The organism is Alphaproteobacteria bacterium, from assembly GCA_016124955.1.
Taxonomy (GTDB): domain Bacteria; phylum Pseudomonadota; class Alphaproteobacteria; order UBA9219; family RFNS01; genus RI-461.
Genome location: WGMR01000007.1, coordinates 283,793 through 341,463, shown reverse-complemented (window position 1 = coordinate 341,463; position 57,671 = coordinate 283,793). Strand labels below are relative to the sequence as shown.

Annotated in this window: 48 protein-coding genes (2 of these 48 running past the window's edge); 22 read left to right on the top strand and 26 right to left on the bottom strand. The window is 61.6% G+C overall.

Annotated features, from left to right (window positions below):
• The 14 genes from bamA to ssb all read right to left on the bottom strand — a co-directional run.
• A protein-coding gene (bamA, locus tag GC131_07475) for an outer membrane protein assembly factor BamA (GenBank protein ID MBI1273908.1) crosses the window boundary here: on the bottom strand, positions 1-760 show its 5' portion. The gene continues 1,631 nt to the left of window position 1, outside the view; the window shows 760 of its 2,391 coding nt (coding positions 1-760); it begins with the start codon at positions 758-760; its stop codon lies beyond the left edge, outside the window.
• Positions 761-771: 11 nt separating this feature from the next.
• Positions 772-1,911 (bottom strand): RIP metalloprotease RseP, encoded by a 1,140-nt coding sequence (gene rseP, locus GC131_07470; GenBank protein MBI1273907.1) that lies wholly within the window; start codon positions 1,909-1,911, stop codon positions 772-774.
• A gap of 6 nt (positions 1,912-1,917) precedes the next feature.
• Positions 1,918-3,123 carry a 1-deoxy-D-xylulose-5-phosphate reductoisomerase gene (locus tag GC131_07465; protein ID MBI1273906.1) on the bottom strand — a complete coding sequence of 402 codons (1,206 nt, stop codon included), beginning with the start codon at positions 3,121-3,123 and terminating at the stop codon, positions 1,918-1,920.
• Positions 3,114-4,058, bottom strand: coding sequence for a phosphatidate cytidylyltransferase (locus tag GC131_07460; GenBank protein ID MBI1273905.1), 945 nt, complete (start codon positions 4,056-4,058; stop codon positions 3,114-3,116). The genes GC131_07465 and GC131_07460 overlap by 10 nt, the downstream gene beginning before the upstream one ends.
• Positions 3,937-4,683: an isoprenyl transferase gene (locus GC131_07455; GenBank protein ID MBI1273904.1), complete on the bottom strand. Its 747-nt coding sequence runs from the start codon at positions 4,681-4,683 to the stop codon at positions 3,937-3,939. Before GC131_07455 ends, GC131_07460 begins: the two co-directional genes overlap by 122 nt.
• Before the next feature lie 11 nt (positions 4,684-4,694).
• A complete protein-coding gene (locus GC131_07450; GenBank protein ID MBI1273903.1) occupies positions 4,695-5,237 on the bottom strand; it encodes a ribosome recycling factor in 543 nt (180 codons plus the stop codon).
• Positions 5,238-5,263: 26 nt separating this feature from the next.
• Complete coding sequence (locus GC131_07445; protein MBI1273902.1) at positions 5,264-6,037, bottom strand: UMP kinase; 774 nt, start codon at positions 6,035-6,037, stop codon at positions 5,264-5,266.
• An 85-nt stretch (positions 6,038-6,122) separates the two neighbouring features.
• Positions 6,123-7,046, bottom strand: coding sequence for an elongation factor Ts (locus GC131_07440; protein ID MBI1273901.1), 924 nt, complete (start codon positions 7,044-7,046; stop codon positions 6,123-6,125).
• Between the two features lie 84 nt (positions 7,047-7,130).
• A complete protein-coding gene (gene rpsB, locus GC131_07435) occupies positions 7,131-7,916 on the bottom strand; it encodes a 30S ribosomal protein S2 (GenBank protein ID MBI1273900.1) in 786 nt (261 codons plus the stop codon).
• Between the two features lie 245 nt (positions 7,917-8,161).
• Positions 8,162-8,557: an MAPEG family protein gene (locus tag GC131_07430; protein MBI1273899.1), complete on the bottom strand. Its 396-nt coding sequence runs from the start codon at positions 8,555-8,557 to the stop codon at positions 8,162-8,164.
• Positions 8,554-10,401, bottom strand: coding sequence for an aminodeoxychorismate synthase component I (gene pabB, locus GC131_07425; protein MBI1273898.1), 1,848 nt, complete (start codon positions 10,399-10,401; stop codon positions 8,554-8,556). The genes GC131_07430 and pabB overlap by 4 nt, the downstream gene beginning before the upstream one ends.
• A gap of 55 nt (positions 10,402-10,456) precedes the next feature.
• Positions 10,457-13,954, bottom strand: coding sequence for a DNA polymerase III subunit alpha (gene dnaE / locus GC131_07420; protein ID MBI1273897.1), 3,498 nt, complete (start codon positions 13,952-13,954; stop codon positions 10,457-10,459).
• Between the two features lie 5 nt (positions 13,955-13,959).
• Positions 13,960-14,376 (bottom strand): hypothetical protein, encoded by a 417-nt coding sequence (locus GC131_07415; protein MBI1273896.1) that lies wholly within the window; start codon positions 14,374-14,376, stop codon positions 13,960-13,962.
• Positions 14,377-14,401: 25 nt separating this feature from the next.
• Positions 14,402-14,884, bottom strand: coding sequence for a single-stranded DNA-binding protein (gene ssb / locus GC131_07410; protein ID MBI1273895.1), 483 nt, complete (start codon positions 14,882-14,884; stop codon positions 14,402-14,404).
• Positions 14,885-15,093: 209 nt separating this feature from the next.
• On the opposite strand from ssb, the gene GC131_07405 reads away from it, so the two are divergent.
• The 5 genes from GC131_07405 (at position 15,094) to GC131_07385 (ending at position 24,228) form a co-directional block, all read left to right on the top strand.
• Positions 15,094-16,464, top strand: a complete 1,371-nt coding sequence (locus tag GC131_07405; protein ID MBI1273894.1) for a hypothetical protein — start codon at positions 15,094-15,096, stop codon at positions 16,462-16,464.
• Positions 16,465-16,835: 371 nt separating this feature from the next.
• On the top strand, positions 16,836-18,452 hold the full coding sequence (locus GC131_07400) for a citramalate synthase (protein MBI1273893.1): 1,617 nt from the start codon (positions 16,836-16,838) through the stop codon (positions 18,450-18,452).
• Positions 18,453-18,539: 87 nt separating this feature from the next.
• Positions 18,540-21,392, top strand: a complete 2,853-nt coding sequence (gene uvrA / locus GC131_07395; GenBank protein ID MBI1273892.1) for an excinuclease ABC subunit UvrA — start codon at positions 18,540-18,542, stop codon at positions 21,390-21,392.
• 80 nt (positions 21,393-21,472) lie between these two features.
• Positions 21,473-23,023: a hypothetical protein gene (locus GC131_07390; protein ID MBI1273891.1), complete on the top strand. Its 1,551-nt coding sequence runs from the start codon at positions 21,473-21,475 to the stop codon at positions 23,021-23,023.
• A gap of 299 nt (positions 23,024-23,322) precedes the next feature.
• Positions 23,323-24,228, top strand: a complete 906-nt coding sequence (locus GC131_07385) for a hypothetical protein (GenBank protein ID MBI1273890.1) — start codon at positions 23,323-23,325, stop codon at positions 24,226-24,228.
• A gap of 455 nt (positions 24,229-24,683) precedes the next feature.
• Here GC131_07385 and GC131_07380 read toward each other — a convergent pair whose 3' ends face one another.
• The 6 genes from GC131_07380 to GC131_07355 form a co-directional block, all read right to left on the bottom strand.
• Positions 24,684-26,213, bottom strand: coding sequence for a F0F1 ATP synthase subunit alpha (locus GC131_07380; GenBank protein MBI1273889.1), 1,530 nt, complete (start codon positions 26,211-26,213; stop codon positions 24,684-24,686).
• A 2-nt stretch (positions 26,214-26,215) separates the two neighbouring features.
• Positions 26,216-26,899: a F0F1 ATP synthase subunit delta gene (locus GC131_07375; protein ID MBI1273888.1), complete on the bottom strand. Its 684-nt coding sequence runs from the start codon at positions 26,897-26,899 to the stop codon at positions 26,216-26,218.
• Positions 26,900-27,294: 395 nt separating this feature from the next.
• Positions 27,295-28,191: a GTPase Era gene (locus GC131_07370; GenBank protein MBI1273887.1), complete on the bottom strand. Its 897-nt coding sequence runs from the start codon at positions 28,189-28,191 to the stop codon at positions 27,295-27,297.
• Positions 28,188-28,889 (bottom strand): ribonuclease III, encoded by a 702-nt coding sequence (gene rnc / locus GC131_07365; protein ID MBI1273886.1) that lies wholly within the window; start codon positions 28,887-28,889, stop codon positions 28,188-28,190. Before rnc ends, GC131_07370 begins: the two co-directional genes overlap by 4 nt.
• 2 nt (positions 28,890-28,891) lie before the next feature.
• Complete coding sequence (lepB, locus tag GC131_07360; protein MBI1273885.1) at positions 28,892-29,683, bottom strand: signal peptidase I; 792 nt, start codon at positions 29,681-29,683, stop codon at positions 28,892-28,894.
• 32 nt (positions 29,684-29,715) lie between these two features.
• On the bottom strand, positions 29,716-30,456 hold the full coding sequence (locus GC131_07355) for a pyridoxine 5'-phosphate synthase (GenBank protein ID MBI1273884.1): 741 nt from the start codon (positions 30,454-30,456) through the stop codon (positions 29,716-29,718).
• Positions 30,457-30,577: 121 nt separating this feature from the next.
• On the opposite strand from GC131_07355, the gene mutS reads away from it, so the two are divergent.
• From mutS to GC131_07340, 3 genes are all read left to right on the top strand, one after another.
• Positions 30,578-33,280 (top strand): DNA mismatch repair protein MutS, encoded by a 2,703-nt coding sequence (gene mutS, locus GC131_07350; protein ID MBI1273883.1) that lies wholly within the window; start codon positions 30,578-30,580, stop codon positions 33,278-33,280.
• Positions 33,281-33,466: 186 nt separating this feature from the next.
• Positions 33,467-38,962 carry a hypothetical protein gene (locus GC131_07345; protein ID MBI1273882.1) on the top strand — a complete coding sequence of 1,832 codons (5,496 nt, stop codon included), beginning with the start codon at positions 33,467-33,469 and terminating at the stop codon, positions 38,960-38,962.
• A gap of 32 nt (positions 38,963-38,994) precedes the next feature.
• On the top strand, positions 38,995-40,965 hold the full coding sequence (locus GC131_07340; GenBank protein ID MBI1273881.1) for an acyltransferase family protein: 1,971 nt from the start codon (positions 38,995-38,997) through the stop codon (positions 40,963-40,965).
• Positions 40,966-40,979: 14 nt separating this feature from the next.
• On the opposite strand, the gene mutM is transcribed toward GC131_07340, so the two are convergent.
• On the bottom strand, positions 40,980-41,816 hold the full coding sequence (gene mutM, locus GC131_07335; protein MBI1273880.1) for a bifunctional DNA-formamidopyrimidine glycosylase/DNA-(apurinic or apyrimidinic site) lyase: 837 nt from the start codon (positions 41,814-41,816) through the stop codon (positions 40,980-40,982).
• 46 nt (positions 41,817-41,862) lie between these two features.
• Here mutM and GC131_07330 point away from each other — a divergent pair, with 46 nt between their 5' ends.
• Entirely contained in the window at positions 41,863-42,708 is an 846-nt protein-coding gene (locus GC131_07330) for a ubiquinone/menaquinone biosynthesis methyltransferase (protein ID MBI1273879.1), read from the top strand.
• On the opposite strand, the gene galU is transcribed toward GC131_07330, so the two are convergent.
• From galU to GC131_07315, 3 genes are read right to left on the bottom strand one after another with little or no spacing between them, the layout of a single operon-like run.
• Positions 42,705-43,574 (bottom strand): UTP--glucose-1-phosphate uridylyltransferase GalU, encoded by an 870-nt coding sequence (gene galU / locus GC131_07325; GenBank protein ID MBI1273878.1) that lies wholly within the window; start codon positions 43,572-43,574, stop codon positions 42,705-42,707. The two genes, GC131_07330 and galU, sit on opposite strands and share 4 nt — an antisense overlap.
• Before the next feature lie 10 nt (positions 43,575-43,584).
• Entirely contained in the window at positions 43,585-43,992 is a 408-nt protein-coding gene (locus tag GC131_07320) for a response regulator (GenBank protein MBI1273877.1), read from the bottom strand.
• Positions 43,970-44,743: a hypothetical protein gene (locus GC131_07315; protein MBI1273876.1), complete on the bottom strand. Its 774-nt coding sequence runs from the start codon at positions 44,741-44,743 to the stop codon at positions 43,970-43,972. Before GC131_07315 ends, GC131_07320 begins: the two co-directional genes overlap by 23 nt.
• Before the next feature lie 133 nt (positions 44,744-44,876).
• Here GC131_07315 and ftsE point away from each other — a divergent pair, with 133 nt between their 5' ends.
• The 7 genes from ftsE (at position 44,877) to GC131_07280 (ending at position 52,194) form a co-directional block, all read left to right on the top strand.
• Positions 44,877-45,572 carry a cell division ATP-binding protein FtsE gene (gene ftsE, locus GC131_07310; GenBank protein ID MBI1273875.1) on the top strand — a complete coding sequence of 232 codons (696 nt, stop codon included), beginning with the start codon at positions 44,877-44,879 and terminating at the stop codon, positions 45,570-45,572.
• A gap of 526 nt (positions 45,573-46,098) precedes the next feature.
• Positions 46,099-47,127 carry a hypothetical protein gene (locus GC131_07305; protein ID MBI1273874.1) on the top strand — a complete coding sequence of 343 codons (1,029 nt, stop codon included), beginning with the start codon at positions 46,099-46,101 and terminating at the stop codon, positions 47,125-47,127.
• The gene (locus GC131_07300) at positions 47,124-47,855 is read left to right on the top strand and encodes a 1-acyl-sn-glycerol-3-phosphate acyltransferase (protein ID MBI1273873.1); all 732 of its coding nucleotides are present in this window, start codon (positions 47,124-47,126) and stop codon (positions 47,853-47,855) included. Before GC131_07305 ends, GC131_07300 begins: the two co-directional genes overlap by 4 nt.
• 235 nt (positions 47,856-48,090) lie before the next feature.
• Positions 48,091-48,291 (top strand): 50S ribosomal protein L35, encoded by a 201-nt coding sequence (rpmI, locus tag GC131_07295; GenBank protein MBI1273872.1) that lies wholly within the window; start codon positions 48,091-48,093, stop codon positions 48,289-48,291.
• A gap of 24 nt (positions 48,292-48,315) precedes the next feature.
• Entirely contained in the window at positions 48,316-48,681 is a 366-nt protein-coding gene (rplT, locus tag GC131_07290; protein MBI1273871.1) for a 50S ribosomal protein L20, read from the top strand.
• A 28-nt stretch (positions 48,682-48,709) separates the two neighbouring features.
• On the top strand, positions 48,710-49,804 hold the full coding sequence (pheS, locus tag GC131_07285; protein MBI1273870.1) for a phenylalanine--tRNA ligase subunit alpha: 1,095 nt from the start codon (positions 48,710-48,712) through the stop codon (positions 49,802-49,804).
• Positions 49,801-52,194: a phenylalanine--tRNA ligase subunit beta gene (locus GC131_07280; GenBank protein MBI1273869.1), complete on the top strand. Its 2,394-nt coding sequence runs from the start codon at positions 49,801-49,803 to the stop codon at positions 52,192-52,194. Before pheS ends, GC131_07280 begins: the two co-directional genes overlap by 4 nt.
• Here GC131_07280 and GC131_07275 read toward each other — a convergent pair whose 3' ends face one another.
• Both GC131_07275 and tsaD read right to left on the bottom strand, forming a co-directional pair.
• The gene (locus GC131_07275) at positions 52,195-52,887 is read right to left on the bottom strand and encodes an orotate phosphoribosyltransferase (protein ID MBI1273868.1); all 693 of its coding nucleotides are present in this window, start codon (positions 52,885-52,887) and stop codon (positions 52,195-52,197) included. It abuts the gene before it with no gap.
• 53 nt (positions 52,888-52,940) lie between these two features.
• The gene (gene tsaD / locus GC131_07270; GenBank protein ID MBI1273867.1) at positions 52,941-53,984 is read right to left on the bottom strand and encodes a tRNA (adenosine(37)-N6)-threonylcarbamoyltransferase complex transferase subunit TsaD; all 1,044 of its coding nucleotides are present in this window, start codon (positions 53,982-53,984) and stop codon (positions 52,941-52,943) included.
• A 46-nt stretch (positions 53,985-54,030) separates the two neighbouring features.
• Between tsaD and GC131_07265 the strand changes: the two genes are divergently transcribed.
• The 6 genes from GC131_07265 to ruvB form a co-directional block, all read left to right on the top strand.
• Entirely contained in the window at positions 54,031-54,231 is a 201-nt protein-coding gene (locus GC131_07265) for a twin transmembrane helix small protein (GenBank protein MBI1273866.1), read from the top strand.
• Between the two features lie 110 nt (positions 54,232-54,341).
• The gene (locus GC131_07260; protein ID MBI1273865.1) at positions 54,342-55,091 is read left to right on the top strand and encodes an electron transfer flavoprotein subunit beta/FixA family protein; all 750 of its coding nucleotides are present in this window, start codon (positions 54,342-54,344) and stop codon (positions 55,089-55,091) included.
• A gap of 3 nt (positions 55,092-55,094) precedes the next feature.
• The gene (locus GC131_07255; GenBank protein MBI1273864.1) at positions 55,095-56,030 is read left to right on the top strand and encodes an electron transfer flavoprotein subunit alpha/FixB family protein; all 936 of its coding nucleotides are present in this window, start codon (positions 55,095-55,097) and stop codon (positions 56,028-56,030) included.
• Positions 56,031-56,150: 120 nt separating this feature from the next.
• On the top strand, positions 56,151-56,681 hold the full coding sequence (gene ruvC, locus GC131_07250) for a crossover junction endodeoxyribonuclease RuvC (GenBank protein MBI1273863.1): 531 nt from the start codon (positions 56,151-56,153) through the stop codon (positions 56,679-56,681).
• Positions 56,678-57,313 carry a Holliday junction branch migration protein RuvA gene (ruvA, locus tag GC131_07245; GenBank protein MBI1273862.1) on the top strand — a complete coding sequence of 212 codons (636 nt, stop codon included), beginning with the start codon at positions 56,678-56,680 and terminating at the stop codon, positions 57,311-57,313. The genes ruvC and ruvA overlap by 4 nt, the downstream gene beginning before the upstream one ends.
• Positions 57,310-57,671 carry the 5' end (the start) of a Holliday junction branch migration DNA helicase RuvB gene (ruvB, locus tag GC131_07240; GenBank protein MBI1273861.1) on the top strand. Its footprint extends 715 nt past the window's final position, so the window shows 362 of its 1,077 coding nt (coding positions 1-362); its start codon is at positions 57,310-57,312; its stop codon lies off the right edge, out of view. Before ruvA ends, ruvB begins: the two co-directional genes overlap by 4 nt.

Below are 57,671 nucleotides of genomic sequence, written 5' to 3'. Positions count from 1 at the left end.
GGTCGGGATCATAGAAATCGGAATTCGAGAAAAAGCGCCACCAGGCGGTTTCGCGGGTCGAGATGATTTCGCTGAGATCACCGCTGGAAAATTCCTTGTTGCCGACAAAAGCAATGCTGTGCACGCCGGTGCGGTCGCCTTCCGTAATTTCGAAGATCAGATCGACGCGGTTTTGTTCCAGCTTGACCAGCTTGGGTTCCACCGTGGCGGCGAAACGGCCGGTGCTGCGATAGACGTCCAGAATGCGCTTCATGTCGCGCTGAACGCGCGGCAGCGTATAAACCAGACGCGGCTTGAGCTGGATTTCCTTTTCAAGGTCTTCCGCCGAAACTTCGTAGTTGCCTTCAAAAATGACCTTGTTGATGACCGGGTTTTCTTCGACATCCGTCACCAGCGTGCCGCCGTCCATATGCATGGCGACATCTTTGAACAGGCCGGTCGCGTACAGCGATTTCAGGGAGCCGCTGATCTTGTCCTGATCAATTTCCTCCCCCGGCGCGAGCTGCAAATAGGAAAGCACGGTTTCCTGTTCAAGGCGCTGCGCGCCGCGGATATCGATGCTGCGTATGACCCCTTCGGCTGAGGCCACCTGCACCAGCGGTATCTGGTTCACGGGTTCGACCGGCACAGCTTCCGGCGCGGGCGGGTTCACAATATCTTCGGCGATCACGATCGAAGGACTGAGCGCCAGCGGCACCAGAAGCCACAGCGCCGCGCCGGCAAGCCGGCGGCGCAGGGGCGGTTTCTGATAAAGCGGCAATTCCAGCTGGATCAAGAGAACAGGCCTTTCAGATAACTAACGACCTGAAGCTGAACGAGATCGTTCCAGGTCGCAAACAACATAAGGGACAAAACCAGCGCCAGACCGACCCGCGCACCGGCTTCCTGAAGCCGGTCGGACAGAGGCCGCCCGCGCAACTTCTCAGCCGCATAAAATAGCAGATGCCCGCCATCGAGCAAGGGCACGGGGAACAGGTTGATCAGGCCGAGATTAATCGAAAGCACCGCCACAAACCAGAAAAAGGAAGCCGAGCTTTTCTGGCTGGCGACATCGCCCGACATTTTAGCGATCCGCAGCACGCCGCCCAGCTCTTCGCTGTCGCGGGTGCCGGCAATCATCTGGCCCAGCGCCTTCAGCGTTACCGCCGTCATATGCCAGGTTTCCCGCGCCGCGCCGATCAGCGCTTCGCCCGGCGGAAGCTTCTTGATCTCCACGGTCGTGCTCGCGAGGCCAATGCGGCCCGCGGTGTGTTCGTTGCCGAAATGATCTTTGACCTTCGTGATGGCGGGCGTGAGCTTGATGCTGATTTCCGCTTCGCCGCGCAGCACCTTCAGGCTCACGGGCTGGCCCTGCGCGACGCTGATGATGCGCTGGATATCCTCAAACCGCTCGATCGGGCTGCCGTCAATCGCCAGTACCCGGTCGCCCTTTTGCATACCGGCCTTGGCCGCGGGTTCGCCGGCAAGCACATCACCCGCAACCGGCGGGGTAAAAGGCTGGCCCGCCAGCGCGAACAGGAAGGCAAGCACGATAATGGCGAAGATATAGTTCGCGGCCGGGCCGGCGAAGACGATGGCGGCACGCCGGTTCACCGATTTATGATAGAAAGCGACGCTTTTTTCCGTATCCGTCATGGTTTTGACCGCAGCATCGGGGGTCGAGGCCGGGTCGGCATCGCCGAACATCTTTACATAGCCGCCGAGCGGAACGGCCGAGAATTTCCAGCGCGTGCCGTGACTATCGGTCCAGCCGAACAGCTCGGGCCCGAAACCGATCGAAAAAGTTTCGATCTTCACGCCGCAGCGGCGCGCGACCCAGTAATGACCGTATTCGTGCACGAATACGACAACCGTAAGCACCACCACGAACGGGATGAAATAGTTTGTGAGAATATCGAACATCGCTTCCATAGCGCCCTACTTCCCGCCCGACAGCGTTTGGGCATGACGGCGGGCGGCGGCATCGGCCTCCGCCAGCACATCGAGCCCACTGAGCCGCGCGGCCGGAACCTGCCCCAGCGTCGCTTCGTTGATGCGCTCGATATCGAGAAAGCCGATTTTGCCGTCCAGGAACGCCTGCACCGAAACCTCGTTCGCGGCATTGAGCACGGCGGGCGCGGTGCCGCCCGCACGCATCGCTTCGCGCGCCAGGCGCAGGGCGGGGAATTTTTCCGGGTCCGGCGCTTCAAAGGTCAGAGAACCGATCTGCGCGAGATCGAGCCGCGCGGCCGGCGTTTCCATGCGTTCAGGCCATGCCAGCGTATAGCCGATGGGCGTGCGCATATCGGGTGTACCGAGCTGGGCCAGCACCGAGCCATCGGCATATTCCACCATGCTGTGGATCACCGATTGCGGATGCACCACAACGTCTATCTTCTCTTCCGGCATGGCGAAAAGAAAATGCGCTTCGATGACCTCAAGCCCCTTGTTCATCAGGGTCGCGCTATCGATCGATATCTTGGCGCCCATAGTCCAGACCGGATGCTTCACCGCCTGCGCCGCCGTCATCGCTGCCATGTCGGCGCGCGTCATGGTGCGAAACGGCCCGCCCGAAGCGGTCAGGATCAGGCGTGTCACTGCTTCCTTGCGATCGAAATCGAATACCTGCCAGATGGCATTATGCTCGCTGTCCACCGGCAAAAGCTTCGCGCCGGATTGCGCGGCAAGGTCCATCATCAGCGGCCCGGCGCATACAAGCGTTTCCTTGTTGGCGAACGCGACCACCGCGCCGCGGCGCACGGCGGCCAGCGTGGCGGGCAACCCGGCAGCGCCGACGATGGCGGCCATCACCCAATCCGCCGGCATTTGCGCAGCTTCCACAACCGCTTGTGGCCCGGCGGCGGCGCGCACGCCGGTGCCCGCGAGCGCGGCCTTAAGTTCGTCGTAGCAGGCGGGGTCTGCGATTACCGCAACTTCGGGCTTCAGGCTGCGCGCCTGTTCGGCGAGCTTCTGAACATTGCGCCATGCGGTGAGCGCCAGCACCCTGTATTTGCCGGGGGAACGTTCGATCAGGTCTATCGTTTGGCAGCCAACCGAACCGGTGGCGCCCAATATCGTCACGCTACGCTGCGCGGGCGCTGCGGCGGGGTAATCTTTCTGCAAAGCTTGTGTTTTTACCACCATGACAATTCCGTCCCTACCATGACCTGAAACAATACGAAGAACGAGGCCGCGAACACCAGGCCATCGACCCGGTCGAGCAGCCCGCCGTGGCCGGGGATGATCCCGCCGCTATCCTTCATACCGGCCCGCCGTTTGATGTACGATTCGAACAAATCTCCCAACTGGGATACCACGGCCAGCAGCGCGGCCAATAATATAGCAACCAGCGGGTTCTGCACCCCAAAAGCGTTTGCCACCGCATAACCGGCCAAAACCGCGCAAAACACGCCCCCGAACAAGCCCGCCCAGGTCTTGGAAGGGCTGATTTGCGGCACAAGCTTGGCGCCGCCGATCAATTTGCCGGCGGCATAGGCGCCCACATCGGTGCCCCAAACCGTGAGCACAAGGAAATAGGTAAGCCCCATGCCGATCTGGCCGCCGTCAGCCCCCGCGCCGGTACCGTTGCGCAAATACAAAAGCGCAAGGCAGCTGCCGGCCAGATAGGGAATACCGAACGCGATCCAGCCCGCCACATCCCAATCCTTGCGCGCTGCGATCACGAAAAGAATAAGCATAAGCACAATACCGCCCAGCGCCGCCCAGGCGATCGGCAGCAACAGCCCGGCTATAATAATGATGCTGGTGCTGCCATAGGCGGCAGCACGGGTCAGGCGCGAGGGGGTTTTTTGCGTCATGCGCAGCCATTCGCGCATGCCGAGCATGCCGAGCACCATGATGAAAGCGTTATAGAAAGAACCGTCGAAATAAATTGCCGCCAGCACGAGCGGCCCGAAAACGGCCGCCGCAAGCACACGCTTCCAAAGCTCAACCCCGTCAGTTTTGCCCAACGGTTGCTCCGTAGCGGCGCTCACGGCGCTGAAATTCGCCGAGCGCGGCTTCAAGATCGCGCGCGCCAAAATCCGGCCACAGTGTTTCGGTGAAGAAGAATTCGGCATAGGCCGATTGCCACAAAAGGAAGTTGGAAAGCCTTTGTTCGCCGCTGGTACGAATGATCAGGTCCGGATCGGGCAGATCGTGCGTATAAAGCGCGGCCATCACCTCGCCTTCGTCCACCTGCGCGGGGCGCAGCGCACCGGTCGAGACCTTTTCCGCGATTGCGCGGGCGGCGGCCGCAATTTCCTGCCGCGCGCCGTAGGAAAGTGCGATCACAAGTGTCAACGCCTGGTTATCTTTCGTCAGCTCCTCGGCATGGTTGACCATATCGACGATATCCTTGGGCAACTTATCGCGTTCGCCAATGATGCGGACGCGGATGCCGTTGCGATGCATGTTGGCAAGCTCGCTGCGCAGATAAAAACGCAGCAACTGCATCAGCTCTTCGATCTCGTCGAGCGGACGGCGCCAGTTTTCGGCGGAAAAGCTGTAAAGCGTAAGATATTTGACCGGCAGGCTCTTGCACGCTTCAAGCGTGCGCTTCACGGCTTCGATCCCCGCACGGTGGCCCATGGTGCGCGGCAAGCCGCGCGCCGCGGCCCAGCGGCCGTTTCCGTCCATGATGATGGCGACATGCATCGGCGTCTTGATCGCGTCCTTGTCGAAAGGGTGGTCAACCGGTTGCATAACTCGCTCCGTCAGACCTGCGTCACTTCTTTTTCTTTGCCCGCCAGCGCTTCATCGATCTTCTTGATATGCTGGTCGGTCAGTTGCTGCACCTTGTCGGTAAGCTTTTTGTGATCGTCTTCCGGCAGGGCGGCTTTTTTCAAAGTATCCATCGCATCGCGGCGCACATTGCGCACTGCCACACGCGCCTGCTCTGCATATTTGCCCGAGATTTTCACAAGCTCCTGCCGCCGCTCGGCACTCAGCTCCGGCACCGGCACGCGGACCAGCTGCCCATCGGGCTGCGGGTTGAGGCCGAGCCCGGCGTCGCGGATCGCCTTTTCCACCGATTTCACAAGCCCCTTGTCCCACACCTGCACGGTCAGCAGGCGCGGTTCGGGCACGCCGACGGTACCAACCTGGTTAATCGGCATGGCGCTGCCATAGGCATCGACCGAGACATGCTCGAGCAGATTGGTAGAGGCACGGCCGGTGCGCAGGCTGCCGAATTCCTTCTTCAGCGCATCGAATGCGCCGTCCATGCGTTTGCCGAATTCGTCGATATTCACTGTCATGATTGTCCCCGGGGATTGCGGATGGATTAGTCTGTGATGATTGTGAACTTGCCTTTGCCCTGCATCACATTCGCGAAGCCGCCTTGCTCGAAGATCGAGAAAACAAGGATCGGAATTTTGCTCTGGCGTGCCAGCGAGATGGCCGAGGTGTCCATGACCTCGAGATCCTGCGAAAGCACATCGAAATAGCTTAGCCGATCGTAGCGCTGCGCATTCTTATCTTTCTTCGGGTCGGCGCTATAGACGCCATCGACCTTGGTGGCCTTGAGCAGCGCATCGCACTGCATCTCCGAAGCGCGTAGCGCCGCGGCACTGTCGGTTGTGAAAAAGGGGTTGCCGGTTCCTGCGGCAAAAATCACCACGCGGCTCTTTTCCATGTGGCGCATGGCGCGGCGGCGAATATAGGGTTCGCACACCGAAGACATCGGGATCGCGGATTGCACCCGCGTCGGCACGCCCGCCTTTTCAAGGGCATTTTGCATGGCAAGCGCGTTGATCACGGTCGCCAGCATGCCCATATAATCGGCCGTGGCGCGATCCATGCCGCTGGCCGCGCCGGAAATGCCGCGGAAGATATTGCCGCCGCCGATCACGGCGCAAACCTGCACGCCCATATCGATAACACTTTTGATCTCGCCCGCCACACGATCGACCACGATGGGATCGAGCCCGTATTCATGGCTGCCCATCAGGGCTTCGCCCGAAAGCTTGACGAGAACGCGGTTATAAAGGGCGGAGCCGGAAATAGCCTTCAGGGGAACACCGGGTGCGGCGTTTTTTTGCACTGTTTTGTTTGCCATCAGGCGCCCCCTTGGTGATCCGCCACTCTTATATCACGAATTTACGCCATTCCCATGCCCGGCGAAAACCCCCTTTGCCGGGCGGTTACGAGGCCATTTTTGCTACTTCGGCGGCGAAATCGTCCTGCGTCTTTTCAACGCCTTCGCCCAGCTGGAAGCGGGTGAAGCCCGCAAGCTTGACCGGCGCGCCAAATTCCTTGGAAGCGTTTTCGATCACCTTGCTGATGCGGGTTTCGCCGTCCACCACATAGACTTGTTCGGTGAAAACGACTTCCTCGTAATACTTGCGCAAACGGCCTTCAACCATCTTGGCGATGATGTCTTCGGGCTTGCCCGAAGCGCGGGCCTGTTCGGCCAGCACCGAGCGTTCGCGCTCGAGCGCGCCTTGATCGACATCGGCAATCGTCAGCGCTTCGGGGCGCGCGGCGGCCACATGCATGGCCAGTTGCTTGCCCAGCTCCTGCAGCTTTTCTGCGGGCGCGGCGGATTCGAGCGCGACCAGAACGCCGATCTTGCCGAGATCCGGCGCGACAGCATTGTGCACATAGCTCGCGACCACGCCCTGCTTCACATTCAGGCGTGCGGCGCGGCGAATACCCATGTTCTCGCCGATGGTGGCGATCAGGTTGGTCAATTCGTCCGCGACCGCATGCTTCGCACCCGGAAACTGTGTGGCCTTCAGCGCCTCGACATCGCCATTGCCGGCCAGTGCCAGCCTGGCGGTGGCAAGCGCGAATTTCTGGAACTGTTCGTTGCGACCGACGAAATCGGTTTCGGCATTCACTTCCACCATGGCGGCGGTTGCGCCATCGGCGGCCACGGCCACAAGCCCTTCGGCGGCGGCACGGCCGGCCTTCTTGGCGGCAGCCGACAGGCCCTTTTTGCGCAGCCAGTCAACCGCGGCTTCGATATCGCCGCTCGCTTCGGTAAGCGCCTTTTTGCAGTCCATCATGCCCGCGCCGGTTTTGTCGCGCAGATCCTTCACGAGTTGTGCGGTAATTTCTGCCATTGCTATCTCCGTTCATTGTGGCGCCGCCGGCGCCGCGCACGGAATGATGTGTCCGGCGCGGCACGCGGTAGCGCGCAGTTTCTATCAGGCCGAAGCCGCGATCGGGCCTTCGTCGGCCGCGCCCGCCTGCTTGGCGGCAGGCACCACGGCGGCTTCGCCGGCATCCTTGCCGCTGGCACGTACCTCGGCTTCGATGCCGTCAAGCACCGCCGCCGACGCGAGATCGCAATACATCTCGATGGCGCGGATGGCGTCATCGTTGCCCGGAACCGGGTAGGTGATATGCGCCGGGTCGCTGTTGCTATCGACAATAGCGATCACAGGGATACCAAGCACGGTCGCTTCTTCGACCGCGATCTGCTCCTTGTTGGTGTCGATCACGAACAGGATATCGGGCGTACCGCCCATTTCCTTGATGCCGCCGAGCGCCTTTTCCAGCTTGTCGCGCTTGCGGGCGATATCGAGCTGTTCTTTCTTGGTCAGCTTCATCGCCTCGTTTTCCAACTTTTCGTTGTATTCGCGCAGCTTCTTGATCGATTGCGAAATGGTTTTCCAGTTCGTCAGCATGCCGCCAAGCCAGCGGTGGTTGACATAATACTGGCCGCAACGCTGCGCAGTTTCCGCAACCTTTTCCTGTGCCGCGCGCTTGGTGCCCACGAACAGAACGCGGCCGCCGCCTGCGGCGGTATCGCGCAGAACCTGCAGCGCCTGATGAAGCATCGGCACGGTCTGTTCAAGATCGATGATGTGCACGCCGCTGCGGACGCCGAAAAGATACTGCTGCATCTTCGGGTTCCAGCGACGGGTGTTGTGGCCGAAATGAATGCCGGCTTCGAAAAGCTGGCGCATGGTGAATGTTGGCATCGGCATGGATGCACTCCTCCTTCATGTTGTTGCCTCTGCAGGCCATTCCCGGTGCTTGCGCCCCGGACATGGGAGGGTGCCTTTTGGGACAACCCGGCCTGCATGTGATGTCATACAAACGGCACCTGCCGCCTGCATGCAGGGCGGTTTATAGAGGGGCGTGGCAGAAAATGCAACGATTACATCGACCGCGCCAGCGCCGATGATTATAAATATCTATTTATTATCAACATGTTAGACGTATTCCTGGCTTAGATCACGCCAAGCAATGTCAAGGCCAGCGTCAATTGGCAGAAAAAACCTGTCGCAAAAGCCAGTGTGCGCAACAACGGCACCGCCAGCGTCTGCACAACCAAATGCACAAGCCGCGCCCAGAAATAGAGCATGGCGGCCATGGCCGTGGTTTCATTGCCCATGCCGGAAACATGCACCGCCAGCGCCAGCGGCGCGAACACCGCGAGGTTTTCGACTGCGTTCGCATGCGCCTTCATCATGCGCGCCGCCCATGCCGCCTTCGGCGGGGCGGGGATACGCGGCTTCATAACCGCCGCACTTCCATATTCAACAAGCCGGTTGACGATATAGGGCGCCCAGACAAGACCGGTCATGAGTGTAACGAGGGTCAGCCAGTATAGTTCCGCGCTCATGCCTGTTTCCTTTCGGTTGTGCCGTCTGCTTGCCGCTCCATGCGTACCGCCGTCATCAGCCCGCGCACGGAATTCCCGAGCAGCACTTCATCCGCGGCCTCAAGATCGGCCGGGGTCAGAACTTTTTCGGTTAGCGTGATTTCCGGGTCGTCGAACAACGAACGGCGCAAACAGCCGTCGAGCACGCCGCACGAAAGCGGCGGCGTGAACAGCGTGGCGCCGAAACGCGCGAACACGTTGGCGCGGGCGGCTTCCGTAACCTCGCCGCGCTCGTTCAGGAAAATAACCTCGTCGCACCCGGCCGCATCCTTCAGCCGCGCCAGCTCGTTTTCATACATTCCTCGGTTGGTGGTTTTGTGGCGCAGGAACGGATCGCGGCTGTCGGCGCGACGGTCGGCAATTGCGTAACGCAGGATCGCGTTCTGCATCAAGGTTAGCGGTCCGGCTTCCACGCGCGGCGCGCCGTCTTCGGCAAGCGTGAGCCGTACGCGCAGGCTTTTGTGCCCGGCATTCTGCACCGCGCGCGCAAGCGCGGTCCGCACCCGCGTCTCATCGAAGCCGTAGCCGAAATAGAAAGCCGATTGCCGCAGCCGCGCAAGATGCCGGTCGAGCAGATAAAAACCTTCGTCTTCGCGCCAACGCATGGTTTCAAGCAGATCGAAGGCGGGGACATCCTGCGTCACGAAGCGGGCCTTGAGCACGCATTCTTCGTATTCACCATCGACCGAACTATCGGCCACCACCGCGCTGCCGACGCCCATCACCGCGTGCCCGCCGCGTATCGTCAGCGTGCGGATGGCGACATTGAAAAGCATGTCGCCTGCGCCGGTCGCTTGCGGCGGCGCAATCATACCGATCGCCCCGCAATAGGCGCCGCGCGGCTGCGCTTCAAGTTCGCGGATAATTTCCATCGCCCTGATTTTCGGCGCGCCCGTGACGGAGCCGCAAGGAAACAATGTGCGCAAAAGCGCCAGCGGCCGCGTGCCGGGCGGCAGCCGCGCGGTGACGGTCGAGGTCAGCTGGTGCAGCGTGGGGTAGGTTTCCGTCTGGTACAGCGGGCCGGCCTGCACGCTGCCGGGCAGCGCAAGCCGCGCGAGATCGTTGCGCAGCAGATCGACGATCATCAGGTTTTCTGATTGCGCCTTGGGATCGCGCACGAGGCTTTCAGCCTGCACACGGTCTTCATCATAGCCGGGCGCGCGCGGCGCCGTGCCTTTCATCGGCCGCGTGACGACGCGATCGCCCGTGACCTGCATGAACAGTTCGGGCGAAAGCGAAAGCACCCAGCCGCCATCCGGCGCGTGCACGAGCGCCTGATGCCCGCCATGCTGGCGGCGGCGCAGCCGGCGATAGAGAGCAACCGGGTCGCCTTCAACCTCGCCATGCAGCGGAAAAGTGAGGTTGACCTGATAGGCATCGCCTGCGCGAATGTAATCGAGCACGCGCTGCATCGCCTTGACATAGCCGGCGGCACTGACCTGCGGCTTCATGGTGCCGACGCGGCAGGGACCGTTTTCCATGCGCGCGAGATAATCGGCTGTGGCGGCGGGCGTCAGCTTTTGCGGCGCCTGAAACATGCCGCAGGAAATCAGCGGCGCCTTGCTTTTCGGCAAAAGCCGCGCCAGCTTCGGTTCGAACGCATAGCCAAGTTCGTATGAAAAACACCCGGCGATATGGAAACCCTGCATGCGCGCTTTTTCAAGCTGCGCCATCGCGGCTTCGACATCTTCGGCGTTATAGGCGGTAATCCAGCTTCGCGGTTTCGTGAACAGCAGCGAGCCCGGACCCTGTTCGGAGCCCTGCATACGCGCATCATCAAGAAGAATGAAAGGTTCGACCGCCATCGCTCGCCATAAATGCCATGCCGGCGGCACGGCGTAAAGCGGCGCGAAAATGTCCCTAGAATTCCTGCACTTCCACGCCGCCCGGAAGCTGGCGCAGCGCGGTTTTAACGGATTCGTTCAAAAGATAAGCTTCAGGCAAATCAATTTCGGCTTCGCTCAGGTCATCAAGCTCAAGCGCGAGCTGCACCTTGCCCCGTCCCTTTTGCGCCCCATCAAGCAGTTTGTGCAACGCATCGAGCGCTTCGGTATTGCGCACAAGCAGGCGCACGCCGCGCGACATCCGCTCCGCCGCTTCCTTCAACGGCTGGAAGGTGCGGCCGATGAAGCGCAGATCGTCGCCGCCTTGCTGGCCGCCGATTTGCGCATCGACCTCGATCAGCAGCGTGCTGCCTGTCTCAAGCTGTTCGCGGCTCGCGGCCAGAAGTTCGGAAAACACCGTGACCTCGAACGCGCCGCCGCCATCCGACATCTGCACAAAGGCGAAGCGGTTACCGGATTTCGATGTGCGCTCCTGCTTGCCCATAACGACACCGGCCAGCTTGAAACGGCTCGGCCCCGACGCACGCAAAAGGGAGGGAACGCCGGCCGCGGGCACAACATTCATGCGTTCAAGCAAAACACGATAGGCGTCCAGCGGATGGGCGGAAAGATAAAAACCGATCGCATTGAATTCGTGCTGCAAGCGGGTCAGATCGTCCCAGTTGCGCGCATCCGGCAATTGCGGACGCGCAGCGGCTTCCGGCTCGGATGCGAACAAATTGTTCTGGCCGCTGCTGCGTTCATCGGCGGCGGCGCTGGCATGGCGGGAAAGCATTTCGGCTGCCGCCAGCACTTGCGCGCGGTTGCGGTTGAGCGTATCGAACGCGCCCGCAGCCGCCAGGCTTTCAAGCTGTTTCTTGTTCATCGCCTTGGGGTCGGCGCGGGATGCAAAATCGAACAGATCCTTGAACGGGCCGTCGGCTTCGCGCGCCGCGACCACGCTTTTCATAGCCGCCGCGCCAACGCCCTTCAGCGCCGCGAGCGCGTAGCGGATCGCTTTCTTCCCGCTTTCGGTTTCCTCGACCGCAAAAGCGGCGTGGCTGCGGTTGATATCGGGGGGCAGCAGCGCGATAGCGTTACGCGCCAGCTCCTGCCGCACCATGTTCAGCTTGTCGGTATCGCCCATTTCAAAATTCATTGAGGCTGCGAAAAATTCCACCGCATAGTTGGCTTTCAGATACGCGGTCTGGTACGCGATCAGCGCATAGGCCGCCGCGTGGCTTTTGTTGAAGCCGTAGCCCGCGAACTTGTCGATCTGATCGAAAATCGCGCCCGCCTGCGCTTCGGAAACCTTGTTCTTTTTCGCGCCGGCAATGAAGCTGGCGCGCTGCGCCGCCATTTCATCAGCCTTTTTCTTGCCCATCGCACGGCGCAGCAGATCGGCGTTGCCGAGGCTGTAGCCCGCCAGCACCTGCGCCGCCTGCATCACCTGTTCCTGATAGACCGGAATGCCATAGGTATCGCGCAGCACGGGTTCCAGAAGCGGGTGCAGGTAATCGGGTTTTTCCTCGCCCTGCTTGGTCTTGATGAATTTCGGGATATTATCCATCGGGCCCGGGCGATAGAGCGCGACAAGCGCGATGATTTCCTCGAACCGTTCGGGGCGCAGCCGCCGCAGCACATCGCGCATGCCCGAACTTTCTAGCTGGAACACGCCCGTGGTATCGCCGCGCGCCATGAGCGCGAAGGTTTTCGCGTCATCCAGCGGCAGCGCGGCCAGATCGACCGCCACGCCGCGCGCGGCAAGGATATCGACCGTTTGCTGCAGCACATCGAGCGTTTTAAGGCCGAGGAAATCGAACTTCACCAGCCCGGCCAGCTCGACCGTCTTCATATTGTATTGCGTGGCCGGAAGCGCCGCGCCCGGATCGCGGTACAGCGGCACCAATTCGGTCAGCGGCCGGTCGCTGATCACCACGCCCGCAGCGTGGGTGGACGCGTTGCGGAACAGCCCTTCGAGCCTGAGCGCGATATGCATAAGCCGTTCGACCACCGGGTCGGCGCTGCGCATGGCTTGCAGCTGCGGTTCGCTATCGAGCGCCTGCGCCAGCGTGACGGGGTTGGCGGGGTTGTTCGGCACCAGCTTGCAGATTTTATCGACATATCCGTAAGGCATGCCGAGCACGCGCCCGACATCGCGCAGCACCGCGCGTGCCTGCAGCTTGCCGAAAGTGATGATCTGCGCGACCCGGTCGGCGCCGTATTTATCGCGCACATACCCGATCACTTCGTCGCGCCGCTCCTGGCAAAAATCGATATCGAAATCCGGCATCGAGACGCGCTCGGGGTTCAAAAAACGTTCGAACAGCAGCCCGAAGCGGATCGGATCGAGATCGGTGATCAGCAGCGACCACGCCACCACAGAACCGGCGCCGGAACCGCGCCCGGGCCCGACCGGAATGCCCTGCCCCTTGGCCCATTTGATAAAATCGGATGTGATCAGGAAATAGCCCGCGAAACCCATCTTGATGATCACGTCCAGTTCATATTCCAGACGTTCTAGATAGGCTTTCTTATCATTCACGCCCGCGGCCTTGATGCGCCCGGCCAGCCCCGCGCGCGCCTGTTCGCGCAATTCATCGGCTTCGCTGCGGCCGCCCGTGGTTTCGAAAGCGGGCAAAATGGGGTCGATCTGCTGCGGCATTACCGCGCAGCGGCGTGCGATCACAAGCGTGTTGTCGCACGCTTCGGGCAAATCGGCGAACAGCTCGCGCATCTCGGAGGCCGATTTGAAACGATGATCGGGCGTAAGGCGGCGGCGCCTGGGCTCCGCCACCATCGCTTTGTCGGCGATGCATAAAAGCGCGTCATGCGCTTCGTACATATCCTCGGTGCCGAAATAGACGTCGTTGGTCGCGACCAGCGGCAGATTATGCTTGTAGGCAAGATCGATCAGCGCGCCTTCTATCCTCTGTTCGGCATTGCCGACCGCACCGCCGGCATGGCGCATGATTTCCACATACAGCCGCCCGGGATAAATGCCTGCGAGGCGCTGCAGCGCGGCTTCACCCGCCGCTTCCTGCCCATCAAGCAGCAAACGCCCCACCGGCCCATCGGCCCCGCCGCTTAGCGCGATCAGTCCTTCGGCACGTTCGCCAAGCTCATCCCACGTTATATGCGGCACGCCGCGATCTTCCGCGAGAAATGAATGGCTAACGAGCCAAACAAGGTTTTTATAGCCCGCTTCGTTCTGTGCAATCAGCACGATGCGGTCCGTCACCACCTGCCCCGCCGGACCTTGCGCCTGATCGGGCCGCGCCAGCGCGAGCTTGCAACCGATAATGGGTTGAATGCCGGCAGCAGCGGCGTCCATCGCAAATTCCAGTGCGCCAAACAGATTGCCGCTGTCGGTCACGGCGACGGCGGGCATGTTGTTTGCCTTGCAAAGGCCGATCAGATCGGCGCGCACCGCCTTGCTGCCGTCTTTCGGTTTGTCTTCCTTGATCTTGATCGCGCCTTCGGCCAGCGAATAGCTGGTATGAACGCGCAAATGAATGAAGCCGGTTTCGCTCATTGCGTTCAGAAGAACTGCAGGGAAACGAACTGCACCAACAGGGTGCCAGCAAGCACCCCGATAACGGCGAAAGTGCCCTGCATGGCGCGGAAGCGGTAGCGCCCGCCGCGCACGCGCTTGTCGCCTTCATACGCTTCGTCTTTCAACAGGCCATAAACGTGCAGGCCGCGCGCGACGGCAAAAAAAGCACCGAAGCCATGCACCGCCAGCGCGGAAAGCCCGTTATATTCGGCCGCCATTAACATAAGGAGAAACAGCGGAACATATTCGGAAAAATTGCCGTGCGCGCGTATGCGCATGCGCAGCACGTCGTTGCCGCCGTCGCCCACCGCCACCTTGAAGGCGCGGCGGCCTTTGATGACGTGAAGCGCGAGCACAACATAAGCGAACGCGAATAATGCGATATAGAGCGATGCGGCCATGTTCCGGTTGCCCTTTCAGGCCCGGTTAGAACGGGATCTCGTCATCAAGATCCGCCGCCGCGGCCTTGCCGCCGCCGGCTACCCGCGCGCCGCCGCCACGGCTTTCGCCACGATCATCGAGCGAGGCGCTGTCGTTGGCGGCATCGCCGCCGCCGCTCCGGCCATCAAGCATGGTGAGCTCGCCGCGGTAGGGGCGCAACACAACCTCGGTCGAATATTTGTCCTGGCCGTCCTTGTCCTGCCATTTACGGGTTTCGAGCTGGCCTTCGAGATAAACCTTCGAGCCCTTCTTCAGGTAACGCTCGACAATGTTCACGAGATTTTCGTTGAGCACCGAAATGCGGTGCCATTCGGTGCGCTCCTTGCGCTCGCCCGTCGCCTTGTCCTTCCAGTTTTCGGAAGTGGCGACCGAAAAGCTGGCTACGCGCCCGCCGTTCTGAAACGTGCGCACCTCCGGGTCCTTGCCCAGATTGCCCACCAGAATGACCTTATTGACGCTGCCTGCCATGCTCGAATCTCCTGTTTTTCCAATGTATGCGCAGTCTAGCGTGGAAATCCGGCAAATTCCACGACCGTAAATGCAATGAATCCAACAAGTAACCCATGGCCTGGCGGCACCCGCACACAGGAAATCATTTATTTTCTTTACCGGTTGAGCAGCAAGGCCTTATAACACCCAGGAATTTATTGAAATAAATCTATATTGGATATTTCAGAATGACAGAAACAGCCACCTTTTCCGGCCTAGCTAGCACCCTTGAGAGAAACGCAGCGCTTTCCGCCCGGAAAAAACAGGAAATACTTGCCATGTACGGCACGGTGGAAAATTTTCATGCCGGGCTGCGACTCGAGTCGGTCGTTTCGGATGGCGAGCATGCTAGGATGCGTTTGTTCGGACCGGTGTACCGATGGCTCAGGCTTGCTGCGGATTCCCTCTTCAAGCCTCTTGGCGAATCGCTGCTGGCGAAACTGGATCAGTTCTACGATATTTACGAACCCTGTTTCCCGCTGCAGGAAGAGCGTAAAAGCAAGGAAGGGTTTCACCGGAACCTTTTCAACAATAATTTCGACAAAAAAATCCTGCGCGCTATCGGTGACGGCAAATATCGGGAATTCTGCACCACGCTATACGCACCAGACGGCACAAAAATCGGTGGCGTCAATTTCGGCCTTTACATACACAAAAACGGCCCGCCAACGGTGCACAGCACCTATTATTTCCTCGCACCAGAATATCGCGGCATGAAGCTTGCTTCGCAACTGGTCAAACTCCGCGATCAAATGGTCATGGAATATCTGGCCAAGACCGCACCAAAAACGCTCAGAACTTATGGACATTTTCTCGACATCGCCGAATTTAACAATCCTGAAGAAATGTCAACCGGCGGCTACGCAAGCGACAGCGCCGACGCGGTTGACCGTCTCCATATGTGGCGGAGCATGGGCTTTAAAAGGCTTGATATGCCTTATGCGCAACCAGAACTCGACCCCGGCAGCGGGCCTTGTGAATATTTAAGTCTCAATGTGCGCCGCCGCAATATTGTGCAGAATACGGATGGCGCCTTTGCGCTCGGCGACCGGGCCGGTGATGTAAGCAACGTGCCAGCATCGCATATCAATAATCACCTGCGCGCCTTCTATATCCAGCATGCCACCAGCAACCCGCATGCGGCCGAGGAAGACCCGACGGCGCGGCGAATTTTGGGTCATCTTGCGGGGCTTGGCAGCGCCGATATCGCGACAGTTGCGGATAATCGATACGACAAAAAATACCTGCAATTCTGGGGTGCCTGCATAACGCAACTGAAGACGCTGTATGCCGATACGCCCTTGAGCGATGACGAAACCATTCTGCAAATGCACAACAGAACCTACGACCCGGCGGGCGCAGACCATAACAGCGCATACAAAACCATGGTGGATGACTTGCTTGAAAAACTTGGCCTGGCCGGACCGCCTTTGTCGCCTAGTGCCTGCTATGCGCCACCCAGAGCAAGCGCGCAATTATTGTCGGTCAGCAGGGGACGCTTGAGCATCAGAGCAAAGCGCATCAGCCTCAGGCCGCCGTTGCGCGTGCTTGCGGCATAAAGCCGCCGGCATTACCCAAGATGGGTAAAACGGACGGGGTTTTTACGGTTAATCCTTAAACATTCCTTGCAACGCGCGAGCGCCGGTAATAACTGTTGATAAAATATTGTTTCTTTTCCGTATGTTACCATATGTTACGCTTGCATTATGCACAGAAAAAGGGGTAAGCTTTGTCTATGATGAAAATGAATTCAGATGCTTTTGATTTCTCCCACCTCATGCTGACCGGCGTGATCTTCGTGATCGCGGCCATTATTCCGATTATTCCCGCCTGAGCGGGATATATCTTTCTTTCCATCAATTCGGTAGTTTCTGCGCGGCCCCTTTAAAAGGCCCGGCGCTCTTTTTTGCCGTTATACGGGATTTTGGTCATGGCTGAACGTCTTTATCTATTCGATACAACGCTGCGCGACGGGGCGCAGACATCCGGGGTGGATTTTTCGGTTGCCGACAAGCGCGCGATCGCCGCGATGCTTGACGATCTGGGCATGGATTACATCGAAGGCGGCTGGCCCGGCGCCAACCCGACCGACGATGCTTTCTTCGCCGCCCCGCCCGCGTGCCAGAATGCCGCCTTCACCGCTTTCGGCATGACGCGCCGCCCCGGCAAAAGCGCCGCGAACGACCCCGGTCTCAATGCGGTGCTTAATGCCGACACCCGGGCCGTGTGCCTTGTCGGCAAAAGCTGGGATTTCCAGGTCAAGGTTGCGCTGAACACCACGGGGGATGAAAACCTCGCGCTGATCCGCGACAGCATTGCCGAAGCCGTGAAGCGCGGACGCGAAGCGTTGTTTGATGCTGAACATTTCTTCGACGGCTACAAGGCCGATGCGGGTTATGCGCTTTCGTGCCTGCAGGCGGCGCACGAAGCGGGCGCGCGGTGGCTGGTGCTATGCGATACCAACGGCGGCACGCTGCCGCATGAGGTGGATGAAATCGTTTCCGCCGTGGCGGGGAAATTCCCCGCAGGCACACCCGATGGCGGGCTGGGCATCCATACCCACGACGATACCGGCAATGCGGTCGCCAATTCGCTCGCGGCCGTGCGCGCGGGTTGCCGCATGGTGCAAGGCACATTGAACGGTTTGGGCGAACGCTGCGGCAACGCCAACCTTGTCACGCTCATTCCCACGCTGACGCTCAAGATGGGTTATGAAACCGCGTTGAAGCCGAACGCGCTTGGCAAGCTGACACAGATCAGCCGCCAGTTCGATGAAATGCTGAACCGCGCGCCAAACAGGCATGCGCCCTATGTCGGCGCCGCGGCGTTTGCGCACAAGGGCGGGCTGCATGTTTCCGCGGTCGCCAAAAACCCGGCCAGCTACGAACATATCGATCCCGCTGCGGTCGGCAACCGGCGCACGATCGTGGTTTCGGACCAGGCCGGACGTTCGAACATCCTTTCGCGGCTCGGGGAAATCGGCCTGAAGGCCGATCCGAAGGACCCGCATGTGACCGAGCTGGTCGAGCTTGTGAAACGCCGCGAATATGAAGGCTATGCCTATGACGGCGCGGAGGCGAGTTTTGAATTGCTGGCACGGCGTATGCTCGGGCTCGTGCCCGATTATTTCGAAGTGACGCGCTTTTCGGTAACCGACGAGCACCGCCACAACAAGGCGGGCGAGCTGATGATCGTCTCCGAAGCCACGGCCGAGCTGCGCATCGGCGACAAGGTTTTCAAAACCACCGCCGATGGCAACGGCCCGGTCAACGCCATCGATCGCGCGCTGCGCAAAGCACTTGAGCCCATCTATCCCGCGCTGAAAGATATGAAGCTGGTTGATTACCGCGTGCGCATCCTGCGCGCGACCGACGCTTCGGGCGCCGCGCCGCGCGTCATGATCGAAAGCAGCGATCTTGCGGGCGGCGAACGCTGGTTCACGGTTGGCGTTTCGACCAATATCATCGATGCCTCGTTCGATGCGCTGGGCGACAGCATGGTGTTCCGGTTGCTGCGCGCGAACGTACAGGCAAAGGTGGCGGCATAGGGTAAAACGCAGGCTTCTCAAAGGGATAATTGCCGCCAAAACAAGCCCTTGAGCGATGTACCTGTTTTGTTCTAAACATCTCGGGCCATGCTTAAAGATATTTCCATCCGCGGCGCGCGGGAACACAACCTCAAAGACATCAACGTCACAATTCCGCGCGACCGGTTCGTGGTCATCACCGGCCTGTCGGGTTCCGGCAAATCCTCGCTCGCATTCGATACCATCTATGCCGAAGGACAGCGCCGCTATGTCGAAAGCCTTTCGGCCTATGCGCGCCAGTTCCTTGAAATGCAGCAGAAGCCGGATGTCGATTCCATCGAAGGTCTTTCACCCGCGATTTCAATCGAACAAAAAACCACCTCGCGCAACCCGCGATCCACCGTCGGCACGGTGACCGAAATTTACGATTACATGCGCCTTCTGTTCGCGCGCGTCGGCGTGCCCTATTCGCCCGCAACCGGCTTGCCGATCGAAAGCCAGACCGTAAGCCAGATGGCGGACCGCATTTTGGCGATGCCCGAAGGCACGAAGCTGCTGCTGCTTGCGCCCATCGTACGCGGCCGCAAGGGCGAATACCGCAAAGAGCTGAAGGAGCTGCAGAAGAAAGGCTTCCAGCGCGTCAAGGTTGACGGCAAGGTGTGGGAGATCGGCGAGGTTCCTGCGCTGAACAAAAAGATCAAGCACGATATCGCCGTGGTGGTTGACCGCATCGTTGTGCGCAAGGATCTTGGCAACCGGTTGCCCGACAGCATCGAGGTCGCGCTCAAGCTCGCGGACGGGTTGATGCTCGCGGAAAACGCCACGACAGGCGAGAGCACCGTCTTTTCCTCGAAATTCGCGTGCCCCGTGAGCGGCTTCACGATCGAGGAGATCGAGCCGCGCCTGTTTTCCTTCAACAACCCGCACGGCGCCTGCCCGGCATGCGACGGGCTCGGCGAAAAACTGACCTTCGATCCCGCGCTGATTGTGCCGGATGACGGGCTTTCGCTGGCCGAAGGCGCGATCGCGCCGTGGAAGAGCGTGATGTCGATGTTCTATGAACAGACGCTTTCCGCCGTCGTGCGCAATTTCAAGGGCAGCATGAATGCCCCGTGGCGCCAGCTCGGCAAGGACCTGCAGCAGGCCATTTTATACGGCACGCGCGGGCGCGACATCACCTTCGTGTACAAGGACGAAACCCGCAGCTACCGCAACACCAAGCCTTTCGAGGGCGTGATCCCCAATCTCGAGCGCCGCTGGCGCGAAACCGAAAGCAACTGGATGCGCGAGGAAATCGGCCGCTATCAGACCGCGCAGCCGTGCGACGCCTGCGGCGGGCTGCGGCTGAAGCCGGAAGCGCTGGCGGTGAAAATCGCCGGCAGGCATATCAGCGATGTGGCGGGGCTTTCGATCAAGGCCGCGGGGGCGTGGTTCGAAAACCTCGATAAAGACCTCACGCCCAAGCAGCGGGAAATCGCGGCGCGTATTTTGAAGGAAATCAACGAACGGCTCGGATTCCTCAATAATGTGGGCCTCGAATACCTCACGCTCGCGCGCAATTCGGGCACGCTTTCGGGCGGCGAAAGCCAGCGCATCCGCCTCGCTTCGCAAATCGGCTCCGGCCTCACGGGCGTGCTTTATGTGCTCGACGAACCCTCAATCGGGTTGCACCAGCGCGATAACGACCGGCTGCTCACGACGCTGAAGCGGCTACGCGATATCGGCAACACCGTGCTGGTCGTGGAACATGACGAAGACGCAATCCGCAGCGCCGATTACGTGATCGATATGGGCCCCGGCGCGGGCGTGCATGGCGGCGAGGTTGTGGCCGCCGGGCTGCCGGACGATATCGTGAAAGTGCCGCGCAGCCTTACGGGCCAGTATCTGAGCGGCAAGCGCAGCATCCCCCTGCCCGCCGCACGGCGCGAAGGCCGCGCGGGTCAGTGGCTTGAGGTGATCGGCGCGCGCGAAAACAACCTCAAGAACATCGACGCGAAATTCCCGCTCGGCACCCTTACCTGCGTCACCGGCGTTTCCGGCGGCGGCAAATCCACGCTGGTGGTTGAAACGCTTTATAAAGCGCTGGCCAAACAGCTCAACAAGGCGCGCGATCTGCCCGCCGCGCACGACAAGATCAAAGGCGTCAAGCTGATCGACAAAATCGTCGATATCGATCAATCCCCCATCGGCCGCACGCCGCGGTCGAACCCCGCCACCTATACCGGCGCCTTCACGCCGATCCGCGATTGGTACGCCGGGTTGCCCGAAGCGCGGGCGCGCGGCTACGGGCCGGGGCGTTTTTCCTTCAACGTCAAGGGCGGGCGCTGCGAAGCATGCGAAGGCGACGGCGTCATCAAGATCGAGATGCATTTCCTGCCCGACGTGTATGTCACATGCGACACCTGCAGCGGCAAGCGCTATAACCGCGAAACGCTGGAGGTTCTGTACCGAGGCAAATCCATCGCCGATATTCTTGCGATGACGGTCGAGGAAGGCGCGGAGTTTTTCAAGGCCGTGCCTTCTATCCGCGACAAGATGGAAACGCTCAACCGCGTCGGGCTCGGCTACATCCAGATCGGCCAGCAGGCGACCACGCTTTCGGGCGGCGAGGCGCAACGCGTCAAGCTTTCCAAGGAACTTTCGCGCCGCGCCACCGGCAAAACGCTTTATATCCTCGACGAACCCACGACAGGCCTGCATTTCGAAGACGTGCGCAAACTGCTCGAAGTGCTGCACGCGCTTGTCGATCAGGGCAACACGGTGGTGGTGATCGAACATAACCTTGAAGTGATCAAGACCGCCGACTGGATCATCGATCTCGGCCCCGAGGGCGGCGATGGCGGCGGCGAGATTGTGGCCGCGGGCACGCCCGAAGACGTGGCGCGCGAAAAGCGCAGCTATACGGGCAAATATCTTTCCGCCTATCTTGGCGCGCCTGCGCGGGCGAAGAGGCGCGCCTGAAAAAGGCGGGATGCCGCCGCTTTCGTTGCCGCGATGATTGTGTATGATGGAGCCGTCCCGCCACGGCAACGCAATCCTTGATGAACACACCCGTCCCGCTTACCGATGCCGCCCTCGCCCGCCTGCGCGCGCTCGCTTCGTCCAACGGCGCGAGCGGCGAGATCATCCAGCTTCTCAGCACCGAGGAACGGGCCTGCGAACTGACGGCAACCATGACGCTCACGCCGCATGTTTCGGCGCAGGCCGGGCGCCAGCCGGGCACAGTGAAGGGCCGCAAGATACACAACTTCGCGTCCACAGCCGAAATGCAGCAGCATCTGACCAAGCAGCAAAAGGAGTTTACCGCCACCCAAAGCTGGTTCGATGCGATCAAAGGCGAATTGCACAAAATGCCCGGGCAAGGCTGGGGGGCGGAAGGTTTGCGCTTCGAACTGGACGAGCGCACCGAACAGCTGGCGGCCAGCGAAGCGTGCGTTGAATGCGGCGGCGCGCGGGCAAGCGCCTGCCCCACCTGTCATGGCAACAAGACCATGCCCTGCAACCAATGCCAGGCGCGCGGGCAAGAAATATGCCCCGCCTGCCAGGGCACGGGCATGCAGCCGGGCGGCAACGGGCAGCAACCTTGCATAACGTGCCGTGGCGCGCGCAGCGTCGGGTGCCGCACGTGTCAGGGCCGCGGCGCGACCGCCTGCCCTACATGCAGGGGCAGCGGCGGCATGCAGTGCACCGGGTGCCGCGGCACCGGCATGATCACCGATCTCGTGAAGCTCAATTACAGCGTCGAGGTCAGCTTCGCCATCAATCACGGCGCGGATGTTCCGTCAGCTATCCGCAACCTGATCGGCCGCAACGGGCCGGATCTGCTGGCGCGCGGGCACGCCGATATTTCCTATGTGCGTGACGGCGAAACCGGGGGAAGCGTGCAGCGTCTGCATTACACGGCCGCTTTCCCGGCGGCGGAAATGGCGCTCTCGATCCTCAACAAGCGCATGCGCGTCACGGTTTTCGGCAACCGCCGCGCATTGCTTGATGTGCCGCCCTTCCTTGATGCCACGCTCAAGGCCGCGCGCAAGGCGCTTGCCATGGCGGCCGAGGGCAGCGATATGCTGCAGGATGCCTGCAAGGCAAAGGTGATCGAAGACGCGCTGCGCATCACGCTCGCGGGGCAGCGGGAAGCGCGCGATTTGCTGCGCCAGCACCCGATTGCGCTTTCGCGCAATTGTGCCACGGAGATTATGCAGAACGTCACGCGCGCGCTGAAACAGGTGACGTTGAAGGCGCGCTGGCTTGCCTCTGGCGGCAGCGTCGCGCTGGCATGCGGGGCGTTTGCCGCCCTGTTCATGACGCCCGCGCTTGCCGGCTTGCCGCTTTCCGCGCGCGTGGCGGCCGAGCTTGTGGCGGCACCGGTTATGATGGGGTTTGGCTGGTTCGCGGTCGGCCGCGCGGGGCGCATGGCGCTAACGCGGCGGTTCGGGCCGGGTGCGGCAGCGGGCAAAATGGCGACGCCGCCGAGCGGCAAAATCGGCATGACCACAATGGCGCTTATACTTGTCGTTTATTTACTTTTTGCCCTGCTCGGCCCGGCACAGCCCGCATGGCTGGCATGGGTCGGCGCCATGCTGCAAAATTAACCATACAGACTGCTTGACGGCGGGTGGCCGAATTTCCTATAGAACGAATGTTCCGTTTCGGCGGAACCGCGGAATTTGATGGGAGCAGCTTGCTGCCGCGTTACCGATAGCTAAAGCGCCGCAGCCAGTAAGCCCCGATAGAATATCAGAGCTTCCGCACTGTGGTCCCCAGCAGGGCCACGCTGTGCCGAAGCTATTTTTATAGCCTCACATATCGTTGTTCTTTGCGCTGGGTCTGTTCCCGCAAGGTGAACCCGCGCGTCCACGCATTTGTGGCGCGCAAAACGATTGTGAGAACCATGAGCGCAGCATATTCAAGAACCAGCATACGCCACATCACCGATACGACCGATGTGATCAACGCCGTCCCCAAGATACAGGACGCCTATACGCACTGGATGGGCAAGCTTGGCATCCGCGATGCCGATCTACATGTAACGCCCGCGCACACCACGATTGATATCGGCACGATTGTTTCCGAGCTTGTCACCAACAAGTCCCGGCCCGAAAAGCTTGTGCTTGCCGTCAATTGCGCGCCGCCAGACAAGGACAAAACCAACGGCAAAAAGGGGAACCATCGCAAAGAATTCGTATGCGCCGAGCTTAAGGACGGCACGGTCATTTGCGGCACCCTGAACGGGTACGAGCTTTCATATGTCCGGGACCAGATCAAAAGCCTCTACCGGCTTACCAATACCAACCATACCAGCAGCCAGTTCCGTTCGCTCGAGGTGCTGCCGGAGGAAACGCTGCGCTTTTCCCAACCGGAAACCCGCGCGCAACAAATGGCTGACGACAAACTGGAGCCTATGGATATCGCATCCAGCGTGCCTGCACCTCCCGATGTTACCCATGTGTTCAGGGTCGATAATTTTGGCAATGTTGGCCTGTATCTTTCACAAGCCGACCGCGCAAGGCTGGAAAAGGCAGAAGGAAAGTCCATCAAAATTGCGTTTGCAAGAGCTTCCCTTGAAATTGGCGGGCGGCAATCGCAGAGATTCTTCCCTTCCTTCCGGGCCGTGGTGCGGCAGACCTTCTTCGACGACAAGAAGCACAAGAATGTCCTCACGCTGAATTCCAGCTCGACCCTGATTGACGGCGGCAGCGTACCAATGGTGTTGAATTTGCGCGACCTGCCTGCGGCTACGAGACCGGGTTACCAATTGCCCGAGGTAGGGGCACGAGTGAAACTGCAAATCTCCTAGCAGCCATCACCGCAGCCACCATACCCGGCTTTAACCATGCTATTTTGCGTCGCACAAAAATACGGGCCTTAAACGCAATAAAGTTGCGCTGCATTTCGCAGTTGCAGCATATAATTTCGTTGACTGAATCACCCAGGATTTTTTATTTCTTGGTGCCCTGAAACGCGGTTTTACGGATTCAGGTAAAAATTTTTGCTGGGAGAGATTATGAGAACGATATCGATGAAGCCGGTTGCCGCACAGCTGCGGACCGCCGGGCGCGTTACGCTCGCGTCAGAGCCGGAACCAAAACCAGCAGAACCCGATTCCGGCCCTATTGACGACCTTGCCGGCCCTTGGGGCAGACCAATGCCTAAAGGCTGAAGTGATTCAGTGAGTCCAGAATAAAAAAAACCCCGCCTTCGTTTTCCCGGAGGCGGGGTTTTTCTTTGTTCGTAATCGCCGGGCGTTTGCGCTTACGCAAAACCCCTGGCGTAGCTTTCAATGAAAGCCTTCAGCTTTTCTTCGGTTTCGGGCTTGATCTGCTTGTCGGCGCGGACGGCATCGAGGATCGCGCTGCCGCTCTGGCGCAGCTCGGTCATCAGGCCCTGTTCGAAGCGCGGAACATCTTCCACCGCGACCTTATCGAGATAACCCTTCACGCCCGCGAAGATCGAGCAGACCTGCTCCTCGACCGGCATCGGCTTGTATTGCCCCTGCTTCAGAAGCTCGGTCAGACGGCGGCCACGGCCCAGAAGTTTCTGCGTCGTGGCATCGAGATCGGAGGCGAACTGCGCGAAGGCTTCCATTTCGCGGAACTGCGCGAGTTCGAGCTTGATCGTGCCTGCGACCTGCTTCATCGCCTTGATCTGCGCGGCGGAACCGACGCGGCTGACCGAAAGGCCGACGTTGATGGCCGGGCGCACGCCCTTATAGAACAGGCCGGTTTCAAGGAAGATCTGCCCGTCGGTGATGGAGATCACGTTGGTCGGGATGTAGGCCGAAACGTCGCCCGCCTGGGTTTCGATCACCGGCAGCGCGGTCAGCGAACCGGCGCCGTGGTCGTCGTTCAGCTTCGCCGCGCGTTCGAGAAGGCGGGAATGGAGATAGAACACGTCGCCGGGATATGCTTCGCGGCCCGGCGGGCGGCGCAGCAGCAGCGACATCTGGCGGTAGGCCACCGCCTGCTTCGACAGATCGTCATACACGATCAGCGCGTGCATCGCGTTATCGCGGAAAAATTCGCCCATCGCGCAGCCGGTATAGGGCGCGAGGAACTGCAACGGCGCCGGTTCGGAAGCCGTGGCGGCGACCACAATCGAATATTGCAGCGCGCCGGCATCTTCCAGCGTCTTGACGATCTGCGCGACGGTCGAGCGCTTCTGCCCCACCGCGACATAGATGCAATACAGCTTCTTGCTTTCATCGTCGCCCGCATGCGCAGGCTTCTGGTTGATAAAGGCGTCGATCGCCACCGCGGTCTTGCCGGTCTGGCGGTCGCCGATGATCAGCTCGCGCTGGCCGCGACCGACGGGCACGAGGCTGTCGATGGCCTTCAGGCCCGTTTGCATCGGTTCGTGCACCGATTTGCGCGGAATGATGCCCGGCGCCTTGACGTCAACGCGCGCCATCTTCACGTCCTTGAGCGGGCCCTTGCCGTCGATGGGGTTGCCGAGCGCGTCCACGACGCGGCCAAGCAAACCCTTGCCGACGGGAACTTCAACGATCGCGCCGGTGCGCTTGACGATATCGCCTTCCTTGATCGCGCGGTCGTTGCCGAAGATCACGACGCCGACATTATCGGCCTCAAGGTTCAGCGCCATGCCCTTGGTGCCGTCCTGAAATTCCACCATTTCGCCGGCACGGACGTTATCGAGCCCGTAAACGCGGGCCACGCCGTCGCCGACCGAAAGCACCTGGCCGACTTCGGCCACTTCGGCCGCGGCGCCGAAAGCGGCGATCTGCTGCTTGAGAACCGAGGAAATTTCCGATGCGCGGATATCCATGACTATGCTGCCTCCTTCATATGACGCGCGAGCCGCGCCAGCTTGTTCTTGAGCGACGCATCGACGAAACGCGAGCCCAGTTTAACCGTGAAACCGCCGAGCAGATCGCGATCTTCGCTGAACGTGATCTGGATCTTGCCGCCCGCCGCCTTTTGCAGGGCGCCCGTCAGCGCCTCCGCCTGCTGCGGGGAAAGTTTCTGTGCGCTCGTCACGGCGGCAATGGTTTCGCCGCGGCGCCGCGCCACTTCGCCGAGAAAGGCTTCGGTGATCACCGGCAAAAGCGCGGTGCGGCGATTTTGCGCCGTAAGACCGAGGAAATTCTGCGTCAGCTTCTGGAACTGCGCCGCTTGCGCCAGTGCCTGCATCGCCTTCATCTGCTGCAAACGCGACAAGCGCGGATTGGCCATAATGGCCTGCAGCTCGGCGCTGGCGGCGACCAGCTGACGGATGGCGCGAAAATCGGATGCGACGGCATCGATCGCATTTTGTTCATCTGCAAGATCGTAAAGAGCGACGGCATAACGGCGCGCCAGCTGGGCGGCCGCGCCGGCCACGATGGGGGCCTTCCCCTGTCCTTGTTCTGCGGTCACTGTCGTCACGGGCAATGAACCTCTAGTGCATTGAAAATACGTTATTATTCGTTTCCTGGGCGACAGATTCTTCTTTCGCCCGCGCGCTTCTACCATGCCGGTACTGGTGGCGCAATGGGGTGCGCCAACTTACCGTTTTTTTGTTATTAGAAAATAGTCATTTCATGAAAGTTATCGTAATTACTTTCGGCACGCTGTGCGACATTATGAGGATATTGACGCAAACGATGATTTGAGCAGGTTGTTATGGGTGATGTAATAAAGCCGGGGCCAAGAAAACACCACAAAGCTTGGTTTTCATGGATCGTGAATAGATTTATCCGCTGGAGAAACAAAAAAAACTCCGGCCAGTATGCACCTGCGTCCACAAATTTCAGCTGGCGCATAGCATCAGATAACGTAGCTGACCGAGATGCCTATGTGTTGCCGCTAGGTCAGCGCCCGCAAGTCCGTATGCGGCGCAGCCTTGGTCTGAATGGCCCGCCGCAAGGTTAGTGCTTAAGCCCGAACAGGCGGTAAAAATCGCCCCGTTCCTGCCACTTCTCATCGACCTTCACTTCAAGCAATAAATGTACGCGCTGCCCGAGCAGTTTTTCAAGCTGCCCGCGCGCGGCCGTGCCGATCGCCTTGATGCGCGCGCCGCCCTTGCCGACCACAATTCCCTTCTGCCCTTCGCGCGTCACCACCACATTTTGCGTAATGCGGACGCTGCCGTCCGGCTGGTCTTCCCATGCTTCGGGAATCACGGCGGCGGCGTAGGGGAGTTCCTGCGACAATTGAAGGTACAACTGTTCGCGCGTGATTTCGGTCGCGAACAGGCGGGAAGACAGATCCGTCAACTGGTCCTTATCGAACAGCCACGGTCCTTCGGGCATGCGCGGCGCCAACACGGCGCGCAGATCGGCAACGCCGTCACGCTTGAGCGCGGAGATCATGAAGGTTTGTTCAATGATCGCATGCGCCGCCAGTTTATCCGCAAGCGGCAAAAGCTTTTCATGCGGCTTCACAAGATCAACCTTGTTCAGAACCGCGATCACGGGCCGCTTCGCGGCTTCGAGCTGGCTGATCAGCGCCTCGATCGAAGCATCGATCCCCGCCTGCGCATCAATCACCAGCAGCACGGCATCGGCATCGTCAAGCGATTGCCACGCGGCGCCGACCATGGCGCGGTCCAGCGTGCGCTTGGGCTTGAAGACGCCGGGGGTATCGAGCAGGCAAAGCTGCGTATCCCCCGCCGTCGCGACACCAAGGATCCGCATGCGCGTGGTTTGCGGCTTGGCGCTGATGATCGAAACCTTTTGCCCAACCAGCGCGTTCACAAGCGTGGATTTTCCCGCATTCGGCGCGCCGATCAGCGCGACATAGCCGCAGCGTGTTTTGCCCGTCATGCCAGCATCCTCAGCAGCCTTGCGGCCGCTTCCTTTTCCGCAATGCGCTTGGATGACCCCTCGGCCGTCACCGGATCGTGGTCCTTGATCGTCACTTCGACCACGAAGCAAGGCGCGTGCGCCGGGCCTTCGCTGGAAACCACGCGGTAGGCCGGCAGCGGCATGCTGCGCGCCTGCACCCATTCCTGCAATTCCGTCTTGGGGTCGATCGGCGGACGCGCCGCAGCATCGAGCAACGGTTCCCATGCGCTATGGATGAAACGCTCGGCCGCTTCCATGCCGCCATCGAGATAGAGCGCGCCGATCACGGCTTCGCACGCGTCCGATAATATACCGGCGTTAACCGTGCCGCCCGCCACGCGTTCGCTTTTCGCCACGCGCAGATAGCGATCGAGATCGAGGCCTTCGGCCACGCGCGTCAGCACATCGCGGTTTACAAGGCCGGTATGGCGGCGCGCCAGGTCGCCTTCGCTCGCATCCGGGTACATTCGGTATAGCCACGCCGCGATCACGAGCCCGACTACCCGGTCGCCGAGGAATTCGAGCCGTTCATAGGCCGGCGCGCCGGACGGGCGGCGCGGCGCGGAAAGCGAAGGGTGGGTGAGCGCCGCTTCAAGCAAATCCATGGCGGCGAACTGGTGCGAAAGCGCGCGCATCAGCACTGTGACATTGACGCTGGTTGGTTCGGCGCCGGCCATGGCTATTGAATTTGCTGGAACATGCGGTCCCAGCGGACCGACCACGGCCATTTCCAGAATTGCCAGAACCGCGTGGCGGCACTGAGCGAGAAGAAGGTGAATTCCGCGCGCCCCACGAGGTTTTCATAAGGCACATAGCTGACATTGCGCGTGCGGCTGTCCTGCGAATTATCGCGGTTGTCGCCCATCATGAAATAATGCCCTTCGGGTACGCGGAACGGCCCGGCGTTATCAAGCGGCGCGTTTTCGTATTCTTCAAGCACCACATAGCTTTTACCGTTCGGCATGGTTTCACGCCATTCGATGGCCGGGCGCATCGGCATGCCCGCCTTGTCTTCCATCATCACGGGGCCGATGCGTTCCCGCGGCAGCGGCGCGCCGTTGATCCAGACCTCGCCGCTCCGGACCGCGATCACATCGCCCGGCAGGCCGATAAGCCGCTTGATGTAATCGATGCTCGGGTCGCGCGGCAGCTTGAACACGATCACATCGCCGCGCTCGGGCTGCTTGCCGAACAAGCGCCCTTCGAGCGGGATCGCCCCCAGCACGGTCGAGCGGCTGCTGTAGCCGTACGAAAATTTGGAAACGAACAGGAAATCGCCCACCTGCAGCCCCGGCATCATGGAGCCGGAGGGGATATTGAAGGGCTCGAACGCCACGGTGCGTATCACCACCGCGATCAGGATCGCATAAATCACGGTACGGATCGCGCTGCCTTCGCCGTAATCCTTTTCGAATTTACGGGTCGCGTCGGACGTAACGGGCCGGTTTTCTTCGGTATTGGGCTGGGTCATGGCTGGCAAACTGCCCCTTGCGCCTTATGACGTCAAGCGGGCTTGCCTCCGCGCGCCGCGTCCATAGCGGCACGCATGCGCCGCACGGCAGCTTCGAGCCCGGTGAACAGCGCCTCGCCCACAAGATAATGGCCGATATTCAGCTCCTCGATTTCGGCAATCGCGGCTATGGGGCCGACATTGTCAAAATTCAGCCCATGGCCCGCATGCACTTCAATGCCAATGGCGGCGGCATGGCGCGCGGCATCGGTAATCTGTTTCAAAGCCGCCGTCTGCGCGCCGCCCCGCGCGTTGCAATAAACGCCGGTGTGAAATTCAAGCGCCTGCGCGCCCGCGGCCTTGACCGCATCGACCTGCGCGATATCCGGGTCGATGAACGGCGCGACCTGTATGCCCGCCGCCGCAAGTTGCGTAACGACAGGCTGCAGCGCGCCGATCTTGCCTTTCACATCCAGCCCGCCTTCGGTCGTCAATTCCTCCCGCCGTTCGGGCACAATACACACAGCGTGCGGTTTCAGCCTGAGCGCGATCGCGGCCATTTCCGCGGTTGCGGCCATTTCCATATTGATCGGCGCGCCCAGCGCTGCGCAAAGCCGTTCAACATCGGTGTCGCGGATATGGCGGCGGTCTTCGCGCAGATGCACCGTGATGCTATCGGCCCCGCCCGCCAGCGCGGCGTGCGCGGCGCGCATGATTTCCGGGTGCACATCGCCGCGCGCGTTACGCAAAGTGGCGACATGGTCGATATTAATTCCCAACCGTAAACGCCGCATGGTTTGTGCCCGCCGTCCGTGATGCTATAAAGACCACGAGATTTAACACGAGCCAGCCGCCAGCCACAACAGCGACCGGCGGCTTGCCAATTGAATTCCTTACCGGATTTCGGGGATATTGATGGCCCGGCACGCACGCGAAAAACAGGAAACAGGCACCCTGCCCGGGCTGCCCGGCCCGACCGAAGACAATGATACATCGCCGCTGATGGCACAATATCTGGCGCTGAAGGCCGCGCACCCGGATGCGCTGTTGTTTTTCCGGCTCGGTGATTTTTACGAACTATTCTTCTACGATGCGGCAAAGGCCTCGGCCGCGCTCGATATCGCGCTGACCCGCCGCGGCCAGCATCAGGGTCAGGATATCCCCATGTGCGGCGTGCCCGCGCACAGCCACGAAGCCTATCTCGCGCGCCTGATCCGCAAGGGCTTCCGCGTCGCCATTTGCGAACAGATGGAAGACCCGGCGACGGCAAAGAAGCGCGGCAGCAAGGCGATTGTGGAGCGCGCGGTCGTGCGCATCATCACGCCCGGCACGCTGACGGAAGACAGCCTGCTTGAAGCGCGCGCCAGCAACCACCTTGCATGCGTGGCAGAAGAAAAGGGCAGGCTCGCGCTCGCCTGGCTCGATCTCGCGGCGGCGCAGCCGCAGGTGCAGGAGCTTGAGGCGCCCGCGCTGGCCGCGGCGCTGGCGCGGCTCGCGCCGGGCGAAATCCTCGTGCCGCAAAGGCTGCTTGAACATGCCGAACTGAAAAGCGCGCTGGAGCCGTGGCGGGCGCAGCTCGCGCCGCTGCCCGGCGCGCGTTTCGACAGCGATAATGCAACCCGGCGCATCTGCGCCATATATAATGTCGCGGCGACGGACGCGTTCGGCGATCTTTCCCGCGCCGCGCTGGCCGCGCTCGGCACGCTGCTCGATTACGTTGAGCTGACGCAGAAACGCGAAGTGCGGCACTTCGCGCGTCCGCAACTTGTGCAGGAAGACGCGGTGATGGCGATTGACGCAGCGACCGCGCGCAACCTTGAATTGACACGCACGCAGCAAGGCGCGCGCGAAGGCAGCCTGCTCGCCGCGATAGACCGCACCGTTACCGGCGCCGGGGCGCGGCTTCTGGCCGCGCGGCTGGCCGCGCCGCTGACTGACGAAGCCGCCATCAACCGCAGACTGGATTGCGTGGCGTTTTTGCATGAACAGCCGGATTTGCGCCGCACGCTGCGCGCGGCGCTGCACGAAACGCCGGAACTTGAACGCACGCTCGCGCGGCTCGCGCTCGGCCGCGGGGGCCCGCGCGATCTTGCCGCCGTGCGCACCGCGCTGCAGCAGGCGGCATTGTTACGCGCCGGTCTGCTCGGCGCGGAAAAAGCCGGGCTGCCGCCCGATCTGGCCGCGGCGGCAGGCGATCTTGGCGGGCATGCGCGGCTGATCGAAAAGCTTGATCGCGCCTTGATGCACGAGCTGCCCGCACTGGCGCGCGAGGGCGGCTTCATCCAGCCCGGCTTTTCGGCGCAGCTTGATGAGCTGGTAGCGCTGCGCGACGACAGCGACAAAATGATGCGCGCGCTGCAAAAACATTATATCGAGAAAACCGGCGTGCAATCGCTCAAGCTGCGCGCCAATCAGGTGATCGGCTACTATATAGAGGTCACGCCCGGCAACGCCGACCGGCTGTTGCAGATGAAAGATATTTTCATCCATCGCCAGACGCTGGCAACCGCCGTGCGCTTCACCAGCGTGCAGCTGACCGAACTTGAACGCAAATTATCTGACGCCGCCGGGCGTGCGCTGGCGGTCGAGCTGGAAATTTTTGCCCAACTTTCCGCCATGGTTCTGGAAAACGCAGCCGCCGTGCGCGCCACGGCGCAGGCGATCGCGCTGGTGGATGTCGCCGCCGCGCTGGCCGAACTGGCGGCGCAGCAGGGTTATTGCCGTCCCGTTATCACAGCAGACACAAACTTCGCCGTGACCGGCGGGCGCCACCCGGTCGTGGAACAGGCGCTGCGCGCGGCGGGCGATGAAAGCTTCGTCGCCAACGATTGTTCGCTGGCGCCCGCGCAGCGGCTTTGGTTGCTGACGGGGCCGAACATGGCGGGAAAATCCACGTTTCTGCGGCAAAACGCGCTGATCGCCATCATGGCGCAGGCCGGATTTTTCGTGCCCGCAAGCGCGGCGAAAATCGGCATCGTTGACCGCGTGTTCAGCCGCGTCGGCGCGGCGGACGATCTGGCGCGCGGGCGGTCCACGTTTATGGTCGAGATGGTTGAGACCGCCGCGATCCTCAACCAGGCAAGCGCGCGCAGCTTCGTGATCCTCGATGAGATCGGCCGCGGCACCGCCACGTTTGACGGGCTTTCGCTTGCCTGGGCGGTGATCGAACATCTGCATGAAGCGAACCGCTGCCGCGCGCTGTTCGCGACGCATTACCACGAACTGACCGCGCTGGAAGCCAGGCTAGGCGCGCTTGTGTGCCGCACGATGGCCGTGAAGGAATGGGAGGGCGCAATCATATTCCTGCACGCGATCGCGGAAGGCGCGGCCGACCGGTCTTACGGCATCCATGTCGCAAAGCTGGCCGGGCTGCCCGCCGCCGTGACCGCACGCGCCGAAGCGGTGCTGGCGGCGCTGGAAAATTCCGACAAGCGCAGGGATGCGGGCGCGCTGGCCACGCAAATGCCGGAATTTTCACAAATTCAGGCGCAGCAAGCCGCACAAAACGCCGCCGCGCGTGCCGCGCCGGCGCTGGAAGCGCTGAAGGCCATCAACCCGGACGATCTCACGCCCAAAGAAGCCTTGGAAGAACTGTACAGGTTGAAGAAGCTGGCCTAGCACATGCGCTTTTATGGTTAACACGCTGATTCCGCATGGCTTTAGGGTTCGCGAATCACTTCCATTCCGGCAACAGACTCTATAAAGTGCCTATCGTTTCGATGGCGGTATGCCAGCCAACCGGTTCCAGGCCGGTTGCAGCAAACCGTTACCTTTTTGTTTTCCGCTCATTTTTTCGAGGCAGTCATGGCTGACACTTCTGCTCAAAAGCAAACCGGAACCCAGCAGACCGGCACCCAAACAAAGCAGATCGCGCGCACCGAACCCCGGTTCTTCGAACACGCGCCGCCAACCCGAAATTATTCCACGCTTCCCTTCTGGCTCGGCGTCGGCTGCTCCGCCGGCTGGCTCGCGCTCGTTCTTTTGGTGCTGATCAGCGCAGGCGCGGCAAAAAGCTTCGCGGGCATTCCGCTCACCAGCTGGGCGCTCGGTCTTTCCGCCGTGGTTTCGCCCGTTGCTTTCATCTGGATGGTCGCCGCCTATCTGCAGCGCGCCGCCGATGTGCAGACCGCGACGGAACCGCTGCGCCGTCAGCTCGGCATGATTTTGAACGAGCAGGGCTCGGCCGAAGCGCGCATCAAGCGCTTCAATCTCGCCGTGCGCCAGCAGCTTATTTTGCTGAAGAACGCAAGCAAGCTCGGCCAAACCGAAATCGGCGCACTGCTTGAAAAGCTGCAGACTGAAAAATCGGACATCGTCGATCTGCTTGAACGCAGCAAGGGCAATGTCGGCCGCGCCGGCGAAGTTGTGGCGGCCGCCAAGGATTTCGACCGCCTGATCGAAGAGCGGCTTGAAAACCTGCGCGCGCTTGATGGCAGCCTGACGCAAACCGGCGATGCGCTTGGCCGCAACACGGCTTCCGTGCGCGAACAGCTTGAACAGCTTTTGTCCGATATCGACACGCAAAGCACCCAGATCACCAAGGCGATCACCTCGGCCAACGAAAACGGCGCGCAGCTGCGCGACGCGATCCGCAACCAGGAAACCGATTTGCTGGCCGCCGCCGACAACGCCAGCGCCAAGCTGGCGGAAAGCACCCGCGCGGTCGAGCTGCAGATCGAACAGTTCTACGACAAGGCGCAGGACGCGCGCGGCGAAGCCGTGCGTGCGGCCGACCTGCTTTCAACGCAGGGCGACCGTATCGCAGAGCTCGCCAGCGCATTGCCGAGGCGCGTCGAAGAAGCGGAAGCCACGCTGCGCGCGGCGGCTGAACGCCTTGCCGAAACCGAAAGCGAAGCCAGCCAGCAGGCGGGGCGCCTCGGTGCGACCCTTACGGCGCAGGCCGATCAGATCCACAACCTTCTGACCAGCTTCAGCGGCCGTATCGAAGAAGCCGACGGCAACCTGCTGCAGCGCCGCGGGCAGCTTGAATCGCTCGTCAACCACATTGCCGCCACCACCGAAACGCTGACCGACATTCTCGGTAAATCCGTCGATAAGTTCGATGGCACCACCAATGCGGGGATCGAGCGTCTGCGCGATATCACAACCGGCATCCGCGACGAAGCCGCGCGCCTGAACGAACAGGTCTCCGAAGCCACCGGCCGCTACGAAGGCGCGGCCGAGCGCGTGCGCGACCTGACCGAGAACAGCAATGCCCGCCTTGGCGAGACCGGCGACAAGCTGAGCCGCATGATCCTGCAGCTCGAAGCGATCGACGAACATGCGCGCTCGACCGGCCGCGACGTTTCCGACCGCGCCAATGCCGCTGTGGGTTCGATGGAAGAATTCCAGGACAAGCTCGCGGGCCTGCGCGACAAGGTGACCGAGCTGGCCGACCATACGGTCGATCGCTTCAGCCAGGGCGCGACGCAAAACCAGCAAGTCATCGCCCGCCTCGCCGAAGTGGCGCAGAACGGCGTGCAATCGCTTTCGCTGGCGACCGAGGCGCTCGCGCGCCACGAAGATACGCTGGCCGACCGCGCGCGCGAAGCCGAACAAGGCCTGCGCGACGTGCTCGTGCAGCTTTCCGACCGCACATCGCAAAGCGAGAATAATTTCCGTCTGCAGGTTGCCGGGATCACCAACCTTCTTGGCGAAACCGAAAGCCGGCTCGATGAAACCGGCAACCGGCTGGCCCAGCTTTCCGGCGCGGGCCTCGAACCCGTCAGCAAGGCGCTGGCGCGCATCATCGACACCACGCAGCAGGGCAGCGAACAGCTGGCCGACTACCAGCGCGGGCTCGACAGCGCCGCGCAGAAGATGCTGCAAACCACCGATCGCACCGCCGATCTCAGCATGACAATCGATCACAGCGCGGTCACCGCGCTGCAGACGGTCGATACGCTGTTTGGCCGCCTCGGCAGCATCCAGGCGGCGCAGCAAGGCGCGCTGGCCGATACCCACCGCGCATTCGACGAAATGAGCGCGCGCTTGAAGGACGAAATCACCGGTTTCAACCGGGGCGCCGACGAAACCGTCGTGAAGCTCCGCACCGTCGGCGGCCAGGTGTCCGAACAGGTGACCCAGCTGACGCAGGTGGCGCAACAGGGCGCGGCGCAGCTGCAAAGCGTCACCGGCACGCTGCAGAACGACGCCGCTCACACGCGCGCACTGATGCAGAAGCAGACCGCAGACCTGATCGGCGATCTGTCACAGGCGCAGGCGACCTTCAACGGCGTCGGTGATACCGTGAAGGAACGCGCGGGCGAGGCCTATGGCCTGATCGAACGCGTCGCCACCCGCTTCCAGGACGTGACCCAGAACATCGCGCAGGCGATCGAGGAAAAGGTGCTCGCGATCCGCGCCAGCATCGACCGCAGCAACGCCGAAACCGGCGCGCTGGAAACCACGCTGGATACCCGCATCAGCCTGATCGATCGCAGCAACGAAAGGCTGCAGGAAATCGGCACGGCCATTTCCGCTTCCAGCAACCGCGTGGTGACGCAGCTGCAAACCATTTCCGACCGCAGCGAACGCGCGCACGAAACCGTGGCCAATTCGGTTTCGCAAAGCCTCAACCGGCTCGACGAGGCCAATATGGCGCTGCAACGCCACACCGGCACGATCAACGAGGGCGCGCAAACCGCAACCGCATCGTTGCAGAAGGCCGGTACGGCGATGGCCGAACAGGGCACGCGCCTGCTCGATCTTACAAGCAAGAGCGACCAACAGCTTCGCAGCCTTGCCGGGTCCGCCAGTTCGCTGGCCGAACATACGGCGCAGATCCGCATCGCGATGGAACAACAAAGCGCGCATCTCGTACAGCAGCTTAACGGCGCCGTCGGCAAGCTGCAGGAAACCAGCAAGCAGCTGCAGCAAACCGTGGAAACCGCGCTTTCGGGCGCGGAGCAGTCTTCGGGCCGCTTCGATGAAATGTCCGCCAAGATCGGCAGCAACCTCGGCGCAGGCGCCGAACAGCTGCAACGCCTGACGCGTGATGCCGAAAGCGCCCTCAGCGCCATCAGCGGCAACCTGAACAGCCAGCTCAACGCGCTGGAACAGGCCGCACTGAAGATCGCCGAACAGCAGACCAGCGTCCGCACTGCCAACGACAACCAGAAGGAAGAGCTGGTCGCGATGTTCGAGCGGCTCGGCATGGCACACGCCTCTTCGTCCGAAGCGGCGGAACGCACCGCAGGCCGCCTGAGCGAAACGCTCAGCGCCATGAACCGCCAGCTTGCGCAGTTCAACGAACAGACGCAAAGCTCGCTCGCGGCCGTCCGTACCACCGGCGCCGGCTTCGCCGACCAGGCCGGCACCCTGACCACCAGCGCGCAGCAGGCCGAACAGCAGGTCCGCGCCGTGCTTTCCGTCACCGCATCGCTGGCCGACCAGGCACAGAAGATCCGCGAACAGACGCAAACCGAAACCGCGCGCGCCGCCGAAACGCTGGCCACCATGCTGGGCCAGATCGACGGCAGCGGCGAACGGCTCAAGATCCAGACCGCGAACGTGCTGGCAAGCATCGACCAGGCTTCCGCCCGCTTCGCATCCTCGACCCGCGATGCCAGCGGCATGCTGGTCGAACAGACCGGCGAGCTTAGCCAGCTGGCCGCGCGCGCGACCGAAGCGCTTTCCGGCTACGGCACGCAATTGCGCGAACAGCAAGAACAGCTTGCGAGCGTGGAAGGCGAAGCCGCCAAGCGCACGCAAAGCATCGCGTCCGTGGCGCAGCAGGCAAGCCAGCGCCTGAGCGAACTGAACAGCCAGCTGTTGCAAAGCGAATCGAACGCCGGCGAAACCACCGCCGAGATGATCGAACGCATCGGCGCCGTGCGCGCCGCTGTGCAGCGCGATTTGCAGGAACTGACGCATCAGGCCGAACTTGCGGCCGGCCAGGCCGCCACCGCCAGCCAGCGCATCGGCGAAGCCGAAAGCAGGCTGCAAAGCACGGCCGAACGTCTGCGCGGCGAAGGCGAACGCATTCCCGCGATCATCGGCAATTCGGTTTCCCAGATGGAAGCGACCACGACCCATCTGCGCCAGCATGCGGAACAGGTTGCCAAAACGCTCGGGTCTTCTACCACCCTGTTCAGCGAAACCGCGCATGCGGCCAACGGTGTGCTCGGTCAGCTCGGCCTGCGCGTGAAGGCGGCTGCGGAAGAAGCGAAGGAATCGATCACCTATTTTGCGAAGCTGATGGCGGAACAGGTCGATGCGATGCAGGACGGCACCGGCAACTTCTCGGCCGAGCAGCAGAAATTGCTGCAACAGGCCAACGCCACGGTGGCCGAAGTGCTGCTGGCAGGCGAACGGCTCACCAGCTTGCGCGAATCCGCCGAAACGGCGGCAACCAAGTTCGGCGTGCAGCTGCAAAACCTCGATGTGCAGGCAAGCGTGGTTTCCGAACGGCTTGGCGGCAGCAGCGTCGCGCTGCAGCAACAAATCGGCCTTCTGGCCGAAGCCACCAAGCGCAGCGAAAGCCAGATCCAGACCGCCACGGCCGGATCGCGCGAACAGATGGACAAGGTCCGCACCATGCTGCAAGCCGAGGTCACCAGCATCAACAACGGCTTTGCCCAGATGGCGACACAGCTGGAAGATATGTATGCCGGTATCAAGAAGGCGACTTCGGGCACTTTCGAGGATATCGAACAGATGGCTGGCCGCTTCCGTGCGGCAAGCGAAGGCGGGGTCGATCTGATGGCCCGCAAGACGCTGGACCTGCGCGCGCTGACCGAACAGGCGGCGGAGCTGCTGAACGGCTTCGGCAAGCAGCTCGACAACCAGCTCGATCGCCTGACGGTCACGACCGAACAGATTGCGGCGCAGGACGGCAAGATCGGCAGCGATATCACCAAGGCGCTCAAGCATTTCGAAGGCGTCGGCAAGCAGCTGGAGATCAATCGCGACCTGCTCAGCAACATGGGCGAGCAGATCACCCGCCGTATGGCCGATATCAGCAACAACACCGAAGACCAGATCCGCAACCTCGCCGAACAGGCGGAAGCGGCGGCCAATATGGTCCGCAATGCCACCAGCACGTGGGAAGAAACCACCGAATCGCTGGCGCGCGGCGCGATCTCGGCACGGGGCGAAGTGGTTTCGGTCAGCCATGCGATGGACGCATTGCAGGAAAAGGCTTCGACCATGCGCGGCACGTTGCAGCAGCAGGGCGAACAGCTGATCACCTCGCTGGCGCAACTGATCGCGCAGCTTGAAAGCGCGGGCGACAGCATGCAGTACAGTGCCGACCCGCTGGTCAACAAAATCGAAAACAGCCTGAAGAAAATCAGCTAGGCCGGCCCTGAATCCTGCGGTAAGACGAGGTTATGACAACCCCGTCTTACTACCGCCCCGATATCGACGGGCTGCGCGCCGTTGCCGTACTGGTCGTGCTGGCCTTTCATCTTGATAGCCATCTGCTTCCCGGCGGCTTTGTCGGCGTCGATGTTTTCTTCGTTATTTCCGGCTATCTCATTACCGGCCTGATCCTGCGCGCACAGCAGGCACATGTTTTCAACATCGCCGATTTTTACTTCCGCCGGGCACGCAGGATATTACCTTCGCTGACCGTGGTGCTTCTGTTCTGCCTCGTCGCCGGCTGGTTTATGCTTATGCCAGACGAGTTCGCCAGTTTACGCAAGCATATCGTCGCCGGCAGCCTGTTCTATGCCAATATCCTCAACTGGCTCGAAGTCGGTTACTTCGATGCGCCCGCACAGCTCAAGCCGCTGTTGCATCTCTGGTCTCTGGGCGTGGAAGAGCAATTTTATCTTATCTGGCCGTTTATCCTTTGGCTGTGCATGAAAATGCGCGGCGACATCAAAATCTTTATAGCCGCCGCCATGGTTGTTTCTTTCTTGGTGGCCATAATCCTGGGCGATGGCAGCCGGGATACTGCTTTTTACCTTCTGCCCAGCCGCCTGTGGGAGTTGGCCGCCGGCGGCGCGCTGGTTGTCATGGAAATGCGCACGAAAGGGGCCGGTAAACCCCGGCTCAGCCCCTGGATAAAATCCACGGTCGGCATGGTGCTGATTTTGGGCGCCTGCATTGGCCTTGATAAAACAGACTATAGCCCCGGCTGGCAAGCATTGCTGCCGGTGCTCGGCACCGTGCTTATCATTGCCGCCGGGCCGCAGGCGCCGTTCAACAGACTGGTGCTGTCAAATTCCGCCATGGTTTTCGTGGGCCTTATTTCGTACCCGCTTTATCTCTGGCATTGGCCGCTTTTGTCTTATGCGCACATCGTGCAAATGGGGGCGCCAAGCGGCTTGCTGCTTGTCTTGTGCCTTGCGGCCGCATTCCCGCCCGCATGCCTGACTTATTTTTTCATCGAACGCCCGATCCGGGCAAGGCCGGTCGGCTCAGTCATCACGCCGTTTGGCTTGCGCCTGTTTCTGGGCATCGTGGCGGCCCTTTTTCTCACAATCTCTGCCACGCTGATCGTCAAATACCCGGCCGCCCGCGCCGTACCGGCGGTTCCTGGCGCCAAAGGCGCAGAGATGGCCTTGAACAATTTTTTCATCGCGCGTTCCACCAATAATAATTGCACGGCCATCCTGCCCACCGTCGATCCGCGCTGGGATTATTGCAATATGTCGGTAAAAGATTTGAAGGATGTGCGCCTTGCCATAGTGGGGGACAGCCACGCCCACGCCCTTTGGCAAACATTTGACGGTTATTATCGCAGAAAAACCGGCAAGGGCACAATCAATCTTGGTGTGGGCAATACAATTTTGCCTAACCGCCTGAACGATTCGCAGCCGAGCACCATGAAAATCAACAACAGGATGCAGGCCATCATAGACCTGATAACGACAACCGACACCATTAAAACCGTGCTGCTGGTGGGGCGCTGGACCCTGCAAACAAAGAGCGAATCTGAGGCCGCTATCCTGCATGACAGGCTGGATGCCGAGGTTACGCTTCTGGAAAAACTCGGCAAGAAGGTCGTGCTCGTACTGCAGCCGCCAGAACTAAGCTACAATCCACTGTTATGTGAAGGCGGAAAACAGTCCGGGCGACCGATGCTTCTGGAAGATACGCCGCCCGTCTCTTGCGTCACAGACCGCGAAAAAGCCATGGCGCCGACCAAGCCGATGCGCGCCATTGCCCGGGATCTGAAGGCCCGCTATCCTGATCTGATTGTGATCGACAGCGCACAATCTGTTTGTAATGAAACAACCTGCACATCCCTGTCCGACGAAGGCGTAAGCCTGTACCGCGACAAGGATCATTTAAGCGTGGCGGGCACGATCCTGGTAACGAAAAGATTGCTTCAACTGAAGGCCGTGCGCTGATTACGGCAACGAGTTCACACTTGTCGCCGCGGGCACCAGAACGTGCCGCGCCCGGCCTGCGTGAAGCGCTGCACGCCGCCGGTCTTGGTTGGGTTACAACTGCATCCCCGGCAACGTTCCCCTTCGCGCCCATATACCGCGAAATTGTTCTGATACGAACCGAGCACGCCGTCGCTTTGCACGTAATCGCGCAAGGATGAACCGCCTGCCGCGATCGCGGCGCGCAAAACCTTGCGGATAGCGGGCACGAGCCGTGCGGCTTCTGCCGGCTTCAGGCTGCCCGCACGGCGCTTCGGGCCAATGCCGGAAAGGAACAGCGCTTCGCATACATAAATGTTGCCGAGCCCCGCAATCAGGCGCTGATCCAGCAGCACGGCCTTCATGTCCGCTTTTTTGCCCTTGAACATCGCCAGAAGTTTCACGGGCGTCAGTTCGCGCCCAAGCGGCTCCAACCCGATGTTCCGCAGCAAGCGATGCGAAACAAGCGCGCTTTCCGGCACAAGATCGAGCATGCCGAAACGGCGCGGATCGTTGAAACGCAGCACCTTGCCGTCATCGAAATGCAGCACGACATGGTCGTGCTTGCCGTGCGCGCCCGGTAGCCCCACCACCAGCCGCCCGGACATGCCCAAGTGCAGCAAGAGCGCCATGCCGTCATCGAGCGTGACGACGATATATTTGGCGCGCCGCCGCACAGCCTGAATGCGCCGCCCGGCCAGCTTGCGCGCCAGTCCGCGCGGCATGGGAAAGCGCAGATCGGCGCGGCGCTGTTCTGCGCGCACAATCTTGCGGTTGAGAAGCGCGCGGACAAGGCCGCGGCAGGTGGTTTCCACTTCGGGCAGTTCAGGCATAGGCCAACAGATAGCATCCGCCGCGCCGCCGTGGTAGGCTTTCGCCATGGCAAAAACATCTGCAAAAGCCGCCGCGCGGCCCGCCCGCAACCCCGAACAAAGCTGGTTCGGCGCCCGCCCCGTGGCGGGCAGCGAAAAAACCGGCATGGTGCGCGGTGTTTTTACATCGGTGGCCGGGCGCTATGACCTGATGAACGATTTAATGTCGCTCGGCATCCATCGTTTATGGAAAGACAGGTTCGTCGCGTCGCTGGCGCCGCGGGCAGGCGAAACCATCCTCGATCTCGCGGGCGGCACCGGCGATATCGCGCTGCGCATCCTCGCCCGCACGCGCGGCGCGGCAAAGCTGACGGTATGTGATATCAACCCCGCCATGCTGGCGCGCGGCAAGGCACGCGCGCTCGACACCGGGCGGGGCCGCGCCATTACGTGGCTGACGGGCGATGCCGCAAAGCTGCCATTACCCGACAATTCCTTTGATGCGGTCACGATCGCCTTCGGACTGCGTAATGTGACTTATATTGATGATGCGCTGGCCGAGGTCGCGCGGGTGCTGAAGATCGGCGGACGGTTCTTCTGCCTCGAATTCAGCCCCGGCGCATTTTCCGGCGAAGTGGATACCGGTTCGCCGCAGAAAATGCGCGGAAAGAAAAACCCCGTGGCAAGGGAAATCAGCAACGCCTACGATCTCTATTCCTTCAAGGTTCTACCCTGGCTTGGCGAGGTGGTGGCGCATGACCGCGCGGCCTATCAATACCTTGCAGAAAGTATCCGCCAGTTCCCGAAGCAGGCCGAGCTGGCCGCGCGCATGGAGCGCGCGGGCCTGTGCGCCGTGCGCTGGGCCGATTACGCGGGCGGCATCGCCGCCGCGCATACCGGCTGGAAAGCCTAAACGATCTTTTTCAAGGCTTCGCGAACGGCAGCGCCCATTTCGGGGTGCACGAGCGCGAAAGCGACATTGGCTTCGATAAAGCCGACCTTGTCGCCGCAATCGAAACGCTTGCCGCTGTAACGCAAGCCGTGGAAGGGCTGCGTGCCGATAAGCTTCGCCATGCTGTCGGTCAGCTGGATTTCACCGCCCGCACCGGTGCGCTTTTCATCGAGGTATTTGAACACTTCGGGCTGCAGAATATAACGGCCGATCACCGAAAGGGTCGAAGGCGCCTTATCCGGCGCCGGCTTTTCGACCAGCCCCTTGATACGGGCGAGGTTGTCTTCTTCCGAAGCAATATCAAGAATGCCATAACGGTTTGTCTGTTCGCGCGGCACATCGACCACGCCGACGATATTGCCGCCCACCTTGTCATAGGCTTCCATCATTTGCTTCAGGCAGGGCGTTTCGGAAAGCACGACGTCATCCGCCAGCAAAATGGCGAAAGGCTCGTTGCCCACAAGGTGGCGCGCGCACCATATCGCATGACCGAGCCCGAGCGGCTCGCGCTGGCGCGTGAACAGAAGCTGGCCGGATTCGATATCGGTGCTGTTCAGAAGTTCCAGTTCGCGCTTCTTGCCGCGGGCCTCAAGCGCGCGGCGCAAATCGTTGTGGCTGTCGAAATGGTCTTCGATTGCGTCCTTGCCGCGACTGTTGACGAGGATGAATTGCTCAATCCCGGCGGCACGCGCCTCGTCCACCGCATGCTGGATCAGCGGGCGATCGACCAGCGTCAGCATTTCCTTCGGCATCGCCTTGGTGGCAGGCAGGAAGCGCGTGCCAAGCCCGGCGACGGGAAAAACGGCCTTGCGGACGGGTTGCTTCATGGCGCGCCCCTCAGGTTCCGGACGGCGGGGTAGCGAGCGCATCCTTGACCGCGCTGCAAATTTCCTCGAGCGAGAAGGGCTTGGCGATCACGCGGTGCACGAGCGCATCGAGATTGTGAGCGCGCATGCGTTCCTGCGCATAGCCCGAAATCATGACGATCCGCAAATCGGGAAACAGCCGCACGGCCTTGAGCGCGAGCGCGATGCCGTCAACATTCGGCATCACGATATCGGTCACCAGCACACCGAAGCGTTCGTTGGCGAGAACATCAAGCGCCTGCTGGCCGTCCGCCACTTGCTTGACCTGGTAGCCCGCACCCGAGAGCGAGCGCACGACGAATTCGCGCACGGCGGGGTTGTCTTCCGCCACCAATACGCGCGCGCCGTTTTCCTTCTTAGTGATGTCCTGATCCGCCATGGCTTCCTGCGTTGCTTCTTCCTTTTGACGAGCCGCCTTCGCCGCCCGCGCTTTCTTCCTCTTCTTCCGCCTGCTGCTTCTCGTGCTCGGTGAAAGCTAGTGTCACCTCGACCACGGTCGCTTCCGGATAACGGACGGTGGACGAGAATGTTGCCACGCCGCCGGGCTCAAGTCTAATCGGATTGGCGAACATTTCCCATATCGCCACCGGCTTGTTATCGGTGCCCAGCGCCGAGGCCTGTATAATCGGCACGCTTTGCATATAGGCGGCCCCGTTAACCACCTCGCCATCCAGCGCCAGCATCATGGCGCCGCTTTCCAGCCTTTGTTCGGAACGGATATTGCGTATCACCAGCCCGGCGCCCAGTTCGCCCACACGCAGGCCCATGCCGTTATAGGTTTCGACCATGCCGGGAAACCAAATGACAATCGTTGACCGGCCATAAACGAAAAACAGCCCGGCGGAAAGCATCAGCGCGAAAATCAGAACCGGCACCAGGCTCCAGAGCAAAAGCGTACGGTCGATCTTGCCGATGATAGCGGGCAGGTTGGAGCCGGGCGGAATCGGGGTCACAGCTTGCGGCGTTTCGACCACAGGCGGCAAATCATCGGGCAATTCCTGTTCTTCGGGCGGCGGCTCGGCTTGCCATTCCTGGCTGCAACGCGCGCAACGCACCTGCCGGGCACCGCCCGTGAAGGCGGCCGGGTTCACGACATAGCGCGTTCCGCATGAGGGGCAGACAAGAATCATCCTCCAATGTTATAGAAATGAATGACTTAGCAAGCAAGCGGCGTTACAAACCCCTCAATAGCGGCTGGACGCCCGCGCCACGCAGCTTATGATAATAAGGCTGCATAGCAAGGCATGATGGAAGGGCAAGAATTTGATCCGGTTCGATAAAGTTTCCATGCGCTACGGCGCCGGGCCGCAGGCGCAAGGCGGGCCGGAGGTGCTGAGCGATATTTCCTTCACCCTCCAGCCCGGCTCTTTCCATTTCCTGACCGGCCCTTCGGGGGCCGGAAAATCGTCCCTTTTGCGGCTAATGTTTCTGGCGCAGCGCCCGGCCAAGGGGCGGATCCATATCTTCGGGCGCGACCTTGCGCATCTTGGGCGCGACGAACTGCCTGCGATCCGCCGCCGCATCGGCGTGGTGTTTCAGGATTTCCGACTGATCCCGCATCTCAGCGTGCTCGATAACGTGGCGCTGCCGCTGCGCCTTGCTGGCGGCGGGGAGGCCGAGATCCGCGCCCATGTCGGCGAACTTTTGCACTGGGTCGGGCTCGGCGACGCGCTCGATGCGGTGCCGTCCGAACTTTCGGGCGGGCAGCAACAGCGCGCCGCGATTGCGCGCGCCGTAATCAACCGGCCCCGCCTGCTGCTGGCCGATGAACCAACCGGCAACGTTGACGACGATGCCGCCGTGCGTTTGTTGCACCTGTTCGTGGAACTCAACAAGCTGGGCACCACCGTCGTGATCGCAACCCACAGCAGCGCGCTGCTGCAACGCTTCGGTCACCCGCAATTGCATCTGAACGGCGGCCGTCTGCTGCGCATCGAACGCGAAGAGGCGGTGGCGTAATGCGGAACATTCGTTTTCCCGCGCTGAAATTTACGCTACCCGTTCGTCTGCACCGCTCGCGCGGACCCGTCGCCCCGCCTGCCCTGCCGCTCGCGCGCGGCAAAAGCGCATGGCCGCTGATGGCAATACTCGGCTTGATGGTGTTTCTCGCGACGCTGGCGATGATGGCACAGGGCGGCATGCATATCCTTGCCGCACGCTGGGATACACAAACAAATGGCGCGCTGACGGTTGAATTGACGCCGCTCCCCGGCGAAAGCGCGGCAAAGGCGCAAGCGCGTTTCAAGGAAGCGATCGAGACCATACGCGGCGTGCCGGGCGTGGCCGTGGCCGCGCCGCTGCCGCCCGCAACGGCGCAGGAATTGTTGCAGCCATGGCTCGGCACCGATATCGCGGCGCAGGATTTGCCATTGCCGATGCTGGTTGATGTCACACTCGCGCCCCGCCCGGCGGCGGACGCTACCGAACTTGAAACCATCATCGCCGCAGCGGGGATCGAAGGCGCACATGTCGATGACCGTAACGCATGGCTGCGCGATCTTGCCGGGCTTGCGCGGCTTTTGCAGGGCGGCGCGCTGGCGGCGGCGCTGCTGGCGGCGGCGGCGCTTTTGGGCGCGGTCGCGCTTGCCTGCCGCGCGGGCCTTGCCATCCATCACGATATCGTCGAACTTCTGCACATCATGGGCGCCTCCGACAACGACATCGCCGGCGAATTCGGCCGCTTTATCAAGCGTATTATGGCGCCCGCGGCGCTGGCCGGCGGCGCGGCGGGCTTTGCCGCGCTTACCGGCATGGCGCTGGCGGCAGGGCGCTACGATGTGCCGCTGGCCTCTATGTTCGCACCCACATTCTGGGCCTGGGCGCGGCTGGTGCTTTCCATGCTTTTGGTGCCCGCACTGGCTTACGGCGCCGCGCTGCTGGCGGCGCGGCAAAGCGTTCTGGCAAGCTTGCGGACGATGCCATGATGCGCCTCGTTATTCTTGCCGCCGTTCTTGCCGGGCTGTGGGCTGCCGGGCTCATGGTCTTTGTTTATGACGTCAAAACCATGCCGCAGAACATGCCCATACTCGGCGTTGCCGCAACGGATGCCGCTGTGGTGCTGACCGGCGGCAGCGAGCGGCTTGCTGCCGGGGTCGAGCTTCTGCAGCGCGACGTGGTGAAAAAACTTTTCGTTTCCGGCGTGCATCCGAAAACACCGCGGTCCGATTTGCTCGCCGGCCTTACGCTCGATCCCGAAAAGCGCCGCTGTTGCATCAATCTCGGCAAGGAAGCGGCCGATACCACCGGCAACGCCAGCGAAACTGCGGCATGGATGGAAGCCCAGCAATACACCTCGCTGCGGGTCGTGACCGCCAACTACCATGTGCGGCGTGCGCTGGTGGAATTCCACGCCGCGCTGCCGAACATTACCATCTACCCCTATGCAGTGCGGCCCGATAACGTACAGCTTGATGGATGGTGGAAGCGGCGCGGCACCGCCAGCCTGCTGATCACGGAATACAACAAATATCTCGCAGCCCGCGCCCAGAAAATATTGAACCGCATCGCCTCATGACCGTTCTGCGCGCACTGCTGTTCAGCACAGCCTTTTATCTTTGGCATATCGTGCTGTGCTTTGCTTGCCTGCCCATACTGATTTTGCCGCGCCCGGTGATGCGGGGCACGGTGCGCTTCTACCTTTCCGGCATTGCGCTGTTCGAACGTGTCTTTCTTGGCCTGCGCTACAAGGTTATCGGGCGCGAAAACCTTCCCGCGCAAGGCTGCATCATCGCCGCAAAGCACCAATCGGCGTGGGAGACGTTCAAGCTTCATCTGGTTTTGCCTGACCCCGTCTTCGTGCTGAAGCGCGAACTGGTCTGGATCCCGCTGTGGGGCTGGTACACGCTGAAGGCGGGCATGGTGCCGGTCGATCGCAGCGCAGGCGCGAAGGCACTGCGCCGCATGCTGGCGGCGGCGGCACGTTTCGCGGCGCAGGGCCGCCAGATCATCATCTTCCCGCAAGGCACCCGGCTCGCGCCCGGCAGCTATAAACCCTATAAGCCCGGCGTCGCCGCGCTGTACGACAACCTCAATCTTCCGGTCGTGCCAGTGGCGCTTAATTCGGGCATGTTCTGGCCCAAGGGCGCGTTTCTGAAAAACCCCGGCACGGTCACACTGGAAATCCTGCCCGCCATCCCGCCCGGGCTGAAACGGGTGGAAATGATGCGGCAGCTCGAAGCGGCACTGGAGCAGGCGACCGACCGGCTGGTGGCGCAGGTTGGCGGCCCCTCTTCCCATAAATAGTTTTATATATCAATAAGTTATACTGTGGGTAACGGCGCTTGCGGAACCAACGGCACGGCTGCTATAAGAGCCACCTTCATAGCGCGTCCGGGCTTGGCAGGTGAATTCGGTGCAATCGCACCACAAAACACACTGCCGGGCATGCCCGGCCGCTTAACAGGCGCAGTCGCAGTTGTTTCCGAGCGAAGCGGGGAAACAGGGCAGCGGCGCCAAATGAGTTACGAAAGGAAACAAAATGCCCAAGATGAAAACCCATTCGGGTGCCAAAAAGCGTTTTCGCCTCACGGCCAAAGGCAAAGTGAAGGCCGGCGCGACGCATCGCCGCCACGGCATGCGCAAACGTTCCCAGAAAATGCTCCGCGAATCCCGTGCCGGCTTGATCCTGTTCAAGACGGACGGCGAGAACGTCAAGAAGCATTTCCTGCGCAACGCATAACAGAGCATCTGAAGGAGACATATCATGGCACGCGTTAAACGGGGCGTTACCGCCCGTGCAAGGCACAAAAAGATCACCAAGCTGGCGAGCGGCTATCGCGGCCGCGCTTCAACCTGCTTCCGGGTTGCGATTGAAAAGGTCGAAAAGGGCCTGCAATACGCATACCGTGACCGTCGCAACCGCAAACGCGAATTCCGCGGCCTGTGGATCACCCGCATCAATGCGGGCGCGCGCGAACACGGCCTGACTTACGGCCGGCTCGTAAACGGCATGAAGCGCGCCGGCATCGTGGTCGATCGCAAGCAGCTGGCCGAACTGGCCATCAACGAGCCCGCCGCATTCAAGGCGATCATCGATCAGGCGCAAGCCGCGTTGCAAAAGACGGCCTGAAGCCGTGGCAGCGCAGGCGGCACGCGCAATGAGCATCGCTTCCGACCCAGCCGCATTAAAAACCGAACTGGTGGCGGCCGTTGGCGGCGCCGCCACGCTTGACGCACTTGAAGAGCTGCGCGTTTCCGCGCTCGGCAAAAAAGGCGCGATCACCGGCCTGATGAAGCAGCTTTCCGCGCTGGACGGGGATGCGCGCAAGCAGCGCGGCGCCGAGCTCAACCGCATCAAGGACGAGATCACGGCGCTGATTGACGCGCGCAAGGCCGAGCTTGGCCGCGCCGCGCTTGATGCCCGCCTTGCGGGCGAACAGATCGATATCACCCTGCCCGCACGACCGCTGCCCGACGGGCGCATCCACCCTATCAGCCAGACAATCGACGAGATCATCGAAATTTTCGGCGCCATGGGTTTCACGCTGGCCGAAGGGCCGGACATCGAAAGCGATTTTAACAATTTCCGTGCGCTGAACTTCCCGCCCGACCATCCGGCGCGCGACATGCAGCAAACTTTCTTCCTGCCGAAGACCGCCGAGGAAACCACGGTTCTGCGCACCCACACCAGCCCGGTGCAGGTGCGCACGATGATGAACGGCAAACCGCCGATCCGCGTCATTATTCCCGGCCGCACCTACCGCTGCGATTATGATCAGACCCACACGCCCATGTTTCATCAGGTCGAAGGGCTGGTGATCGACGAAACCACCACCATGGCGGAACTGAAAGGCTGCCTGATGGATTTTCTGCGAACCTTCTTCGCGATCCCCGATTTGCCCGCACGCTTCCGGCCTTCCTTTTTCCCGTTCGTCGAGCCGGGAGCCGAAGTTGATATCGGTTGTTCACGGGCGGGCGGCAAGCTGAAGCTCGGCAACCATGGCGATTGGCTCGAAATTCTGGGCTGCGGCATGGTGCATCCGAATGTGCTGCGCAATTGCGGGCTCGATCCCGAAAAATACCAGGGCTTCGCCTTCGGCATGGGCATCGAACGCATCGCCATGCTGAAATACGGCATCCCCGATCTGCGCACCTTCTTCGAAGCCGATCTGCGCTGGCTCAGGCATTACGGTTTCAGCGCGCTCGATATCCCGAGCCTTGCCACCGGCAGCAACGGGGGCGGCGGCAAATGAAATTCACCTTTTCATGGCTGAAAGAGCATCTTGAAACCACCGCAACGCTGGATGAAGTTTGCGCGCGTTTGACATCGCTGGGGCTTGAAGTTGAAAGCCTGACCGACCCCGCCAAATCGCTTGCGCCCTTCACGATCGCCGAGGTTCTGGCCACCGAAAAACACCCGGATGCCGACAGGCTCAAGATCGCCACAGTCAATACGGGCAGCGAGAAAATACAGGTCGTGTGCGGGGCGCCCAATTGCCGCGCCGGCATGAAGGCGGTGCTGAGCCGACCGGGCGATTTTATCCCCGGCCTCAACATCACGCTTGGCAAAAGCAAGATCCGCGGCGTCGAAAGCATGGGCATGCTGTGCGCGGCGGACGAGCTGGGCCTCGGCGAAGACCATGAAGGCATCATCGAACTGCCCGCCGATGCGCCGGTCGGCAAAAGCTATGCCGCATGGGCGGGGCTCGATGACCCGGTGATCGAACTCGGGCTTACGCCCAACCGGCCCGATTGCGCGGGCGTACGCGGCGTTGCGCGCGACCTTGCCGCAGCGGGCCTCGGTACGCTGAAGCCGCAGGATATCAAACCCGCCAAGGGAACCTTCAAAAGCCCGATTGCCGTTACGTTCAACTTCCCGGCCGAAGACGCCGCCGCGTGCCCGCATTTCACCGGGCGCATGATCAAGGGCGTGAAGAACGGCCCCAGCCCCAAATGGCTGCAGGACAGGTTGCGCGCCGTGGGGCTGCGACCGATCTCGGCGCTGGTCGATATCACCAATTTCGCGACGCTCGATTGCATGCGCCCGCTGCATGTGTTCGATGCCGCCGGGATCAAGGGCAATCTTTCGCTGCGCTTCGCGCGCAAGGGCGAAAAGCTCGTGGCACTCAATAAAAAAACCTACGAACTGGCCGAAGGCCAGACCGTGATCGCGGACGATAATGGCGTGCTTTCGCTCGGCGGCATCATCGGCGGCGAAGCCAGCGGCTGCACCGAAGCAACCACCGGTGTGTTTATCGAAGCCGCCTATTTCGACCCCATCCGTACCGCGCGCACGGGCCGGCAGCTCGATATCGCATCCGACGCGCGCTGGCGGTTTGAACGCGGCATCGACCCCGCCTTTACGCAACCGGGGGCCGAACTGGCCACCAAGCTTATCCTTGACCTGTGCGGCACAAAGGAAACACAGATCAGCGATCTTGTGGTCGCAGGCAGCGCGCCGATGCCGGACAGAACCATCACGCTGCGCGAAAACCGCTGCAAAACGCTGATCGGCGTTGATGTGCCTGCGGCGGAGCAGAAAAAAATTCTGACAGCACTTGGGTTCGAGCAGAAGGGCGGCGCATGGAAAGCGCCGAGCTGGCGCCCGGATATCGAGGGCGAAGCCGATCTGGTCGAGGAAATCATCCGCGTGCACGGGATCGATAATGTGCCCGCGCAATCGCTTGCAAGGCCGGCCGCCGTCACGCAATCCGCCATCACGCTGCCGCAACGCCGCGCCGTGCAGGCACGCCGTGCGCTGGCGGCGCAAGGGCTGCTTGAAGCCGTTACGTGGTCTTTCATGCCTTCGGCCATCGCCGCGCAATTCGGCGGCGTGCCCGAAAGCTTGCGGCTTCTGAACCCTATCTCGTCGGAGCTCGACGTGATGCGGCCCTCTATCCTCGGCAACCTGATCCTCGCGGCCAAGCGCAACGCCGATCGCGGTTTTGCGGATGCTGGCTTGTTCGAGGTTGGCCCCGCATGGCGCGACGCAACGCCCGAAGGGCAAAGCACGGTGGCCGCCGCGCTGCGCGCGGGCGCAACGCCCCGGCACTGGGCGCAGCCTTCGCGCCCCGTCGATGCGCATGATGCCAAGGCGGATGCGCTTGCGGCGCTCGCGGCCTGCGGCGCGCCTGTTGCCAACCTTCAGGTCACCGCGGATGCACCCGCCTGGTACCACCCGGGCCGCGCGGGCGCGTTGCGGCTTGGCCCCGCCGTGCTCGCTTATTTCGGTGAAATTCACCCCGGCGTGCTGATGATTTGCGATGCCAAGGGGCCGATGACGGGATGCGAAATCATGATCGCGGCCGTGCCGCAGCCCAAGGCGGCAGGCACGGCGCGTTCGCTGCTCGATCTGCCCGCGCTGCAACCGGTCGCGCGCGACTTCGCCTTCGTGGTCGATACGGACGTGACGGCGGAGCGCGTGATCAAGGCCGCGCGGCAAGCGGAAAAGAATTTGATCGCGGACGTGCAGTTGTTCGATGTTTATGCGGGCAAGAATGTCGGGGAAGGCAAAAAATCGCTGGCCTTCAGCGTAACCTTGCAGCCGCGCGAAACTTCGCTGACCGACGCGCAGATCGAGGAAATTGCCGCAAAAATCACCGCCGCCGTCACAAAGGCCACGGGCGGCACGCTGCGCTCCTGATTACGAAGCGGCCGCGTCTTCCTTCCCGCCATGGGCGCGGGACCAGCTTTCCGGATCCTGCAAGAACTTTTCCACTTCGTTCAGCGTGTTTTCATCGAAATATTTGGTGGCGCGGGTATAGGCCAGCATATCCCACCATGTGCACAGATAATGCAGCTGCACGTCCAGCCTCTTGAAGTTCTGCTCCGCCATCGGATAGACGCCATAGAAAAATACGGACGCAACATGATCGACCGTGGCGCCCGCCTGCCGCAGCGCATTCACGAAATTTTCCTTGCTCTTGCCGTCCGTGGTCAGATCCTCGATCAAAAGGGCGCGTTTGCCCTCCTCCATCTCGCCCTCGATTTGCGCGCCGCGGCCAAACCCCTTGGGCTTCTTGCGCACATAAAGCATGGGCAGGTTATAGGCTTCGGCCATCCATGCGGCATAGGCGATCCCGGCGGTTTCGCCGCCCGCCACATAATCGAACGGGGCCTTGCCCGCCGCGGCGTTGATTTTATCGTGCAACATACCGGTCAGCGCGCGCCGTTCGGCGACGAAGGAAATCGGCTTGCGGCAATCAATGTAAACCGGGCTCGCGCGGCCCGAAGTGAAAATGAAAGGCTTTTCGGCGTTGAAATGCACCGCCTTGATCCGCAGCAATATCTCCGCGGTCTTGTTGGCAAAATCGCCGCCCGCTGTGATTTTTGTCATAAGCCTTCTCCCCCTTCTTTTCCGCCGACTATAAGCGCAGGCCCCGGCTACGTCTATTGTCGCGTCGATCGCCGCGTACCAAGTTCGCTAAGCGGCCAGCGCGGCCGCGCGGGCGCATCCAAAGCGCCGGTCAGCCCCAGCCGCAAACGCTCAAGCCCTGCCCACGCAATCATCACGCCGTTATCGGTGCACAGCGCCGGCGGCGGCACAATGCATGGCAGCCCGCGCGCACCCGCCAATGCGGTCAGCCGTGCGCCCAGCGCCTGATTGGCCGCAACGCCGCCCGCGACCACAAGCGCGGTTACGCCGTCCCCCTCCGTGCGGGAAAGTGCGTTTTCCGTCCGGTCAACCAGTATGTCGCCGATCGCCAGCTGCAGGCTGGCGCAAAGATCGGCCACGAAACCTTCATCCCGCGCGGGCACGGCCTCGAACGCCTGTCGCACGGCGGTCTTGAGGCCGGAAAAGGAAAAATCGCACGCGTCGCCATCCTTGCGCCCCAGCATGGGCCGGGGCAGATCGATGCGCGGCATGCCGCCGCGCGCCGCCGCCTCAACCGCCGGGCCGCCGGGATAAGGCAGCCCCATCAGCTTGGCGCATTTATCAAAACATTCGCCCACCGCATCGTCGATCGTGCCGCCGAGCTGCGCATAATCCCCGACGCCGCGCGCCAGCAGCAGCTGGCAATGCCCGCCGGTCACGAGCAGCAGCAGATAAGGGAACGGCACGTCATGCGTCAGCCGCGCGGTCAGCGCATGCGCTTCCAGATGGTTCACATCCACGAAAGGCAGCTTGCGCGCCGCCGCGATGCCCTTGCCGAACATCGCCCCCACCATTACGCCGCCGATAAGCCCCGGCCCGCAGGTGGCCGCGATACCATCGATGTCGCCAAACCCCATCCCGGCAGCCGCAAGCGCACGGGCGGCAAGACCGCCAAGTTGATCGAGATGGGCGCGGGCCGCGATTTCGGGCACCACGCCGCCATAGGCGCGGTGCACTTCGATTTGCGAGGCGATCTCGTTCGCCAGCACGGCGCGCGCGCCGTCAACGATGCCGACGGCGGTTTCATCGCAACTGGTTTCAATGCCAAGGACGATCATGCGGCCAGACTAGCCAAACCGGGCGGGCAGGGCTACATTTCCGCGCATGTCCGTTTTCTTCGCCATATGCCTCGGGATCGCCATGCTGGCGGTGCTGGCTACGCTTTTTCTGGGCCTGTTCAGCATGGCCAAGGGCGGCGAATTCGCCAAGCGATACGGTAACCGCCTGATGCGGATGCGCGTGACGCTGCAAGCGCTGGCGATCGCCTTTTTCGCGCTCGCGGCCATAACGGCCGGAAAGCAGTAAAAACGGGGCCAAACCGCCCAACAAGCTGGTGACAGACGGCGCAAGACCGGCTAAATCTTGATTCGCACCACAAGCAACCCGCAAAACCCCTTCAAAGACCTTTTAAAGCCATGAAAATCCTCGTTCCCATCAAGCGCGTCGTCGATCCCTATGTGAAGATCCGCGTCAAGGCCGATCAAACCGGCGTCGAGCTCGCCAACGTGAAAATGGCGGTCAACCCGTTCGATGAAATCGCGGTCGAGGAAGCCGTGCGTTTGCGCGAAAAAAACCTCGCCAAGGAAGTGGTGGCGGTTTCGATCGGCGTGGCGCAAGCGGCCGACAGCCTGCGCACCTGCATGGCGATCGGCGCCGACCGCGCGATCCATGTGCCGCACGACGGTGAAGTGCAGCCGCTTGCGGTCGCCAAGTTGCTGCAAAAGATCATCGAAAAGGAAAAGCCCGATCTCGTGATCATGGGCAAGCAGGCGATCGACGACGATTGCAACCAGACCGGGCAGATGCTGGCCGCGCTGCTGGGCTGGCCGCAGGCGACCTTCGCTTCCAAGCTCGAACTTGGCGGGGGCACCGCCAAGGTGACGCGCGAAATCGACGGCGGGCTTGAGACGATCGAGGTCAAGACTCCGGCGATCATCACGACCGATCTGCGCCTGAACGAGCCGCGCTACGCTTCGCTTCCCAACATCATGAAGGCGAAGAAAAAGCCGCTCGAAGTGATCCAGCCCGGCGATCTGGGCGTCGATCTGGCCCCGCGCCTGAAAACGCTGAAAGTGACCGAACCGCCCAAGCGCAAGGCCGGAATCAAGGTGCCGGACGTCGCTACGCTGGTCGATAAACTGAAAAACGAAGCGAAGGTGATCTGACCCATGCCCGTTCTCGTCATCGCCGAACACGACAACAAAAACCTTAAATCCGTCACCGCGCATGTGGTCGCGGCCGCATCCAAACTGGGCGCGGGCGGCGTTGCCGTTCTTGTCGGGGGGCATGGCTGCGATGGCGCGGCCGCCGAAGCCGCCGCGCTGCAGGGCGTGGAAAAGGTGCTGGTGGCGGACGATGCGGCTTACGAACACGGATTGGCCGAAAACCTGACCCCGCTGGTGACCGAACTTGCGGGCGGCTACAGCCATGTGCTGGCGCCCGCTTCGTCTTTCGGCAAAAACCTGATGCCGCGCGCCGCCGCGTTGCTGGACGTGCAACAAATATCCGACATCATTGCGATCGAAGGCGCCGATACCTTCGTGCGCCCGATTTATGCTGGCAACGCGCTGGCGACCGTGCAAAGCACCGATAAGATCAAGCTGATCACCGTGCGCCCGACCGCGTTTGCAAGTGCGGGTACGGGTGGCAGCGGCGCGATCGAGAAAATTTCCGGCAAGGGCGATACCGGGCTCAGCAAGTTCGTTTCGCAAGAACTGTCGAAATCCGAACGGCCCGAGCTGGGCGCGGCGCGCATCGTGATTTCCGGCGGGCGCGGCGTGGGCAGCGCCGAAAACTTCAAGCTTATCGATGCGCTGGCCGACAAGCTCGGCGCCGCCGTGGGCGCAAGCCGGGCCGCGGTCGATGCCGGCTATGTGCCGAACGATTATCAGGTCGGGCAAACCGGCAAGGTGGTCGCGCCCGATTTGTATGTCGCCATCGGTATTTCCGGCGCGATCCAGCATCTCGCGGGCATGACCAACAGCAAGGTGATCGTGGCCATCAACAAGGACCCGGATGCCCCCATCTTCCAGGTGGCGGATTACGGCCTTGTCGGCGACCTGTTCCAGATCCTGCCGGAACTGACCGCCGCGGTCGGCAAATAGCCGCAAACCAGCCCTTTCGGGGCGCTTCCAAAATACCCGCCATGTGTGCAAAACTGGCTTCATAAGCCTGTTTTACATATTGATTCGCCCCGCGCCGGGGCAAGGGAAGCCGCAGCCGCCATGACCGCACCCGCCGCCTCACCTGTTACAATTCTTGGCATCGATCCCGGCTTGCGTCATACCGGATGGGGCATCATTGCGGTTTCAGGCAATCATCTTTCCTTTATCGCGGGCGGCTGCATCAGCCCGCGCGAAAGCGCGCCGGTGGCCGAACGCCTTGCCGCCATCGCGGACGCGCTCGATGCCGTTATCGCCGCCCATGGGCCGGACGAAGCGGCGGTCGAGCAAACCTTCGTCAACAACAACGCCGCCAGCGCGCTGAAGCTCGGTCAGGCCCGCGGCATCGCCCTGCTATGCCCGGCGCGCGCGGGCGTGCATGTGCACGAATATGCCGCCAACCTGATCAAAAAATCGGTCACCGGCTATGGCCATGCCGATAAAAGCCAGATCGAAGTGATGATCAAGCTGCTTTTGCCGGGCGCGGGGGTTGAAACATCGGACGCGGCCGATGCGCTCGCCATCGCCATTTGCCACGCGCATCATCGCACGGCCACGAACCTGATCGCCCGCGTGGCGGGGGCCGGGCGATGATCGGCAAGCTCACGGGAAAGCTGGAAAACGTCTCGGGCGCGCAGGCGCTTATCGACGTGCAGGGTGTCGGCTATGTCGTCGCCTGTTCGGCGCGCACGCTGCGCGCGTTGCGGCCCGGCGAAGCGCAGGTCGCGCTGCTGGTCGAGACCATCGTGCGCGAAGACGCCATCAGCCTTTACGGCTTCATCGACGGCACGGAGCGCGACTGGTTCCGCCTGCTCACCACCGTGCAAGGCGTGGGGGCGCGGGTAGCGCTGGGTATCCTCGGTACGCTTTCGCCCGACCAACTAACGCTCGCGATCACGGCACAAGACAAATCGGCACTGACCAAGGCCGAAGGCGTCGGCCCCAAACTGGCGGCGCGGCTGGTGACCGAATTGAAGGATAAAGTGGGCACGCTTGCGGGCGGCGGCGCTGTCCGGCTCGCGGCCGCGGGCGGCGATGCGGGCGACACGAACCAAACGGACGCGCAGCGCGATACCGTCTCGGCGCTGCTCAATCTCGGCTACAAACGGGCCGAAGCGTTCGCAGCCGCAGCCGCCGCGCGCGCAAAGCTTGGCGCCAACGCACCGCTTGATGCGCTGATTCGCGCAAGCCTCGGCGAGCTGGCCGGCAAGGAACACGCGGCATGAGCGGGGCAAAAACAAAAATCGCGCCGGACCGCATCGTCGCGCCCGCGCAAAGCGAGGCGGAAGCGGAAAGCGTCGCGCTGCGCCCGCAAACGCTGCAGGATTTTATTGGCCAGGAAGCGCTGCGCCGCAACCTTGATGTGTTTATCGGCGCCGCGCGGCAGCGCGAAGCGGCGCTCGATCACGTTTTGTTTTACGGGCCGCCGGGGCTTGGCAAGACCACGCTGGCGCAAATTGTCGCGCGCGAACTGGGCGTGAGTTTTCGCGCCACGTCCGGCCCGGTAATTGCGCGGGCGGGGGATCTCGCGGCCCTGCTCACCAACCTGCAACCGCGCGACGTGTTGTTCATCGACGAAATTCA

Excerpts from the sequence above, each read along its gene's own strand:
- galU (MBI1273878.1), bottom strand. The coding sequence starts at position 43,574 with ATGAAGCAACCCGTCCGCAAGGCCGTTTTTCCCGTCGCCGGGCTTGGC.
- GC131_07445 (MBI1273902.1), bottom strand. The coding sequence starts at position 6,037 with ATGGCAAACAAAACAGTGCAAAAAAACGCCGCACCCGGTGTTCCCCTG.
- GC131_07405 (MBI1273894.1), top strand. The coding sequence starts at position 15,094 with ATGACAGAAACAGCCACCTTTTCCGGCCTAGCTAGCACCCTTGAGAGA.
- GC131_07460 (MBI1273905.1), bottom strand. The coding sequence starts at position 4,058 with ATGCCGAATTCTTCTTCACCGAAACACTGTGGCCGGATTTTGGCGCGC.
- pabB (MBI1273898.1), bottom strand. The coding sequence starts at position 10,401 with ATGGCGGTCGAACCTTTCATTCTTCTTGATGATGCGCGTATGCAGGGC.
- GC131_07380 (MBI1273889.1), bottom strand. The coding sequence starts at position 26,213 with ATGGATATCCGCGCATCGGAAATTTCCTCGGTTCTCAAGCAGCAGATC.
- GC131_07450 (MBI1273903.1), bottom strand. The coding sequence starts at position 5,237 with ATGACAGTGAATATCGACGAATTCGGCAAACGCATGGACGGCGCATTC.
- GC131_07455 (MBI1273904.1), bottom strand. The coding sequence starts at position 4,683 with ATGCAACCGGTTGACCACCCTTTCGACAAGGACGCGATCAAGACGCCG.
- lepB (MBI1273885.1), bottom strand. The coding sequence starts at position 29,683 with ATGACCCAGCCCAATACCGAAGAAAACCGGCCCGTTACGTCCGACGCG.
- GC131_07300 (MBI1273873.1), top strand. The coding sequence starts at position 47,124 with ATGACCGTTCTGCGCGCACTGCTGTTCAGCACAGCCTTTTATCTTTGG.
- tsaD (MBI1273867.1), bottom strand. The coding sequence starts at position 53,984 with ATGATCGTCCTTGGCATTGAAACCAGTTGCGATGAAACCGCCGTCGGC.
- uvrA (MBI1273892.1), top strand. The coding sequence starts at position 18,540 with ATGCTTAAAGATATTTCCATCCGCGGCGCGCGGGAACACAACCTCAAA.
- ruvA (MBI1273862.1), top strand. The coding sequence starts at position 56,678 with ATGATCGGCAAGCTCACGGGAAAGCTGGAAAACGTCTCGGGCGCGCAG.
- GC131_07315 (MBI1273876.1), bottom strand. The coding sequence starts at position 44,743 with ATGATTCTTGTCTGCCCCTCATGCGGAACGCGCTATGTCGTGAACCCG.
- rpsB (MBI1273900.1), bottom strand. The coding sequence starts at position 7,916 with ATGCCGATGCCAACATTCACCATGCGCCAGCTTTTCGAAGCCGGCATT.
- mutS (MBI1273883.1), top strand. The coding sequence starts at position 30,578 with ATGGCCCGGCACGCACGCGAAAAACAGGAAACAGGCACCCTGCCCGGG.
- GC131_07440 (MBI1273901.1), bottom strand. The coding sequence starts at position 7,046 with ATGGCAGAAATTACCGCACAACTCGTGAAGGATCTGCGCGACAAAACC.
- GC131_07390 (MBI1273891.1), top strand. The coding sequence starts at position 21,473 with ATGAACACACCCGTCCCGCTTACCGATGCCGCCCTCGCCCGCCTGCGC.
- GC131_07340 (MBI1273881.1), top strand. The coding sequence starts at position 38,995 with ATGACAACCCCGTCTTACTACCGCCCCGATATCGACGGGCTGCGCGCC.
- rplT (MBI1273871.1), top strand. The coding sequence starts at position 48,316 with ATGGCACGCGTTAAACGGGGCGTTACCGCCCGTGCAAGGCACAAAAAG.
- GC131_07255 (MBI1273864.1), top strand. The coding sequence starts at position 55,095 with ATGCCCGTTCTCGTCATCGCCGAACACGACAACAAAAACCTTAAATCC.
- GC131_07305 (MBI1273874.1), top strand. The coding sequence starts at position 46,099 with ATGGCTGCGCGATCTTGCCGGGCTTGCGCGGCTTTTGCAGGGCGGCGC.
- ssb (MBI1273895.1), bottom strand. The coding sequence starts at position 14,884 with ATGGCAGGCAGCGTCAATAAGGTCATTCTGGTGGGCAATCTGGGCAAG.
- pheS (MBI1273870.1), top strand. The coding sequence starts at position 48,710 with ATGAGCATCGCTTCCGACCCAGCCGCATTAAAAACCGAACTGGTGGCG.
- rseP (MBI1273907.1), bottom strand. The coding sequence starts at position 1,911 with ATGGAAGCGATGTTCGATATTCTCACAAACTATTTCATCCCGTTCGTG.
- rpmI (MBI1273872.1), top strand. The coding sequence starts at position 48,091 with ATGCCCAAGATGAAAACCCATTCGGGTGCCAAAAAGCGTTTTCGCCTC.
- GC131_07400 (MBI1273893.1), top strand. The coding sequence starts at position 16,836 with ATGGCTGAACGTCTTTATCTATTCGATACAACGCTGCGCGACGGGGCG.
- GC131_07330 (MBI1273879.1), top strand. The coding sequence starts at position 41,863 with ATGGCAAAAACATCTGCAAAAGCCGCCGCGCGGCCCGCCCGCAACCCC.
- mutM (MBI1273880.1), bottom strand. The coding sequence starts at position 41,816 with ATGCCTGAACTGCCCGAAGTGGAAACCACCTGCCGCGGCCTTGTCCGC.
- GC131_07370 (MBI1273887.1), bottom strand. The coding sequence starts at position 28,191 with ATGACGGGCAAAACACGCTGCGGCTATGTCGCGCTGATCGGCGCGCCG.
- ruvC (MBI1273863.1), top strand. The coding sequence starts at position 56,151 with ATGACCGCACCCGCCGCCTCACCTGTTACAATTCTTGGCATCGATCCC.
- GC131_07375 (MBI1273888.1), bottom strand. The coding sequence starts at position 26,899 with ATGGTAGAAGCGCGCGGGCGAAAGAAGAATCTGTCGCCCAGGAAACGA.
- GC131_07260 (MBI1273865.1), top strand. The coding sequence starts at position 54,342 with ATGAAAATCCTCGTTCCCATCAAGCGCGTCGTCGATCCCTATGTGAAG.
- GC131_07385 (MBI1273890.1), top strand. The coding sequence starts at position 23,323 with ATGAGCGCAGCATATTCAAGAACCAGCATACGCCACATCACCGATACG.
- GC131_07430 (MBI1273899.1), bottom strand. The coding sequence starts at position 8,557 with ATGAGCGCGGAACTATACTGGCTGACCCTCGTTACACTCATGACCGGT.
- GC131_07265 (MBI1273866.1), top strand. The coding sequence starts at position 54,031 with ATGTCCGTTTTCTTCGCCATATGCCTCGGGATCGCCATGCTGGCGGTG.
- GC131_07275 (MBI1273868.1), bottom strand. The coding sequence starts at position 52,887 with ATGACAAAAATCACAGCGGGCGGCGATTTTGCCAACAAGACCGCGGAG.
- GC131_07465 (MBI1273906.1), bottom strand. The coding sequence starts at position 3,123 with ATGGTGGTAAAAACACAAGCTTTGCAGAAAGATTACCCCGCCGCAGCG.
- GC131_07345 (MBI1273882.1), top strand. The coding sequence starts at position 33,467 with ATGGCTGACACTTCTGCTCAAAAGCAAACCGGAACCCAGCAGACCGGC.
- GC131_07280 (MBI1273869.1), top strand. The coding sequence starts at position 49,801 with ATGAAATTCACCTTTTCATGGCTGAAAGAGCATCTTGAAACCACCGCA.
- GC131_07355 (MBI1273884.1), bottom strand. The coding sequence starts at position 30,456 with ATGCGGCGTTTACGGTTGGGAATTAATATCGACCATGTCGCCACTTTG.
- rnc (MBI1273886.1), bottom strand. The coding sequence starts at position 28,889 with ATGGCCGGCGCCGAACCAACCAGCGTCAATGTCACAGTGCTGATGCGC.
- GC131_07320 (MBI1273877.1), bottom strand. The coding sequence starts at position 43,992 with ATGGCGGATCAGGACATCACTAAGAAGGAAAACGGCGCGCGCGTATTG.
- GC131_07415 (MBI1273896.1), bottom strand. The coding sequence starts at position 14,376 with ATGGCCGCATCGCTCTATATCGCATTATTCGCGTTCGCTTATGTTGTG.
- dnaE (MBI1273897.1), bottom strand. The coding sequence starts at position 13,954 with ATGAGCGAAACCGGCTTCATTCATTTGCGCGTTCATACCAGCTATTCG.